Annotated in this window: 48 protein-coding genes and 2 tRNA genes (2 of these 50 cut by a window edge); 27 read left to right on the top strand and 23 right to left on the bottom strand. The window is 35.7% G+C overall.

The annotated features are described in order from the left end of the window. The 5 genes from IEV50_RS06240 to IEV50_RS06220 all read right to left on the bottom strand — a co-directional run. Positions 1-638 carry the beginning of a TonB-dependent receptor gene (locus IEV50_RS06240; RefSeq protein WP_229746645.1) on the bottom strand. It extends 1,378 nt beyond the left edge of the window, so the window shows 638 of its 2,016 coding nt (coding positions 1-638); the start codon lies at positions 636-638; the stop codon falls past the left edge of the window. Positions 639-758: 120 nt separating this feature from the next. Continuing rightward, positions 759-2,090 (bottom strand): PQQ-dependent sugar dehydrogenase, encoded by a 1,332-nt coding sequence (locus tag IEV50_RS06235; protein ID WP_188412359.1) that lies wholly within the window; start codon positions 2,088-2,090, stop codon positions 759-761. 82 nt (positions 2,091-2,172) lie between these two features. Next, positions 2,173-3,519 carry an ankyrin repeat domain-containing protein gene (locus IEV50_RS06230; RefSeq protein WP_229746644.1) on the bottom strand — a complete coding sequence of 449 codons (1,347 nt, stop codon included), beginning with the start codon at positions 3,517-3,519 and terminating at the stop codon, positions 2,173-2,175. Positions 3,520-3,542: 23 nt separating this feature from the next. Further along, positions 3,543-4,028 carry an ankyrin repeat domain-containing protein gene (locus IEV50_RS06225; protein ID WP_188412357.1) on the bottom strand — a complete coding sequence of 162 codons (486 nt, stop codon included), beginning with the start codon at positions 4,026-4,028 and terminating at the stop codon, positions 3,543-3,545. Positions 4,029-4,048: 20 nt separating this feature from the next. Next, on the bottom strand, positions 4,049-4,720 hold the full coding sequence (locus IEV50_RS06220) for an ankyrin repeat domain-containing protein (RefSeq protein WP_188412356.1): 672 nt from the start codon (positions 4,718-4,720) through the stop codon (positions 4,049-4,051). 244 nt (positions 4,721-4,964) lie between these two features. Here IEV50_RS06220 and IEV50_RS06215 point away from each other — a divergent pair, with 244 nt between their 5' ends. Next, the gene (locus IEV50_RS06215) at positions 4,965-7,184 is read left to right on the top strand and encodes an NADP-dependent isocitrate dehydrogenase (RefSeq protein ID WP_188412355.1); all 2,220 of its coding nucleotides are present in this window, start codon (positions 4,965-4,967) and stop codon (positions 7,182-7,184) included. Positions 7,185-8,192: 1,008 nt separating this feature from the next. Further along, positions 8,193-8,603, top strand: coding sequence for a hypothetical protein (locus IEV50_RS06210; protein WP_188412354.1), 411 nt, complete (start codon positions 8,193-8,195; stop codon positions 8,601-8,603). A 67-nt stretch (positions 8,604-8,670) separates the two neighbouring features. Here the strand turns inward: IEV50_RS06210 and IEV50_RS06205 are convergent, their stop codons facing one another. Then, positions 8,671-10,521 (bottom strand): DNA polymerase III subunit gamma/tau, encoded by a 1,851-nt coding sequence (locus IEV50_RS06205; protein WP_188412353.1) that lies wholly within the window; start codon positions 10,519-10,521, stop codon positions 8,671-8,673. Positions 10,522-10,688: 167 nt separating this feature from the next. Between IEV50_RS06205 and IEV50_RS06200 the strand changes: the two genes are divergently transcribed. Beyond that, positions 10,689-11,435 (top strand): DUF3108 domain-containing protein, encoded by a 747-nt coding sequence (locus IEV50_RS06200; protein WP_188412352.1) that lies wholly within the window; start codon positions 10,689-10,691, stop codon positions 11,433-11,435. Positions 11,436-11,595: 160 nt separating this feature from the next. Here IEV50_RS06200 and IEV50_RS06195 read toward each other — a convergent pair whose 3' ends face one another. Next, on the bottom strand, positions 11,596-12,468 hold the full coding sequence (locus IEV50_RS06195; RefSeq protein WP_188412351.1) for an AraC family transcriptional regulator: 873 nt from the start codon (positions 12,466-12,468) through the stop codon (positions 11,596-11,598). A 174-nt stretch (positions 12,469-12,642) separates the two neighbouring features. Between IEV50_RS06195 and IEV50_RS06190 the strand changes: the two genes are divergently transcribed. After that, on the top strand, positions 12,643-13,236 hold the full coding sequence (locus IEV50_RS06190; protein WP_188412350.1) for a T9SS type A sorting domain-containing protein: 594 nt from the start codon (positions 12,643-12,645) through the stop codon (positions 13,234-13,236). A 74-nt stretch (positions 13,237-13,310) separates the two neighbouring features. On the opposite strand, the gene IEV50_RS06185 is transcribed toward IEV50_RS06190, so the two are convergent. Continuing rightward, positions 13,311-13,922 carry an RNA polymerase sigma-70 factor gene (locus IEV50_RS06185; protein ID WP_188412349.1) on the bottom strand — a complete coding sequence of 204 codons (612 nt, stop codon included), beginning with the start codon at positions 13,920-13,922 and terminating at the stop codon, positions 13,311-13,313. Positions 13,923-14,092: 170 nt separating this feature from the next. On the opposite strand from IEV50_RS06185, the gene IEV50_RS06180 reads away from it, so the two are divergent. The 6 genes from IEV50_RS06180 to rplI all read left to right on the top strand — a co-directional run bounded on the left by IEV50_RS06180 (position 14,093) and on the right by rplI (position 21,720). Next, a complete protein-coding gene (locus IEV50_RS06180; protein WP_188412348.1) occupies positions 14,093-15,250 on the top strand; it encodes a FecR family protein in 1,158 nt (385 codons plus the stop codon). Between the two features lie 116 nt (positions 15,251-15,366). Next, positions 15,367-18,897, top strand: coding sequence for a SusC/RagA family TonB-linked outer membrane protein (locus tag IEV50_RS06175; RefSeq protein WP_371870264.1), 3,531 nt, complete (start codon positions 15,367-15,369; stop codon positions 18,895-18,897). Positions 18,898-18,915: 18 nt separating this feature from the next. Further along, a complete protein-coding gene (locus IEV50_RS06170) occupies positions 18,916-20,349 on the top strand; it encodes a RagB/SusD family nutrient uptake outer membrane protein (protein WP_188412346.1) in 1,434 nt (477 codons plus the stop codon). Positions 20,350-20,645: 296 nt separating this feature from the next. Further along, positions 20,646-21,002, top strand: a complete 357-nt coding sequence (gene rpsF, locus IEV50_RS06165) for a 30S ribosomal protein S6 (protein WP_188412345.1) — start codon at positions 20,646-20,648, stop codon at positions 21,000-21,002. Beyond that, positions 21,002-21,265 (top strand): 30S ribosomal protein S18, encoded by a 264-nt coding sequence (gene rpsR / locus IEV50_RS06160; RefSeq protein WP_056093004.1) that lies wholly within the window; start codon positions 21,002-21,004, stop codon positions 21,263-21,265. Before rpsF ends, rpsR begins: the two co-directional genes overlap by 1 nt. 11 nt (positions 21,266-21,276) lie before the next feature. Further along, the gene (gene rplI, locus IEV50_RS06155; protein WP_188412344.1) at positions 21,277-21,720 is read left to right on the top strand and encodes a 50S ribosomal protein L9; all 444 of its coding nucleotides are present in this window, start codon (positions 21,277-21,279) and stop codon (positions 21,718-21,720) included. Between the two features lie 147 nt (positions 21,721-21,867). Here the strand turns inward: rplI and IEV50_RS06150 are convergent, their stop codons facing one another. Then, on the bottom strand, positions 21,868-22,572 hold the full coding sequence (locus IEV50_RS06150) for an SDR family oxidoreductase (RefSeq protein ID WP_188412343.1): 705 nt from the start codon (positions 22,570-22,572) through the stop codon (positions 21,868-21,870). Between the two features lie 127 nt (positions 22,573-22,699). Between IEV50_RS06150 and mtgA the strand changes: the two genes are divergently transcribed. Next, positions 22,700-23,428, top strand: coding sequence for a monofunctional biosynthetic peptidoglycan transglycosylase (gene mtgA / locus IEV50_RS06145; RefSeq protein ID WP_188412342.1), 729 nt, complete (start codon positions 22,700-22,702; stop codon positions 23,426-23,428). 108 nt (positions 23,429-23,536) lie between these two features. Here the strand turns inward: mtgA and IEV50_RS06140 are convergent, their stop codons facing one another. Further along, entirely contained in the window at positions 23,537-25,957 is a 2,421-nt protein-coding gene (locus IEV50_RS06140; protein WP_188412341.1) for an AsmA family protein, read from the bottom strand. A gap of 254 nt (positions 25,958-26,211) precedes the next feature. Next, entirely contained in the window at positions 26,212-26,691 is a 480-nt protein-coding gene (locus IEV50_RS06135; protein ID WP_188412340.1) for an ABC transporter ATPase, read from the bottom strand. 50 nt (positions 26,692-26,741) lie between these two features. On the opposite strand from IEV50_RS06135, the gene IEV50_RS06130 reads away from it, so the two are divergent. Beyond that, entirely contained in the window at positions 26,742-27,206 is a 465-nt protein-coding gene (locus IEV50_RS06130) for a hypothetical protein (protein ID WP_188412339.1), read from the top strand. 9 nt (positions 27,207-27,215) lie between these two features. Here IEV50_RS06130 and IEV50_RS06125 read toward each other — a convergent pair whose 3' ends face one another. Both IEV50_RS06125 and IEV50_RS06120 read right to left on the bottom strand, forming a co-directional pair. Next, complete coding sequence (locus tag IEV50_RS06125; RefSeq protein WP_188412338.1) at positions 27,216-28,004, bottom strand: (Fe-S)-binding protein; 789 nt, start codon at positions 28,002-28,004, stop codon at positions 27,216-27,218. A 162-nt stretch (positions 28,005-28,166) separates the two neighbouring features. Further along, positions 28,167-29,462: a 4Fe-4S dicluster domain-containing protein gene (locus tag IEV50_RS06120; RefSeq protein ID WP_188412337.1), complete on the bottom strand. Its 1,296-nt coding sequence runs from the start codon at positions 29,460-29,462 to the stop codon at positions 28,167-28,169. Between the two features lie 230 nt (positions 29,463-29,692). Here IEV50_RS06120 and IEV50_RS06115 point away from each other — a divergent pair. Both IEV50_RS06115 and IEV50_RS20000 read left to right on the top strand, forming a co-directional pair. Then, positions 29,693-29,765 (top strand) — tRNA-Phe (locus IEV50_RS06115). A 374-nt stretch (positions 29,766-30,139) separates the two neighbouring features. Further along, positions 30,140-30,400, top strand: coding sequence for a CBU_0592 family membrane protein (locus IEV50_RS20000; RefSeq protein WP_443094341.1), 261 nt, complete (start codon positions 30,140-30,142; stop codon positions 30,398-30,400). Here the strand turns inward: IEV50_RS20000 and IEV50_RS06110 are convergent. After that, on the bottom strand, positions 30,371-30,994 hold the full coding sequence (locus tag IEV50_RS06110) for a TetR family transcriptional regulator (protein WP_188412336.1): 624 nt from the start codon (positions 30,992-30,994) through the stop codon (positions 30,371-30,373). The two genes, IEV50_RS20000 and IEV50_RS06110, sit on opposite strands and share 30 nt — an antisense overlap. Positions 30,995-31,182: 188 nt before the next feature. Between IEV50_RS06110 and IEV50_RS06105 the strand changes: the two genes are divergently transcribed. The 6 genes from IEV50_RS06105 (at position 31,183) to IEV50_RS06080 (ending at position 41,307) form a co-directional block, all read left to right on the top strand. Next, entirely contained in the window at positions 31,183-34,392 is a 3,210-nt protein-coding gene (locus tag IEV50_RS06105; protein ID WP_188412335.1) for a SusC/RagA family TonB-linked outer membrane protein, read from the top strand. A gap of 29 nt (positions 34,393-34,421) precedes the next feature. Next, the gene (locus tag IEV50_RS06100) at positions 34,422-36,212 is read left to right on the top strand and encodes a RagB/SusD family nutrient uptake outer membrane protein (RefSeq protein WP_188412334.1); all 1,791 of its coding nucleotides are present in this window, start codon (positions 34,422-34,424) and stop codon (positions 36,210-36,212) included. 4 nt (positions 36,213-36,216) lie between these two features. Then, a complete protein-coding gene (locus tag IEV50_RS06095) occupies positions 36,217-37,119 on the top strand; it encodes a metallophosphoesterase family protein (protein WP_188412333.1) in 903 nt (300 codons plus the stop codon). Positions 37,120-37,138: 19 nt separating this feature from the next. Then, positions 37,139-38,383, top strand: a complete 1,245-nt coding sequence (locus tag IEV50_RS06090) for an alkaline phosphatase family protein (RefSeq protein ID WP_188412332.1) — start codon at positions 37,139-37,141, stop codon at positions 38,381-38,383. 311 nt (positions 38,384-38,694) lie between these two features. Further along, positions 38,695-38,767 (top strand) — tRNA-Phe (locus IEV50_RS06085). A gap of 953 nt (positions 38,768-39,720) precedes the next feature. Continuing rightward, the gene (locus tag IEV50_RS06080; RefSeq protein ID WP_188412331.1) at positions 39,721-41,307 is read left to right on the top strand and encodes a S41 family peptidase; all 1,587 of its coding nucleotides are present in this window, start codon (positions 39,721-39,723) and stop codon (positions 41,305-41,307) included. A gap of 106 nt (positions 41,308-41,413) precedes the next feature. On the opposite strand, the gene IEV50_RS06075 is transcribed toward IEV50_RS06080, so the two are convergent. From IEV50_RS06075 to IEV50_RS06065, 3 genes are all read right to left on the bottom strand, one after another. After that, a complete protein-coding gene (locus IEV50_RS06075) occupies positions 41,414-42,022 on the bottom strand; it encodes an LEA/WHy family protein (RefSeq protein WP_229746643.1) in 609 nt (202 codons plus the stop codon). Positions 42,023-42,071: 49 nt separating this feature from the next. Then, the gene (locus IEV50_RS06070) at positions 42,072-42,332 is read right to left on the bottom strand and encodes a hypothetical protein (RefSeq protein ID WP_188412330.1); all 261 of its coding nucleotides are present in this window, start codon (positions 42,330-42,332) and stop codon (positions 42,072-42,074) included. A gap of 80 nt (positions 42,333-42,412) precedes the next feature. Beyond that, positions 42,413-43,054 (bottom strand): DUF47 domain-containing protein, encoded by a 642-nt coding sequence (locus IEV50_RS06065; RefSeq protein WP_188412329.1) that lies wholly within the window; start codon positions 43,052-43,054, stop codon positions 42,413-42,415. Between the two features lie 93 nt (positions 43,055-43,147). On the opposite strand from IEV50_RS06065, the gene IEV50_RS06060 reads away from it, so the two are divergent. From IEV50_RS06060 to IEV50_RS06035, 6 genes are all read left to right on the top strand, one after another. Then, positions 43,148-43,630 carry a GNAT family N-acetyltransferase gene (locus tag IEV50_RS06060; protein ID WP_188412328.1) on the top strand — a complete coding sequence of 161 codons (483 nt, stop codon included), beginning with the start codon at positions 43,148-43,150 and terminating at the stop codon, positions 43,628-43,630. A 93-nt stretch (positions 43,631-43,723) separates the two neighbouring features. Continuing rightward, positions 43,724-44,731, top strand: a complete 1,008-nt coding sequence (locus IEV50_RS06055; protein WP_188412327.1) for a sensor histidine kinase — start codon at positions 43,724-43,726, stop codon at positions 44,729-44,731. Further along, entirely contained in the window at positions 44,728-45,441 is a 714-nt protein-coding gene (locus IEV50_RS06050) for a LytR/AlgR family response regulator transcription factor (protein ID WP_188412326.1), read from the top strand. The genes IEV50_RS06055 and IEV50_RS06050 overlap by 4 nt, the downstream gene beginning before the upstream one ends. Positions 45,442-45,512: 71 nt before the next feature. Next, entirely contained in the window at positions 45,513-45,980 is a 468-nt protein-coding gene (locus tag IEV50_RS06045) for a pyrophosphohydrolase domain-containing protein (protein WP_188412325.1), read from the top strand. 15 nt (positions 45,981-45,995) lie between these two features. After that, positions 45,996-46,856 (top strand): alpha/beta fold hydrolase, encoded by an 861-nt coding sequence (locus IEV50_RS06040; protein ID WP_188412324.1) that lies wholly within the window; start codon positions 45,996-45,998, stop codon positions 46,854-46,856. 34 nt (positions 46,857-46,890) lie between these two features. Next, the gene (locus IEV50_RS06035) at positions 46,891-50,274 is read left to right on the top strand and encodes a DEAD/DEAH box helicase (RefSeq protein ID WP_188412323.1); all 3,384 of its coding nucleotides are present in this window, start codon (positions 46,891-46,893) and stop codon (positions 50,272-50,274) included. Between the two features lie 87 nt (positions 50,275-50,361). On the opposite strand, the gene IEV50_RS06030 is transcribed toward IEV50_RS06035, so the two are convergent. Together IEV50_RS06030 and IEV50_RS06025 are read right to left on the bottom strand one after the other, a co-directional pair. Next, a complete protein-coding gene (locus IEV50_RS06030; protein WP_188412322.1) occupies positions 50,362-51,171 on the bottom strand; it encodes an NAD(P)-binding domain-containing protein in 810 nt (269 codons plus the stop codon). A gap of 51 nt (positions 51,172-51,222) precedes the next feature. Beyond that, positions 51,223-51,804 carry a thymidine kinase gene (locus IEV50_RS06025; protein ID WP_188412321.1) on the bottom strand — a complete coding sequence of 194 codons (582 nt, stop codon included), beginning with the start codon at positions 51,802-51,804 and terminating at the stop codon, positions 51,223-51,225. A 121-nt stretch (positions 51,805-51,925) separates the two neighbouring features. Here IEV50_RS06025 and IEV50_RS06020 point away from each other — a divergent pair, with 121 nt between their 5' ends. After that, a complete protein-coding gene (locus tag IEV50_RS06020) occupies positions 51,926-53,080 on the top strand; it encodes a DUF8457 domain-containing protein (protein WP_188412320.1) in 1,155 nt (384 codons plus the stop codon). 129 nt (positions 53,081-53,209) lie between these two features. Here IEV50_RS06020 and rodA read toward each other — a convergent pair whose 3' ends face one another. The 4 genes in view from rodA to mreC are tightly spaced (each overlapping or abutting the next) and all read right to left on the bottom strand, a layout consistent with a single transcriptional unit that may run on beyond the window. After that, on the bottom strand, positions 53,210-54,475 hold the full coding sequence (gene rodA, locus IEV50_RS06015; RefSeq protein WP_188412319.1) for a rod shape-determining protein RodA: 1,266 nt from the start codon (positions 54,473-54,475) through the stop codon (positions 53,210-53,212). Beyond that, positions 54,472-56,478, bottom strand: a complete 2,007-nt coding sequence (gene mrdA, locus IEV50_RS06010) for a penicillin-binding protein 2 (protein WP_188412318.1) — start codon at positions 56,476-56,478, stop codon at positions 54,472-54,474. Before mrdA ends, rodA begins: the two co-directional genes overlap by 4 nt. Next, on the bottom strand, positions 56,478-56,993 hold the full coding sequence (locus IEV50_RS06005) for a rod shape-determining protein MreD (RefSeq protein ID WP_188412317.1): 516 nt from the start codon (positions 56,991-56,993) through the stop codon (positions 56,478-56,480). Before IEV50_RS06005 ends, mrdA begins: the two co-directional genes overlap by 1 nt. Then, positions 56,990-57,671, bottom strand: partial view of a rod shape-determining protein MreC gene (gene mreC, locus IEV50_RS06000; protein ID WP_188412316.1) — the 3' portion only. Its footprint extends 155 nt past the window's final position; only the last 682 of its 837 coding nucleotides appear in the window; its start codon lies off the right edge, out of view; its stop codon occupies positions 56,990-56,992. The genes IEV50_RS06005 and mreC overlap by 4 nt, the downstream gene beginning before the upstream one ends.

Below are 57,671 nucleotides of genomic sequence, written 5' to 3'. Positions count from 1 at the left end.
GAGGGATTATAATTCCATTGTTGTGTGGTTTGGAAATATTTCCGATCCGTAGCACTGTTTTGCCTGTAACCATCACTTTTCTGATAACCTTGTGTAACACTGAAGCTATAATTTTTAAAGCTTCGCTGAATATTTGCAGTTTGATGGAACAAACCATAAGAACCGCCACTTATTGAAGCTTCGATTTTATTTTGGTTATCAGGTGAATTTATTAGAATTGCACCTCCGGTATTTGCACCAAAAATACTTGCTTCAGGTCCTTTGTAAATTTCAATCGAACCTAAAGAGGCAACATCTAAAAGATTCAAATACGTGTTTCCACCTGCATCAGTTAATGGGAAATCATCAATATAAATTTTTATGTTTCTAATACCAAAAGGCGATCTTAATAAGCTGCCACGTAATGATAACCGGTAACTGCCAGGAGAACGTTCTTCCATTCTTACACCAGGAACGGTGTTGAAAATGCTTACAGGAGAATTGTTTTGCTGGTTGCGGATTAAATTACTATCGACCAGGCTAACCGCAGATACCGAACGTAAAAGTGGTACGGCGTTATAATAACCTTTTATTACAACCTCGTTAAGGTTTTTTGTAGAATCTGTTTGAGAAATTTGTGCAGCGACAGTTAAGACCAAGCACGTAAAAATTAGAGTAAACGTTGATTTCAATAGAGATTTATTAAACGTATTTAAAACAAATTCGCAGGTTAAGGGATAAAATTACAAATAACCTGCGAATCTGTGGCAAGCTAAAAACTATTTAGCTGAAACTTTCCAGATGATACCGCTAACATCATCGGCAACTAATAATGCACCATCAGGCGTTAAGGTTACACCAACAGGGCGACCATAAACATCACCTTTATCGGCATCGGCAATAAATCCGGTTAAAAAATCTTCGGGCTTGCCTGTTGGTTTACCATTTTTAAATGGCACAAATGCAACTTTATATCCTGCCAATGCAGAACGGTTCCACGAACCATGTTGACCAATAAAAGCTCCTCCATGGTATTTTGTAGGGAATTTTGTTGCTTTATAAAATGCTAAACCTAATGATGCAGTATGCGAACCAACAGGTACATCGGGTACAATTGCTTTTTTTACGAGTTCAGGATTTTTACCTTTCATACGAGGGTCTTCATTTTGTCCGTAATAAGAGAATGGCCATCCGTAAAATGCACCCTGTTTAACACTAGTAATATAATCTGGTACGAGCTCATCGCCTAAACCATCACGTTCGTTTACCGCTGTCCACAACATATTTGTTCCAGGTGCCCAATCTATTCCCACAGGATTACGTAAGCCGCTAGCATAAATTTTTTCTCCCGTTCCATCCGGATTAATTTCTAAGATATTTGCCCTTCGAACTTCATTTTCCATTCCGTTTTCGCCAACATTACTGCCAGAGCCAACGGTTACATAAATCTTGCTCTTGTTTGTGTTTGTAATCAGATTACGTGTCCAATGATTATTATAGCCGCCTGCTGGCAGGCTTAATATTTTTTTTCCTTGGCCGGTAATTTTGGTATCCCCTGTTTTATAAGGGTATTGAAAAAGCCCATCGGTATTGGCTACATAAAATTTATCGCCAATAATTGTCATTCCATAAGGCTGTTTTAACCCGGTTAAAAATGTTGTTACGGTTTCAGCTTTTCCATCTTTATCCGCATCGCGATAAAGTAAAATGGTATTTGCACTTTTTCCTGGCACTTCCGATTTTGATTTCCCTGTAACCGCACCCGCAACCGCTTCAGCAGCACTTCTTTCAGAATTTGTAAGTACAACTAAAATATCACCATTTGGCGTTACAAACATATTTCTCGGACTTTTTATACCAGAAGCAAATCTGGTTACTTCAAAGCCTTCGGGTGCTATTGGTGTTTTACCTTCAGGCCAGTTAATAACTTTACTGAATTTGCTTTTTGCTGCTTTTTCATCGGGGGCAGGCAGGTTTAATTCGGCTGTATAAGTTTCTATGGTAGTATCACTTGCTAAACTATCAGTATCTCTTTTCGAGTTTGAATTGGATTGGCAGCCAGCTAACAGGGCTGATGAAAATAGTACCGTGTATAAAATTTCTTTTTTCATAAGATGACAGAATTGACAATAGGTTGATTAATTAATAATTACAACACTATAAAGCAGAAATATGTTTGAACCTGTATATAATCTAACTTTTAAGGATTTTTATTTTTTCTGTATCGAATTCTTCCTGGGATAATATGCCTGCATCCATAAGTTCCTTTAAATCCAATAAGGCTTGCTTTTTTGAAGTAAAGTTTTCTATTGCAGGTTCAGGGGTTATTTCTGCACCAACCTGGCTTTGCGATGTTTGTTTAAATGAACTTGAGGGACTGGCTTTTAAAAGTAATTCTGTAATTTCATTAAAGCCTTTAATGTTGGAGTAATCAATGGCTTTCTGTTCTTTTACATTAACAATAGATGGATTTGCGGCATTTTCTAAAAGAAATTTAACGATATCTTTCTTGCCATTTGCAGCAGCGTAATGTAAAGCTGTATTACCGCTTTCATCTTGGATATTAACATTTGCACCCTTTTCTAAAAGTAATTTTAGCATGCTTAAGTGACCACTTTTAGCTGCTACATGCAACATGCTTTCACCGCCATAGTTATAAGAAATATCGAATGAGAAACCCGCAGAAACCGAAAGGTTATTTGCCGTTTCTACCCATTCCAGGTAAGAGTACATTGAATCATCATTTCCGGATAGGGGTTTGGAATAATTAACCTCAACACCATTTTCTAAAAACAATTCTACAATTTCTTTCTGGTTTTGGCTACAGGCGTACCAAACGGGCGATAATCCATTTTTCGAGGATACAAAAACATCTGCACCTTTTTCAACCAAAAGTTTGGTGAGCATTCGATTAGCATCGAAGCAGGTTATTAGTAATGCAGATTCTCCTTGGTGATTAATATGATTTATAAGTCCGCCATTATTTAGAATTAATTCAACCATCGGTGTATTTTTAGATTTTGCCGCTAACAACAAAGGCGAATCACCTTGCTTATTGGTGGTATTTACATTGGCTCCATTGTTAATTAATTTTTGAATAATTTCCTTATTTCTCCATCCCGATGCAACAAGCAGTGGGGTTTCGGCCTGGTTATTTTCAACATCAACGGCTAAGCCAGCTTCGAGCAATTTTTCCAATACTTCTGTTTGTCCGTTTTGCGCAGTTAAATGGAGCAAGCTGTTTCCCTTATTATCTTTAATATTTACGTTGGCGCCTTGTGTAATTAAATAAAGTGCGGTTTGTTTTTGTTTTTGCAAACAAGCAAAATAAATTGGTGTCTCTCCAGCATGGTCTTCATAATCTATATCGGCACCTGCATCTGCCAGCATTTTAACAAGGTCTAAATAACCCTGATGTGCCGCATAGTGCAAGGCCGTTCGTCCTTTTTCATCAGTATATTTTACATCTACCTCCTGGTTTGCCAATAAAAGTTCTGCTATTTTTCTTTTGCCGCTTTCGCAGGCAATTATAAAAGACATCGACATATTTTTTAATTTAGATGTTAAGACTGTTTCATTAATAATTCAACCGTTTTGATTTTCAGGTTATCGTCAGATGCCAACATCAGCGCCGTTTTATCCTGATCGTTTGTTATAGAAATTTCTGCACCGTTTTCTATCAGAAGCTTTACTTTTCGATAGATTTCTTTGGCTTTTTCAGCTTCATAATTTACGTTATAGGCACAAACTTTATGCAATAAGGTATTGCCATGGCTATCTTTTTGATTTACATCAACTTTTCCCGAATCAAGAACCGTTTCCAGAATATCTGCTGATTTTTCGGCAATTAAATCCAAAGGTGTACTTTCTCTACCGTAGTACATATTTGTTTGATAAATATCGGCACCATCTTCGATGAGTTTACGAAGCATTTCCAGCCCTTTTTCCGAACTGTAGAACATTCTGACATATTCAAATAATAAACTCACCTGATCTTTATTTAAAATATCAAAATCGGGACTCGCATAATTCCTTAGTTTAGTGTACATATCTAAATCCTGCTTATGGGCTACAGCATAAAAAAAGCTGAATTATCGTCTTTATCTAAATCGTTAGGGTTGGCACCATGCGCTAACAACAGGTCTAAATATTCTTTTTTGTTAAATTCAATTGCAGTAATTAAAGGTGTTTTTTGGACAACATTTGGTGCATTCACATCTAAACCTTCATTAATTAAAAGTTCGAGATAGGCTAATGAAAGGTCCGGCTTCATCAAATTGGTTTTTATCACCAGATGAATAAAATTTTCTTCTGTATTATTTTTAAAATTTACATCACAACCTGCATCTATTAAAACTTTAATTTTTTCTATGCTGGCGCCTTTCTCAAAAAAGTAGCCAAGCAGGGTTTTAGAAGCAACTTCATCATTAAGGTTGTCAAAATGGGTAATGAATTTATTTAAGAACTGAATGGCCTCTTCGTCATCACCAAGGTTTCTGATAAGGCTTTGAAAAATACTTTTATCAAAGCTGTCGAATTCGTAAATATCGGTCTCGATGGTGTTATCTTTAGCCATCAAATGGAGGATTTCGTATTGTTTTTCCTTGAACAGGTTATCGAAAATTTGGGCTTTTTGATGTTCCTGTAAGCTTTTAGATAGCTTAAAACCTTCGGTTATCAATGTTTTTGCTTCCGTATAATTTTTGCTGTATAAAGTTTGTTCTAAGTTCTGCTCGCTCATATTGTATATGCTTTATGCTTTTTATAATTAACCAGTTTGCTCGTTTTAATAACGTAAAAAGGAAAGAGATGTTTATTTAACCTCACAAAAATATATTTATTGGCACCTCAAAAACCATAAATAACATTGCGGTGTTCCTTAAGTCAATCGATTATTTTATCTTTAGACGATTTTAAAAAAAGAGGGATTTTAATCAGAAATCTTATTGTTTCATTTAAATTATTAGTAAAAAATCAAATATAATATGTCAAATACATCAAAAATCATCTACACCAAAACAGATGAAGCGCCAATGCTGGCTACCTATTCGTTGTTACCTATTGTGCAGGCTTTTACTGCATCAGCAGGTATTGATGTAGAAACCAGGGATATTTCTTTAGCGGGAAGAATTTTGGCAAACTTTCCTGAATATTTAAAAGACGAACAAAAAATCGGCGATGCTTTAGCAGAATTGGGCGGATTGGCAACAACACCAGAAGCAAACATTATAAAATTACCAAATATTTCAGCATCTATCCCACAGTTGGTTGGTGCAATTACCGAACTACAATCACAAGGGTTTGATATTCCAAACTATCCTGATAATGCACAAAGTGATGAAGAAAAAGCAATCAAAGCTAAATATGCAAAAGTTTTAGGTTCGGCTGTTAACCCAGTTTTACGTGAAGGTAATTCGGATAGAAGAGCGCCTAAAGCGGTTAAAAATTATGCTAAAACCAATCCACATTCAATGGGCAAATGGTCTGCAGATTCTAAAACAAAAGTAGCCAGCATGAGTGAAGGCGATTTTTACGGTTCTGAAAAATCAGTTACACTTTCAGAAGCAAGTCAGTTTAAAATTGAATTTGTAGCTGAAGATGGTTCAGTAAAAGAATTGAAAGGTTTAGCGCCATTAAAAGCAGGAGAGGTTATTGATAGTTCTGCGTTGAGCTTATCGGCTTTAAAAACTTTTGTAGCCAAAGAAATTGAAGAAGCAAAAGCTGAGGGTGTTTTATTATCAGCGCATTTAAAAGCAACGATGATGAAAGTATCTGACCCATTAATTTTCGGAGCGATTGTAGAGGTTTACTTTGCTGATGTTTTTACAAAATACGCTGATTTATTTGCAGCATTAAATGTTGACACCAGCAATGGTTTAGGAGATGTTTATGCTAAAATTACTGGCAACCCTAAGCAAGCTGAAGTTGAGGCTGCACTGGCCGATGCGATTGCAAACGGGCCGGCTTTAGCCATGGTAAATTCTGATAGAGGCATTACCAACTTACATGTACCTTCTGATGTAATTGTCGATGCATCGATGCCGGCAATGATTCGTACATCAGGACAAATGTGGAACAAAGAAGGTAAGCCACAAGATACCATCGCTTTAATTCCAGATCGTTGTTACGCTGGTGTTTACACGGCAACAATCGATGATTGTAAGGCACATGGTGCTTTTGATGTTACCACGATGGGTTCTGTGCCGAATGTTGGTTTAATGGCCCAGAAAGCTGAAGAATATGGTTCACACGATAAAACTTTCCAGGCTGCGGCTAACGGAATAATTCGTGTAGCAGATGCGGATGGTAAAGTTTTCTTCGATCAAAAAGTTGAAAAAGGAGATATCTTCCGTATGTGCCAAACCAAAGATGACCCAATTCAGGATTGGGTTAAGCTTGCGGTTAACAGAGCTCGTTTATCTGAAACACCAGCCATTTTCTGGTTAGATGAAAACAGGGCACACGATAGAGAAATCATTACGAAGGTGAATAAATATTTAAAAGACCATGATACTAATGGTTTAGACATCCGCATTCTTGCACCAATCGAAGCAACTAAATTTACTTTAGAGCGCATTCGTAAAGGTGAAGATACCATTTCTGTAACCGGTAATGTATTGCGTGATTACTTAACAGATTTATTTCCAATTTTAGAACTAGGAACTTCAGCGAAAATGCTTTCTATTGTTCCTTTAATGAATGGTGGCGGTTTATTCGAAACCGGTGCCGGTGGTTCTGCTCCAAAACACATTGAACAATTTATTGAAGAGGGTTATTTACGTTGGGATTCATTAGGTGAGTTTTTAGCGCTACAGGCTTCATTAGAACATTTATCGCAAACCCAAAATAATGCAAAAGCACAAACTTTGGCTGATGCGTTAGATGAAGCAAACGCTAAATTTTTGGCAACTGATAAATCTCCGGGACGTAAATTAGAAACAATTGACAACCGTGGTTCTCACTTCTATTTAGCTTTATACTGGGCAGAAGCTTTGGCTGCACAAACAAAAGATGTGGAATTGCAAGCGAGATTTGCGCCGCTGGCAAAAGTCTTAGCTGAAAATGAAACGAAGATTAATGAGGAATTAATCGGTGCTCAAGGCAAGCCTCAAAACATTGGGGGCTATTATAATCCTAACGATGAATTAACTGAAAAAGCCATGCGTCCAAGTGCAACTTTAAATAATACATTGGCTTCTTTGTAAGCGAATAATAATAAGTTAAAACCCCCAATCGAATTTGATTTCGGTTGGGGGTTTTTGATTTTTAAGAAGGTAAATCTTTTTATTACTAAAACTTTAACTTGATAAAAATTTCTATTTTAAAAAATTAACAATCCTAGCCAAATCCAAATAAAGGGAATAAAAGTTAAAATTGCCTGAAAAAAGAACTCAATGGAAGTAGCTTGTTCTGTTTCTTCATCTGCACCAAATTTTGTGTGAAAAAAAAGATGACGGTTGTAACGCCTTAAAATTATGGTGTCAAACCATTTATATAAGATAAACACAGTAATTGGACTTATAGATGCGAAGCACTGGATTTTTTCATTCTTAGATAGGTTTGCACTAAAATGTAATATTGAAAAGCAGACAATCAGCACGCAAATAATAAGTAGAATAAAATAGATTCTACTATTACGTAAAAATTTATGAGCGGGAGGATATACAAAGGTAAAGATCCAGCTAGAAAAAATAATTGCAATAATTATATGATATTTAAATCTGCTTTTAGCTGTAGACCTTTTAACCAGTCAATTTAATAAAAACTTTATTTTCTGTTGGAATAAGATTTATAACAGCCATAAAATTATTTATTTTATACAAATGCGTTTAGATAAGCAGATTCAATACTGCTTATTTTATACAAAAATGTTTGAATAAGGGATTTGTTTAAATTTTACATATTTATTTTACAGTTAGGTGAATTTAATAAATATGCCCATTTTTACAAACAGACTTAGAAGTTTACGGATTAGCGACAAGCCAGACTTTTGCCAACATGGTGCGTAGCGATGAAACTGCAATATTGCAAACGTGATATTAGCTGTTAATATATTAATTGTTAATTAAATCTCCACTTTTCCAATAATCATCAGCAATGTAGAGATTTGATAAAACGTCTTTGAAAACTTTTTATAGATCTAATAATCTTCGAATAAAAACCATCTTCCCATCCGTTTGTTATATCTTCAAATTAAAAAAGGAGATACCATTATGGATACTAACGAAAATAAAGGCTCGCAAGATAAAATACACAGCACCACAGAAAACATCGAAATCAATAAAGAAAACTTATCTTTTGATGAGCATAAACAAAGCTATGAGCTGGATGTAAAAGGAACCGATAAAGATTACGACCACCCGATGGGTTATGAAACGGTTGCTGCCGGAGCAAAAGATGATGATTCTACCTACGATGAAGCCAATCCGTATGTAGGCGACGAATACGCACGAAATGAAGAAATTGCAGATGACAATTTAGAAGAGTTAGGTATGCACGTAGATAATGGCGAAAGCGTGAAGTTAAATCCTGAAGATGAAATTTTAGCCCGCACACCTGAAGATAATCGAGATGATTTAGATGAAGAAGGTTATCCAATTAATGATGAACCTAATGCAGTTTAGCAATTTTCAGTTTTCAGTTGGCATTAAGGTGTTAACTGAAAACTGGCAACTGAGAACTTTCAACTGACTAAGGATTAATATCTAAATTAAAGCGTTTGCGCAATTCGTCTAATTTTGGATTTTTATTAACCAGATAGTCGTATTTTTCTCTATTCCCGTACAATCTGTTTTCAATCTTTCGTTCCATCAATTTATAAGTAACTTCGAGGCCAAAATTCCTCAACTCATTTCTTAAATAATTAAGCAGTTCTACTGATTCCTTCTGCACAAATTTTTCCTGTGTCTTACTTTCAACAGAAATTTCAATTACTTCAGGATTAAGGAGAGTAGGTGCAAAATTATTTAAAATAGTAAAAAGATTAATTTTATCGGCTGCTTTAAGCATTTGAATATAATTGTTCCAAACTTCTAATAGCCTTTCATAATTAAAAGGTTCTCTTGCTTCGCCGGTAACTTTTTTCAGACCGGAATCTTCTTCCACATTCGCCACACGCTCCAAATCGTTAAGAGAAGGAATAAGTGTACTCGCTGCATTGGCTTTTGGAATGTTAATGCTTATAGAAGTTGCAGAAGAAAGCGGATTAACTCTTGGTATTTCTTTTGAATGGTTTTCGCTTTCGGTTTTAGTCTTTAGTCTTTCTGCTTCTGAATTGTATTCGCCTTCAGCTTTATTCTTTAGGTTTTCTGTTTGTGGAGTAGCTTCGCTTTTGGCTTTATTCTTTATGCTTTCCACTTTTTCAGCTACGACATTAGTTTTTTTTTTATCCTGATCTTCGTCAGTTGCTGTATTACTAAGGCTTAAAGGCTGTTGGGCTAAATGGACGACCGACCTGATGTGGCACATTTTAATCAATGCCAGCTCAACCTGTAATCGTTGGTTTTTAGAGTTTTTATAATTTAAATCGCAGCTATTGGCAAGGTTTAATGCTGTTAACAAGAATGATAATTCTGTTTGGCGGCACTGTTCCAGGTATTTTTGCTTAATATTTTCGCTAACTTCTAATAATTTAATTGTTGCAGCATCTTTGCCAACCAATAAATTACGGAAATGTGAAGCTAAGCCATTAATAAAGTTGTTTCCATCAAAACCATTATTCAAAATCTCATCAAATAAAAGCAAAGTGTTACTAACTTCTGCGGCGATTAAATGGGAGGTAAGTTTGAAAAAGTAATCGTAATCTAAAATATTCAGGTTATCAATTACGGCTTTATACGTAATGTTCTTATTGGCGTAACTTGCAATCTGATCGAACATGGAAAGCGCATCACGCAAACCGCCATCTGCTTTCTGGGCGATAATGTGTAAACCGTCTGCTTCAAAAGCGATGTTTTCTCTTTGAGCGATTGCTGCTAAATGGCTCGAAATGTCCTCAACCTGTATGCGGTTGAAATCAAAAATTTGGCAGCGAGATAAAATCGTTGGCAAAATTTTATGCTTCTCCGTCGTAGCAAGAATAAAAATCGCATAAGATGGGGGTTCTTCTAAGGTTTTCAGAAAAGCATTAAATGCATTTGCTGAAAGCATGTGCACCTCATCAATAATATAGATTTTATATTTTCCGGCTTGTGGCGGTATTCTAACCTGCTCAATTAAACTACGGATATCATCAACAGAGTTGTTAGATGCTGCATCTAATTCGTGAATGTTAAAAGAGTGACCTGTTTGGAAAGATACACAGTTTTCGCACTGCCCGCAAGCTTCCATTTCTGTTGTAGGATTGGTACAGTTAATGGTTTTTGCCAGGATACGGGCACAAGTTGTTTTACCAACGCCACGCGGACCGCAGAATAAAAATGCCTGCGCTAACTGGTTGTTTTTTATGGCGTTTTTTAAAGTGCCTGTAATATGCTGCTGACCAACTACGGTTTCGAACGTTGCCGGGCGATATTTACGGGCAGAAACAATAAAATTTTCCATCGGCACGAAAATAGGAAAAATTTATGGAGTTGGAATGCCATAAATTTGGAATGTTGAAAAGTTGAATACGCTAACCTTTTCATGCTAATTTGTAACATTTTTTAATTGAATTGGTCTGATATTAAATACTGAAAGTTAGCTACAGCAATTTATTTCATCCTTTTCAAATGAGAAAGTTATTTTTAATCACTGCCCTTTTATTTTCCTTAAATACCTTAACAATGGCTCAGGTAGACACCATAAATGCCGAAAATCATAAGTTAATCCTGAATAATTTAAAAGAGGGAAAAAGCAGTTATCTGGTTTACATGACTGATTCTCTTGAATCAAAACGGACAGTTGGCGACATCTGGGAGAGGACAATTTCTTTTGGTGAAAAAAATAAAAATGATGTGGTAGAATTCGGCTGGAAATGGATCCATAACGATTCATTATTTGCCTCAATAATTAATATTTGCGATAGAAAAACACTGGCTCCCATTTACCATTATGCCAGCTATAAACGCCGGGGTATTTTTGCTTATGATTATAAAAATGGTTTTATGCAGCCGGCCGACACCGTAAAAAATAATGAGGCAATAAAAAAGGCTCCGGTTAAATTAGATATCCCAATTATTTCATGGGAGCAAGATTTAGAAACATATCCTTTACTGCCAATTAAAAGAGTTGGTCAACAGTTCGACATTTCTTTTTTTGATCCTAATGAGAAATCGGCAACCTACCATCGTTACGAAGTAACCGGCAAAGAAGATTTAAAATTGAATAAAGACATATCTGTAAAGTGCTGGTTACTTAAAATTAATTATAGTAAAGATAGTTATGCTATCTTCTGGCTAACAGAAAAATCGAAAGATGTCATTAAAATGAAGGAATATTATAAAGGTAACTATAGGATAAAAGTTAAACAGTATTAAGTAGATTCAGTTATAAATCAAAGCTTCTTGCATTAGCATTCACACCTGCATGAGCATTACGACTTTACTAATTTGCGCTTGTGCTCGTTTGTAGCGGGCATATTATTTAGTAAGGCTGGCAATTTAAAAGCAGTAAATAGAAGCATTTATATCTCAATATCTATTTAATAACAGCTTTCAGTTCTTGCCGATATTGCGAGGCACTTTTTCCGGTAAATTCTTTAAATAATTTGTTGAAATGACTGAAGTTGTTAAAGCCGCTTTCAAAACAAATATTGGAAATACTCATTGGTTTCTCGGCTAAGAGTTTTGATGCATGCACAATACGATATTCGTTTACAAATTTGGTAAAAGTTTTCTTGGTTATCTTTTTAAAATAACGACAAAATGAAGGAACAGTCATACTTGCCATTTCAGCAACTTTTTCCAAACTAATTTCTTCCAAGAAATGATCTTTAACATAATTAAACACCATGTTAATACGATCGTTATCCTGAATTTGCATTTCCATCGAAAAACCCGAAGCGTTTAAAATTTTATAATCTACAGATTTTTCGAGCTCTTTTAAAACACCTAGTAAACTCACTAATCTTTCAAATGGCTGTTGATTTTCCATTTTTTCGATTTTACTGCCAACTGCTTTTATGGTTTCAGCACCAAAAGCGATTCCGCCTTTTGCCTTATCAAACAGATCGAATATAGGTTTTATTTCTTTAAGAAGTAAAAAATCGCCGCCTAAAAAGTCGGGTTTCATTTGAATTACAGTCTCGTTTTTATTACCTGTATTGGTATCGGTAAAACCGCAATGTGGTAAATTACTGCCAATTAAAATTAAGTCGCCTTCTGTATAATAAGAAACATGACTGCCGATTTGTCTTTTCCCCGATCCACCATTCACAAAAACCATTTCAATTTCTGGATGATAGTGCCAGAGATGGGCTTTGTTGTTTGCATTTTCATCATATTTCGAATAGTAAAAAGAACTACCGAAGGAAGGTTCAACAATTTCAAAACTTGGCTTAATTTTTTTCATATTCTGAACAAAAATATTAAAAAAAAATATGCTTTATTGTTTATATAATCTATTTTTTAGTATTTAAGGGTTAATATAGCATATTTATTGGAACATATTGAATCATCTATGTGCCTGAAACAGTGGTAATTTAGCATTATCAAATAATTACTAACCCCCTTAAAATTATTGATTATGAAAAATTTACTAAAAATCAGCCTGATTGCAGCAACAATGTTCACTGCTTCTGCAACATATGCAAACGACGATGTTTACACACTTAAAGTAAAAAGTGAGGATAACAAAACTATTCGATTTACAATTGATGAAGCTTCTGATATTAGCTTATCTATAACAGAATTAAATAATCAGGTTTTGTTTGAAGAAAATATTCACGCTACGGGTGCTTCATCTAAAAGTTACGATTTAAATGCGCTTCCAGATGGTGAATATATGCTTAATGTAGAATCTGATTCTAAGCTTGCCGCATATAAAATAGTAATTGCTAATAATAAAGCTGTTGTTTCAGCTCCAAAAATTACGGAACTTTTAAAGCCGGTTTTCAATCAAGATAAATCCATGTTGACCCTTTCGTTAGATAATGCTGATAAAGGCCCAATCGAGGTTCAAATTTTAAATGAATACAATGATGAAGTTTATAATGAAACCTTCACCGATAAATCTAAATTGGTTAAAAAGTTTAACATTGCTAAAACTTTTGGTAAAGAATTAACTTTTATAGTTAAAGGTAAAAATCAGGAAGTTTTCAAAACCATCGCCATTCGTTAATTTAATTAAATATTAAAATTTAAGGCTGTCTGAAAAGATGGCCTTTTTTATGCCGTTAAATTTGCGGTTAGGTATTAAAGTGAGCGATAACTATCGAACAAAATAAGCAGTAAGCTATAATATTTCAGTGCTGCTCTAAGGTGTTTAAGCGCTATGGTTAGCTGGTTTTCGACTGTTCTTTTTGAAATGTTTAATAAAGTTGCTATTTCTTTAATACTTAGGTTATCTTTTCTGCTCATGATGTATATTTCCCGGCAGCGGTTTGGAAGCGATTCGAGCAGTGCTGAAATGTTTGTATTAAACTCCTCTTCTCGAATTTTCTGCTCGCCCAGATTAGCGTTTTGAAAATTCAAGGCTGCAGGTAACATTTTTTCGTTTTCAAAGTAATTCGCTACGTAGCTAATCGGAATAGCTTTTAAAACACGGCTCTTTCTTATTCCGTGATAACTTGCAGCAGTTACTACATAATTTTGAAAGCTATCGATGTTTAGTTGCTTTCTTTTCGTCCAGATGTTTACAAAAATATCGTGTGAAATTTCTAGCGCCAACTCACGATCCTTAACATACCTGAAGGCAACTGCATAAACTTTTGCCCAATGCCGTTCAAATAGCTCATTAAAAGCATTCACGTCATCGAGCAAAATTTTATGAAATAATTCTAAGTCTGTAAGTTTGGTTATTGTCATAGAATGGTTACAATAAATCTAGGATTTAAAAATCAGAATAAAAAATCTCTTTGCTGTGTATTAAGCGGTATTTATGATTTTATTTTTCAATTTATTTATATTGTATGTGTGTGCCTTGCAATTATGGTATCTATGTAATTAAGAGCCAGATTAAACTTAATGCAGCCAACATGAAAGAAGAACAATATCTTTTACTTTGCGAGAAATACTTCAATGGAGAATGTAGCCCTGGCGAGTTGTCGCTGATAGCTTTATATCAAAAAAAACATGGCCTAAACAATATCATCTTTGAAAAGCAAAATCAGGCAGAGGTGCGTGAGGAATTGTTTAATCGTATACAAGATAGCATCGTGCAAAATGTGCCTAAGCGTATTTGGTTTCATTCGTCGGCATTTAAGTTAGCTGCTTCTTTAGCTGCGGCATTAATTGTTTTTTTCTATTTAACGAACGGACCCTTAAAGCATGAAGTTAAAGTTAAATTAGCTGTAGCCAAAGTGATTAAAAATAAAATTGATGATGTTCCTCCAGGTTCGGCTAATGCCATCTTAACGCTAGCCGATGGAAAAAATATCAAGCTTGATGATCAGCAAAATGGGTTATTAAGCCAACAGAAGCATGTTGCAATCTCTAAATCGGGAATGGGAATTATACTTACTGCTAAGAATATTGGTGCTAATGAAAATGATTTAACACTTAATAAAATTACAATTCCTAGAGCAGGGAAATATAATATTACACTGTCTGACGGAACAAAAATCTGGCTGAACTCCAGTTCGTCACTTAGTTTTCCAACAGTGTTTTCTGGTAAAGAACGTAAAGTAAGGCTAACAGGTGAAGCTTACTTTGAAGTAGCAAAAAATAAAAAAATGCCCTTTATTATTGATGTAAATGGAAAACAAGAGGTTGAAGTACTTGGAACACATTTTAACATCACAGCTTTCGAGGATGATAAGGATATTACAACGGCACTTATTGAAGGATCGGTGAGGGTAAATGCTAAAACGAAACAGGTACTTATTAAACCTGGAGAAATGGTTGTTAATAATCTTCAGAATAATTTGAGTATTCGGAAGGCAGACCTGGATGAAATTATGGCATGGAAGAACGATATGTTTATTTTCAGTAATGAAAATATTGCCTCGGTAATGAAAAAAATATCCAGATGGTACGATGTTGAAGTTTCTTATAAAGGAGATATGACCAATATAAATATCGATGGAAATTATTCGCGTTCTAAAGGGCTTAAAAGTTTACTTAAAAATATTAAATTACTAGATAAAGTTGATTTTCAAATCAAGGAAAGGAGGATTACCGTTATCGCAAAATAAATGCTAAAAAATGCCAAAAACCGGAAGTGTTGAGACCACCTCCGGAATTGATAGTCGTATAGACTATGTGGATTAAAACAATCATTTCCAAACAATAACTATTAAATCCTAACCAAATGTATAAAAATTTTACTGCACTTAAGAGTGAGGGCATCCCATGCTGTAGGCGAAAAATCCATTTAATTATGAAGCTCACGACCATCCTGATTTTATCACTGTTTTTCCAGGTGCGTGCATCAACTTTCGCTCAAAAAGTAACTATTGATGTAAAGAATGCACCCGTAAGAGAAGTGCTGAATCAGCTAACAAAACAAACAGGTTATAATTTTATTTGCGATGCTACAGTAATGAGTAGTGCTGCTCCTGTTACAATAAAGTTAAGGGATGCAGCTTTAAATAAAGTACTCGATGCTTGTTTTAAAGAGCAACCGGTTGAACTGATATATGGAGATGACGCTACAATTGTAATTAAGAAAAAAATAAGAACTGAAATAATCATTCCGCAACAGGTTAGTATAAGCGGTGTTGTTAGTGACACAAAGGGTTCAACAATGCCCGGTGTTAGTATTCTTGTTAAGGGTACTAAAACAGGAACAACAACTGATGCTAATGGAGCGTATGCAATTAAAGCGCCTGCAAATAATAATATTCTTGTTTTTTCTTCCGTAGGTTACGTAAGCCAGGAAGTTTCTATTGCCGGAAGAACTGTTATCAACGTTATGCTCGCTGAAGTACAACAATCATTAGGCGATGTAGTGGTAGTTGGTTATGGATCGCAATCTCGCAGCACTGTTACGGCTTCAATTACCAAAGTTGAAGGCAAAAATATCGGTAATCAGCCTGTTGGCACACCAGGCGAAGCATTAGCCGGATTGGCAGCCGGCGTACAGGTGCAATCTGATCAGGGTGGGAAACCTGGGGCTGCACCAACCATCAGGATTCGTGGAGTAAGTTCTTTGAGTTCTTCTAATGAGCCTTTGTATGTAGTTGATGGTTATCCACTTGAAACCGGAGCAAATTTTAATTTGATTAATCCAAGTGATATTGAATCGATTGAGGTTCTTAAAGATGCGGCTTCTGCTGCGATTTATGGCTCAAGAGCAGCTAATGGAGTCGTTTTAGTAACCACTAAAAGAGGTAAAGCCGGAAAAACTGTATTTTCAGTTTCGGCCTACACTGGTGTACAGGAAGTAGATAGATACATTGATGTGTTGTCAAAAGATCAATATGTGCAACAGGTAAAAGCACTGAGTCGTATTAAAAATTTACAATACCCGGCTATTTTAGATGGTGATATTTCTAATTTGCCTGATGTAGATTGGCAAAAGGAAATTTTTAGAACAGCACCCATCAGAAGTTTTGAGTTTAATGCGGCTGGAGGTAGTGAAAAAGTTCGTTTTAGTGCTTCTGCCGGTATTTTTAAGCAAAAAGGAGTATTAATCGGAACAGAATACACGCGTTACAACACCCGTTTAAATCTTGATGCAGACATCGTTAAAAACGTAAAGTTTGGATTCTCAATTTCCCCATCCTATTCAGAAACCTACAGGCAGCCATCTTCTGGTCAGGCAAGTGGTGCAGGGGCAAATCCAAACGATTATATTATCGGAGTGCCCGGACTAGTTGCTGATTTGAATTTGCCAAGTCCATTAAATCAGGCCTTAACTTTTCAGCCTATTGTACCCGTATATCGTGCAAATGGAGATTTTGCACAGCCTTATGATCGTGAACTGAACTACAACCTTTCGCCAACTGCAGTATTTTCGGCATCTAATTTTTATAATCCGGTAGGCATTTTGAGTTCATCAATTAATCGTTCAAGAGCTTTTAGAACCTTAAGTAATGCATTTTTAGAATATGCACCAATAGATGGCTTAAAACTAAAAACATACATTGGGGCAACTTTAGAAAATGAGCAGGTACATGGGTATATCCCAGGTTCAATGGCCTATAGTTCTGCACCAACAGCATCTAATTCCAGTCCGCTGTTAGCGGGTGTTTTCGCTTCTGATAACGTGAGGAATAGTTTTGACTGGGTTTGGGAAAATACGGCAACTTATGATAAACAAATTGGAAAACATCATTTTAATTTGTTAGGCTTGTTTTCTGCACAGAAATATGAATCGCAAATTAATTATACGGCAGGCTTACCCGGAACATTTATCACCACTTCGGTTCAAAGTCCTTTAGCCTCTCCAAATACAGTTGGTACCGAACTTTTTGATGCCAATACGTTTGTTTCTTATGCGGGTAGATTTACTTATGATTATAATAAGAAATACTTGTTTACTGCTGCTGTACGTCAGGATGGTTCTTCCCGTTTCGGATTAAACAATAAGTTTGCGGTTTTTCCATCATTCTCATTAGGATGGCGTTTAACCGAAGAGCCATTTATAAAAGAAACATTATCAAAAATTGGTATAAATGAATTTAAACTAAGAGGAGGTTACGGCCGTACCGGAAATGCAAATATCGGAAGTTTTACTTATGTAAATTCAATTGCATTAAACCGGAATTATGCGTTTGGTAATACCAGAATTTTTGGTACACAACAAATTGGGTTTGCTAATCCTGATTTAACCTGGGAAAAAAATGACCAAACCAGTATCGGTACGGATATCGGACTATTGCAAAATAAAATCGTGCTAACTTTCGATTACTTTGTAAGAAACTCAAATGGGATGTTGCTAAATAAAGCATTGCCATTGGCTATTGGTTATACTTCATCGTTGCAATCGAGTGTTTATAACTCATCCTATCAGGCTAACTTAGGTAAGTTACAAAATAAAGGCTTTGAATTTACAGCAAACACTAATTTTAAGCTTGGCAAAGTAATCTGGAATACGAATGCCAACTTCTCTACCTACAAAACTAAAGTGCTGGATTTAGGTGGACCTAGTGCTTTGCCTGCCGTGCAAGCCATTAATGGCTGGAACAATGTTTATCAGGTTAAGGTGGGCGATCCGCTGGGTATTATGTATGGTTATGAAATTGCAGGTGTATTCAGGAATGTAAATGATTTGGCTAATAATCCTAAAGTTACTTCTGGTAATAATATTGGCGATTATATGATTAAAGATCAAAACGGCGATGGTAAAATTGATGTAAATGACGTTACAGCATTAGGGCACGGTTTGCCTGATTTTACTTACGGCCTGACAAATACCTTTCAATATGAAAATTTTGATTTGAGCATATTGCTTCAGGGTGTTCAAGGTGTAAACATCATAAATGGAAATAACAGGCAAACAATAACAGGTAACAATAACCAAAACTCATTAAGTAAATATTTTAATAACTATTTTGATCCCGCAAATCCAACACGAGATGTTTTGTATGCCAGTCCAATTGCTACAGGTGCGCTTCCGGGTCCTGCACTTTCTAGTTTAAGTGTAGAAAATGGTTCCTATCTGCGTGTTAGAAATATTACTTTAGGTTATCGTTTAAGCGAAAATGTATTGCATAAAGTTTCATTAAAATCGGCCAGACTTTATGTAACTGCTCAGAACCCATTCTTGATTACCAAATATTCAGGTTACAACCCCGAAGCAAATATTATGGGAGGTTCTGCTATCACGCCAGGTGTAGATCAAGGAACTTACCCTACAGCCCGCACTATTATCGTAGGTATCAATTTTGGATTTTAATAGCCCTAAATAAAGATTATGAAAACTAAAAAAATAATTATATGCAGTATATCCATGCTAATGTTAAGTTTGGCTATTACTTCTTGTAAAAAATCCTTTGTCGAAATCACGCCAAAGGGTATTATACCGGTTAACACTTTTTACAATACCGAGATAGATATCAAATCAGCCTTAACTGGCGCGTACAGTAGTCTTCGGCCAATTTATAATGAGCAGTATGGCTTCGGAGAACTTCCTTCGGATAATGCCCAGACTTATGGGGAAAGCGAGGTGTTGTATGGCGAACAGGATAAACTAACATGGACAGCTGTATCTACCAATTTGCAGAATGCCTGGGCAAGGTTCTATGCTACTATCGCTTATTCAAATATAGTACTCGATCATGTAAATACACCGGTAATGACTGCCGCTAACCGTAACGGTTATATTGGCCAGGCGAAATTTATTAGGGCTCTAATGTATTTTAATTTGGTAAGAATGTATGGAGGTGTACCGCTGGTGCTTAATGAAATTACCTCTGAAACACAGGCTTATACATATAACCGAACATCGGATCAGGAAGTGTATGCGCAGATTGAAAAAGATTTAACTGAAGCTGCTGCGGTATTGCCAGCCAGCTACAGCGGAGCAGATATTGGTCGTGCAACCAGTATTGCGGCTAATGCACTTTTGGGGAAAGTGCTGATGTTTCAGAAAAAGTTTACGCAAGCAGAGCCAGTTTTGGCTGGTGTGGCTGCAACAGTTGGTACTTTGCTCCCTTATGATCAGGTTTTTGGCTTTGGAAAGGATAATAACAAGGATATTATTTTCGCAGTGCAATACCTGGGAGGTGGTTTTGGTGAGGGTAATACTTTTGCCAGAAGCTTTGTTCCACAACCTTCGGGTACAACAATTACTGCTGTAACAGGTAACAGTAATAATAGCGGTACAAAGGATTTATATGATACTTTTGAACCAGGAGACAATCGTTTAAATACCGCAATTGGAGTTTACAGCGCCGGTACTTTGGTTTACTACTATGCAAAAAAGTTTGTTTATCAGAGCGTTGGTGCCAATAGTGAAGGAGATAATGATTGGCCTATTCTTCGTTATGCTGATGTTGTTTTACTGTATGCAGAGGCACTAAACGAGAATGGAAAAACACCAGAGGCACTAACACAGCTTAATCTTGTACGTACCAGATCTAATCTTGCTCCAAAACTTGGCTTGTCACAGACTGATACACGGACAACGATTTATCACGAGAGAAGGGTAGAGCTTTGTTTTGAAGGCGAGCGCTGGTTTGATTTGAACAGGTGGGGAATTATGGTTACTACAATGCAGGCACATAAAACCAATTATCCCTCGGTTAATGGACAAATTGGAAATATTGTGAGTACTTTGGCATTATACCCAATCCCAAATCGCGAAAGGCAGTTAAACCCTAAATTGACTCAAAATCCGGGTTACTAAAATATAATATTGCAGTTGTTAAACCACCTAAGACATCTTACAAAATTTAAGGCCTGAAAAAATACCTGTAGATTATTTATTACTGGTATAGCTAAGGTGGCTTAGGTGGTTTTTAATATAATGACTTATTAATGTAATTAATGTTGCGCAGCTAATCTGGCTTTGTGTTTTAGTATTTTAGCTGAATTTAATTACATGCCTTTTTTCTAATTAAAGGTTTGATTTTAAGAAATATATTATTACTTTTGCATCCCCGTAATATACCTCGGGACTAAAATAAATAAATTTATATAACAATGAATCAGTACGAAACTGTTATCGTTCTAACCCCGTTGTTATCAGAAGAAGTTGCGAAAGAGGCATTAGCTAAATTCAAAGCTATTCTTACTGATGGCGGTGCCGAAATTGTCCATGAAGACAATTGGGGTTTGAGAAAATTAGCGTATCCGATCGCTAAAAAATCTAACGGATTTTTCAACTTAACCGAGTATAGTGCTCCGGGTGACTTGATTGCTAAATTAGAATTACAATTAAAACGTGATGAGCGTGTGCTTCGTTTTTTAACCATCAGGTTAGATAAACATGCAGTTGCTTACAACGCTAAAAAACGCAGCGGTGCGTTTAACAAAAAAACTAAGGAGGTTGCAGCGTAATGGCAAGAGAACAAATACAATACGTAACTGCCCCTAAAGTAGAGGATAACCGTAAAAAATATTGCCGTTTCAGAAAAAACGGGATTAAATACATTGATTACAAAGACGCAAACTTTTTGTTAAAATTTATTAACGATCAAGGTAAATTATTACCACGCCGTTTAACTGGTACTTCGTTAAAATTTCAACGTAAAGTGGCTCAGGCTGTTAAACGTGCTCGTCACATCGGTTTGTTACCATTCGTTGCTGACCAATTAAAATAGGAGGATTTGATATGGAAATTATTTTAAAACAAGATATTAAATCATTAGGCGAGAAAGACGATATCGTTACGGTAAAACCAGGTTATGGTCGTAACTATTTAATTCCGCAAGGATTTGCATCTTTAGCTACAGCTTCTGCGAAGAAAGTTTTAGCTGAGAACTTAAAGCAAGCTGCTTTTAAACAAGATAAAATTAAGAAGGATGCTGAAGGTATTGCTGAGCGTTTAACTGATGTTAAACTTTCTATCGGTGCTAAAGCGGGCGAAAGTGGAAAAATATTTGGTGCTGTTAACACTATCCAAATTGCTGAAGCATTAAAAGCGCAAGGCTTTGATGTTGACCGTCGCCGTATTACTTTCGAAACTGAACCGAAATTTGTTGGTGAATATATTGCTAACTTAAACTTACACAAAGAAGTGAAAGTTCAGGTTCCTTTCGAAGTAGTTGCTGAATAAGCAATTCTTTAATCATAAAAAAAGTCCTTTCAGAAACTGAAAGGACTTTTTTTGTGATGTAAAATGTAAGGATGGGAGATGGACGAGTTTCAAGGGAAGTTAATTCAATCCATCTTCCATTTTCCATCCCACCATCTTCCATCTTTTTTATCCCTTCGGTGTGGTAGGTCTGATTTCTATTTTACTTGGTAATGTTCTGGCTGGCATAGCAAGTAAATCAACTATTAATTTACCCATATCTTCAGGTTGTATTTTCCAGGCATCATCTTCTGTATTTGGGCTATGATCGTTAAAATGGCTAGCAACTGAACCTGGCATTATGGTGCTAACTTTTACACCATATTTTCTTAAATCGAGCATTACAGATTGAGTGAATCCGGTTAAACCAAATTTACTTGCGTTATATGCAGAACCACCTGCAAAAAAGTTTGTGCCTGCCAAACTTGATATCGTAAAAATAGTTCCTTTGGTTTTTTTAATTTCCTCAACTGATGCCTTAATGCTGTAAAATACACCCGTTAAGTTCGTGTCAATTATTTCATTCCAAGATTCTACATCCAATTCATCAACCGGGGCAAAATGACCAACTCCTGCGTTTGCAATTAAAACATCTAACCGTCCCCATTTTTCTATTATCAGATTTATTGCATCCTGTTGTGATTTATAATCTTTAACATCCGCTTCAATGGCTAATACATCGCCATGTGCCACCAAAACTGATGCGGCTAAATTTGCTGCGTTTATTGTTCTACTTGTAATCGCAACTTGATATCCGTTTTTTAACAATGCTTCGGCAATACCGAAACCAATACCTTTGCTTCCGCCTGTAATTAGGGCTACTTTTGTGCTCATAATAATTCTTTTTTTATTTAACATTCAAAAGGCAAATATGTTTAATATTCGTTTGAATAGGATTTATCAATTGTAATTAACTCCATTTGAAATTACCGGAAGATTAACATTTTATTACCTTTACGGGATGGCTAAAACCCGAACTTCGAAAGTTAAAACTAAAGCAAAACACCCATTAATAAAAAAGATAACGAACATTGCTACAAAAGTATTTATTTACTTTTTGCTGGTTTCAGTGTTTTGGGTTATTGCACTTCGGTTTATAAATCCGCCGATTACGCTGCTTATGGTTTTGCGAAATATAGAACGTAAGGCTGATGGAAAAGCATTTAAAACGGAAAAAAAATGGGTTAAGTTTGAAGACATGTCTGATAACATGAAACGAGCTGCTGTTTCTGCAGAAGATCAATTATTTTTAAAACATATCGGGTTTGATTTTAAATCTATTGAGAAAGCTTTTTCAAATAATGCGAATGGAAAAAAGATAAAAGGTGGGAGTACAATCTCTCAGCAAACAGCCAAAAATGTTTTCCTTTGGCCAGGACGTTCATGGATAAGAAAAGGATTTGAAGCTTATTTTACTTTGCTTATAGAGATGTTGTGGAGTAAAGAACGCATTCTAGAAGTTTATCTTAATGTAATAGAAATGGGTGATGGAATTTACGGGGCTGAAGCAGCCGCCCATGAATATTATGGAAAATCATGTGTTAAATTAACCCGAAATCAGGCTGCATTAATTGCTGCATGTTTTCCAAATCCAAGAAGATGGTCGCCAAAAAATGCAACACCATACATCAGACATCGCCAATACCTTATTTTAAGAAATATGAGAAGGTTAGGGCCGTTAGATTTTTAAAAGGATGGAAGATGTAAAACGGGACATGGGTGATGGCAATGTAAGACGGTAAGCTGTAATTGTAAAAATTGAATGCACAGGTCATTTTACCTCATCCATATTACATCACTAGTCATGATCTCTATTCCATTTAACTTTTAATTCACCCTTTTCTTCAAAAGCTTTTAAGTGTAAAACGATACCTCGCATTCTAGCGTCGCGTTTTTGTTTTCTGTCTAGGTTTTCATCCCCTTTTGGGTTTCTTAAAGGAATATCCATTTCGATATTGGTTCCAGCTGTTAAACCATAAATTCCTTTAACATTTAGGTTTAAAACACTTGAATTAATTTGCATCGGACTGATTTCTATCTTATCTCCTCTAACGGTTAATGTGCCATCTAGATTCGGGATTTCAATATTTGATAAATTACGATTTGCAAAAGCAAGTTTACCTACTTTTTCCAATGGTTCGAAATTAACTAAAGCAGCGTTTTTAAGGTTAAAAATAACCTTCCCATTTATCGATCTTGGAAGGATTTTTCCTGCTTGCGATATTCTGCCTGATATATTTACCGTTGATGATAAATAACCTTTCAGGTTTTTATTGGTAATGCTGTTTTGTCCAAAATTATCAAAAGAGTAAAAGAAATCTTTAACACTTACATGGCTAATCTTTGAGCTTAGTTTGAAATTGTTAGAGTTTGGTTCTTGAATAATCGTGCCATTTAGATTGAGTAAGCCACCTGCATGAGCTACACTTATCTTATTGAAATAAATGCCTTCTCCCCGAAGTGCAATATCTGCATCTAAATTTTTCGCGGTAAACTTATCATAAATAGCTTTATCAACAACCAAACGAATATTCATTTTCGATACTTCTAAAACATTGCTTAACTGTTTTGAAGCCGTTTTCGTTGGGCCAGTTGATGTAGCTTTTTTCTGTGCAGCTCTTGGACCTAAGAATGGTAAAAACTCATTAAGGTAAAGCTGTGGGCTATACATTTTAAGGTTTACAACTATTTTATCCGGATCAGTATAATATAAATTAGCAAAATTAGCAATATCACAATCTACATTTAATTCACTTTTGCCTAACTGAAAATGACCATTTTTTATAGATAAATTATTCTGATCGAAATTGATGTTCAAAGCACTTTTAACCAAATGTAATTTGCGTGGGATGTATAAAATATCTGCATCGGCTATTTGAATTTTACCAGAAAAAACTGGTTTAGTGAAACGGAAATTATCAATATCAGCTTTGCAATATAAACTTAAATTGGCCGTGCCATTTTTAAATTCGAAATCGTTTGTACCAATAGAGTTGTTAAGATTGGATAATGGGAATTGCGACGTAACCAATCCTGAAGCAATAGGACGAGCCAGGTTATTTACTGTAAATAAATCAATTTTTAAAGGCGCATTAAAATAATTAGCTGTTAATTTTACAAATTTTATAGATGAGTTTTCATCGCCGATCATCCCTCCAACAGTATCTTGATTGGTAAAAGAGCCATCAAAATTGCAAGCAGTTAGCGTTCCGGCTGGTATGGTTACAACGTTATCTCTTACTTTTATTCCTACTTTTATTAAAGGGTCTTTGTGAATCGGGTTTCCATCATCAATAATGTTACCGCGGATTGATACTGGTTTTTCAATTCCGAATTTTAGTAATTTACTAGAAATATTTGGTGCCAGTAGTAAAGCCACATCTTTGTATAAAATATCATCAACAGCAATGCTAATCGCAAAACCTCCCGACTTTTCTTTCAAATTAATTTTGGCTCCGATGGTAAAAGGATATTTGCCGATATCAAGTCTTTTAGGCTCGATTGTAACTTCTTCGGTTTCATTGCTGTAATGAAATGATAAAGTTCCTTTTAAGATTTTATCCTTTAAAAAACTTCCTCTTTTGGTGTTAAATGAAAAGCTTTTAACCAATGTGTTTAACTTCATCGTTCCAACCCAACCAGAATCAGGATAATTAATTTTTCCGTTCACTTCGTTAATTGCGAAATCGAAAAGTTTGTTTTTCTGCTGATTATCTACAACAAAATTTACATTATTAAAATCTATCTTCTTAACTTCTAATGCCGCGGAGTTACCTTTTTCAGGTTCAACATTTTTACTCTTTTTCCTAAATAAATTGGTGTTACTATAACCATTACTATCGGTAAAAAGATAAACAGAAGCGTTATTAATTGTAATTTTGTTAATTTTTGTATTGCCAGCAATTAATGAAAAAACGTTTAATGAAATATCAATATCCTCTGCTTTTAGTAGTTCGTGTTTATGAATATTGACTAAGCTATCTTTAAGCGAAACATTTTTTAACGATACAGAAATTCCGGGAAAACCTCTTAACAAGGTTGGTTCCATATCAGACGCAGTTACCTGACCGTTCAGATTTTTATTCGCCTGCTCTAATATCGATGCAAGAATTTCTTTCTTATTTCTATTGATATAAAATGCACCAGCAAGCCAGGTTAGAATAATAAGAATAACAAGTACTGATAAGACTTTTAGGGAGATTTTGAGCCAGCGCTTCATACACTTTGTTTGATTTAAACAATATAATGTTTTTTGTTAGCTAATTGTTTGATTGATAGCGAAAAATTAGCTCTATTAGCGCTAAAAGTTTTAGGAAAGGCTTCAAGGTGGCCTATCGTTAATGCTTTTTTTTGGTTAACAATTCTTTATTTATTTGATTTTAAAAACTTATCGTTTAGCTTGCTAAAGCTGATAAAAAATCAGTTTCGCAAAGACTAACCCGCGAAACGTAATTGCGAACCGAAGCGTTTGGCTTATAATAAATGTGCAAAAACCGTAGAGTGCCAACTGTTTTTAAAAGGTACTTCCCATTTGGTTTCGAATTCTTGCAGGTTTTGAACCATATTATTAAAAACAATAGTATCAGGGGTTACATTTTTTATATTTACAAGTGTTTCAAAGTCTTCCTTACTCTGTACATGAACTTCTTCATCAATTTTATAGGCAATGTTAAAGCGGTCAAATAAGTCAACATTATGAGTTTGCTCAATATCCTTAATTATTCGTACCGAACTGTCAATTGAGCAACCAGTAACATTTGCCTGACTTTCATCAACAGTAAGAATAATAAAATATCCATACCTGATTTCGGCTTTTGCCATTAGTTCGTTACCATGTGCCTTCCATTGGCTGGTAAATGCCTCAAGTTTTTTTAAAATTACATCTTCTTCAGCAGAAGTGAATTTTCTATTGCTTTGGTATATCCAAACTCTGGATTGTGGAGAAAAAATCATAAACAAATTTATCAATTTAATTAACTTGTTATCATCAAACTGCTTTCCCTATGAAAAAGTTTACATTCTGCTTGAAATTACTTTTAATTCCTGCCTTTTGTTTGTTTTTGACAGCTTTTTCCCTCAATGATACGTTGGAAGATTATACTTCATTTTTACAAAAAAGCTTTAGCGACCACTATGATTTTAGTCAGGAAAATACTGTAGTGAAGAAGTATGAACTGAATGTTACCAACAACGGTTTTTGCAGATATAAACGGTATTTTAATAATGGTAAAATAGAATATTTTGCTTTTAAACTAGCTAAGTTTAAGGATTTGGATTATTACGGAACAACCACATCAGGTCAGTTATATTTAAGAACAAAAAATGATGATGTTATTGTTCAAACGTACAATGATAAAAAAGGTGATGTAGATTCGATGGGAACTTGTGTAGTTATTCCATTAAAAAATATTGAGGCTGAAGATTTAAATCTTATTCGGGATAACCTAACAAAAATTACGAAACCATAAAATTGTATTCTACAATCCATTAGCTCTAGCGGTAATTTCCGCTATGTCCATTACCTTAACTTCTTGCTCTTTATCTTTTAACTTAATGCCATCGCTTAGCATGGTCATACAGAATGGACAACCTGCCGCAATTACCTGTGGGTTAGTTTGTAAGGCTTCATCAATGCGTTCTACATTAATGTCTTTATTTCCTTTTTCGGGTTCTTTAAACATTTGTGCACCACCTGCACCACAACATAAGCCATTACTTTTGCAACGTTTCATTTCAACAAGCTGTGCATCAAGCACTTCAAGCGCTTTTCTAGGTGCTTCGTAAATGCCGTTTGCTCTCCCGAGATAACACGGATCGTGATATGTTATTTTGCGGCCTTTAAAACTTTCTCCGCCTTCAGCTTTGAGTTTTCCTTCGTTAATTAAATCCTGAATTAATTGTGTATGATGAATAACCTCGTAAGTTCCACCTAAACCAGGGTATTCATTTTTAATGGTATTAAAGCAGTGTGGGCAGCCAGTTACAATTTTCTTGATGTTGTAAGCATTTAGAACCTCAATGTTTGTCATTGCCTGCATCTGGAAAAGAAACTCATTACCAGCTCTTTTTGCCGGATCGCCTGTACAACTTTCTTCTGTACCCAATACGGCATATTTCATGCTTACATGATGTAAGATTTTACAAATGTCGCGGGTTATTTTTTGTGCCCGTTCATCGTAACTTCCTGCACAACCTACCCAAAATAAGATTTCTGGTTCTTCACCTGCAGCCATTAATTCGGCCATCGTTGGCACTTTAAATTCCATATTGTAGTATCAAGTATTTAGTATCAAGTATCGGGTATTTAGTATCGGGTACCAAGATGCGTGTTCGATTGTTTAAATTATATTTTTTTGTTTGAAAAGGTGTAAATGTATAAATTGGCTAACTGTTTAATTAGCTACCTGTTAGCAATAAATTATAAACTGTCAATTTCCCTCTGCCCAATTGAATCTATCGGCAGGGGAGTATTTCCAAGGTGCCTGGTTATTTTCAATATTTCCCATCATGGCATTAACGCTTGCCGGTGCCTGCGATTCTTCCATCACTGCATAACGTCGTAATTCCATAATAATTTGTAACGGATCGATGTTCACAGGACAGGCCTCTACACAGGCATTGCAACTGGTACAAGCCCAAATTTCCTCTCTTGTAATGTAATCGTCTAAGAGAGATTTTCCGTCCTGATGTTCTGCGCCATGTTTATCTATGTTTTTACCAACTTCAGTGATGCGGTCGCGGGTATCCATCATTATTTTTCTGGGCGACAATAATTTTCCAGTAATATTTGCCGGGCAAACCGAAGTGCAACGTCCGCATTCTGTACAGGTGTAGGCATTCATAAGGTTAACCCACGATAAATCCTTAACATCCTTGGCACCGAATTTTCCAGGTTCGGTTTCGGCCGGAATAAAAGAAGGATCAAGCATGGCTTTAACCTCATTGGTTACAGAGGCCATATTTGTAAACTCTCCTATAGGCTCCAGGTTGGAAAAATATGTGTTGGGAAAGGCAAATAAAATATGAAAATGTTTGGAGTGGGGCAGGTAGTTTAAAAATGCCAGAATACCTGCAATGTGAAACCACCAACAACTCCGTTCCAGTATAATTAAGGCGCTTTCATGGTTTGGTAACAAGTCCATTAAATATTGACTTACAGGAAATGAACCTGCGCTGATGTAGTGCGTTGCTCCTAAAGTCTGAAGTTTTGCGTCTGCAGCATTCATTAATAAAAAAGCAGTCATCAACAAAATTTCCGTTACCAGAATATAATTTGCATCCGATTTTGGCCATGCTGTCATTTCAATACCGCTAAAACGCTTTAATTTCATAACGTTTCTTCTAACCATAAAAGCTACGCAAGCCAACCAAACTGTTAAAGCCAGAATTTCGAATGACCCGATTAAAAAGTCATACAATCCTCCTAAACCATGAAAAATACGATGTGTGCCGAAAAGGCCATCAATCATAATTTCCAAAACCTCAATATTAATAATTACAAAACCCACATAAACAAAGAAGTGAAGAAAAGCAGGGATTGGGCGAACTACCATTTTAGATTGGCCAAATGCAACTCGCATCATGGTCATAAACCTTTTTTGAGGTTGATCACTGCGATCTACATCCTTTCCCAAACGTATGTTGCGTGTAATTTTCCGAAAATTAACGGTGAACAGCGCAACGGCTGCGAGCGTTAGTATAAGAAATAAGATTTGGCTTACCATATATTATAGCTTTGTACCGCTAAATTAGGATATTTATTTTGAATAAATTACTATGCATGCATAAAAAAAAATATAAAATTGATTGTTTGTATTCATTCTAAATTTTATAGTAGATTATTGTCCGAAATGATTGTAAAATTAATTAATTGATTATCAGCCTTACAGATGCTATTTTGAAAAAAAATTTTAGTTTTAAAAAAAGAACGCTACATTTGCAATCCCAAATAGGGGGTGCCATAGCTCAGTCGGTAGAGCAAAGGACTGAAAATCCTTGTGTCCCTGGTTCGAATCCAGGTGGCACCACTTTAGTGGACAAGTTAGATAATTCTAAACTTGTCCATTTTTTTTGCTCTAACGCTTAGTTCATTACAGAATAAATTTGGAATACAAAAACGCCTCAACAGGAAAAGTTAGGTGAAAAAATAATTTCTTTCTATTATATTTTTTAATAATACAGATTTACATACCAATCCAAGTAAATTAATGTTCATTATTATTTCCAATAAATCAAGAACATTAAATATACAGATAGGAAAAAAGGGCATAATTTCTCCATAACTTCGGAATTTATAATTGTAATCCTTATCCGGAACAAATCTGTTCATTACCTAATACTTTGCAGACTTAACAATAGCTTAACCTGGATTATATAATTTAGTATTTTAAAAAATACTGATATGCCAAAAGTTTTATTGTTAATTATCGGCTGGATAGGGGTAGTTTTATGCACTCTGGGCTATTTTTTATTAAGTATGAAGGTGATTCGCGCAGAGTCCTGGATTTTTCAGCTACTTAATATTATGGGTGGCTTGTGTCTTACGGTTACAGCCCTGGATACGAGCGATTTGCCCAATGCAGCGGCTAATCTTCTATGGATGTTTATTGGTGTTTTTGCACTCGGTAAGCATCTACGGAGTAGCAGAACTAACAAGAGCTAGTTGCGGAATTCCTAAAGTTTCATAAGCCTTTTTTTTGTAGTAGTCCAGCCGCTCGGCATAAGCCTTGTCATCGTTTTCTAACGAGAGGTAAAAATAAGCACCATCTACCAAGACGAAAATGAAATCTGCCATGGTCTGAGGATCTGGAATTGCTGTTAATGCTCTGGCATTACACTGTTCAATCATCTTAGCTAGTCCGAAACGTAAGGAGTCAAGAATCACCTTGTACTTGGTCTTGATTTTTTTCTCACGGAAGGCCAGAGCATAAAACGTATAAAATAAACCATCGTCAAATAGCAGGTTCCACTTCTTTGAAAATAACATTTCTACCGTGTTCTGCAAGTCTTCCAATGTAGCTTGATCCTTATGCTTAATCGTGTAAATCAGTAAATATCTGTCTAAAATGTGGTCGATCAATGCGTATGTTAAATCTTCTTTAGTTTGGAAATAATGTATAATTAAGCTCGGGTTAATATCCATTACTTTTGCAATCTTCGCAATTGAGGTATTCTCATAACCTTCTTTTTTTGCAACCTTATAGAATATCTTAATTATTTCTTGTTGTCTTGTTTCCTTAAGACTTTTTCTGCCCATGTGTTCGCGTTTGTTGTATTGATTTCAACAAACTACTTAAAAGAAATTCACATCTGCAAATTTATTATAGATTGACTGTACGTTCAATTAATTTTTTAATTTCCTGTTAACTTCGTCTTAATATGATATTATCAATTTAGCCCCCGTCAAAACAGGACCAATCTAATCCAATTACTAATATCAAAGAAATGAAAAAAAAGCTACTCTGGACGTTTTTCATGATGCTAACTTCGGCAAGTATCTTTGCTCAAGGGATCACCGTTAAAGGCGTAATCACTGATGAGAAGAGTGGGGAAACGATTCCCGCCGTAAACATTAATGTGAAGGGAACAAACTTACGTCTCGCTACAAATAGCAACGGAGCCTACACTATTAATGATCTCAAATCTACCGCAGTTCTGGTCTTCTCTTACATAGGGTACAAACAACAGGAAATTAGCGTAGGCGGGCGTACAAAAATTGATGTGTCTATGGCAGCGGACTATGCCAACCTCGACGAGATTGTTGTGGTAGGATTCGGTACAAAGAAAAAAATTAACATCGCAGGCGCGATAGACCAAATCTCTGGTAAGGAACTCGAATCACGTCCGGTAACTAATGCGCTTGCCGGTTTACAGGGCTTGAGTCCGGGTCTTAACATTACCTATGCTGGGGGAACGCCTGGCGCATTGCCAAACATCAACATAAGGGGATATACTTCAATTAATGGAGGCTCTCCACTAATTGTTATAGATGGGATCCCTGCAACAAGTGCCGACGATATGATGCGTTTAACGCCATCTGACATCACTTCTTTTACGATTTTACGTGATGCCGCCTCTGCCGCGATTTATGGTGCAAGAGCTTCTTTTGGCGTTATTCTGATTACGACCAGGCAAGGTACGGCAGGCCATAACGTGATAAGTTATAATTCTTTTACTGCCTGGGGTAAGCCGACTTTATTGCCTGAACCGGTAACAGATCCTTATATTTTCTCTAGAGTGCTGGAAACATCTACTGACAATACCCCATGGGACTATGTTAACTATTCTGATGAATACTACAGGTGGGCAAGGGAGCGATCTGATAACCCAGCTATCGCTGACACTCGTTTAAATCCTACTGACCCAACAAAATGGCAATATATGGGTAACAACGACTGGTACGGTTATTTCTTTAATAATGCCAGTGTCTCAAAGAGTCATACACTCACCTTATCAGGGGGTGCAACAGTAAACGAAAAGCCGCTGACTTATTACTTATCAACAGACTACACTAAAGATAATGGTTTGAATAAGCTTACTCCTGATTATTGGGATCGTTACGGATTGAGGTCCAGAGTAGGTTTCTCACCAGTATCTTGGTTAAAAGTGGATAATAACACGAACATCTACGAGACCAAGCGTGCTCTACCAAATTCGAATATTACCGACCTTTATTATTTAATGCCTACTGATGTAGCCGTAAATCCTGATGGTACCTGGGCCAATTCGGCTGCTGGAAAACTTGCAGCCAGACTTGTAGACGGCGGTAACCGTACACAAACCATGTTCGGTTTCCAGAATATCACGAGTGCTACAGCTTTATTTTTAAATGGAGATCTGCAGGTGAATGGCGATGCCTCTTTCAAACGTGAGTTATGGAAAACACATAGCGATACCAAAAAATACAAGATCGGATATGGACCAAATGACATCCGTGAAGAAGGCGGACTAGGATCTGTTGCGGAAAGTAATGGGTATTTGTATAACAACGCATTTAACTTATATACTACCTATCGAAAAACCATCGGCGACCATGCTATTAGTGCGATGATAGGTTTCAATAGCGAGAATTATAACTACTCGACCGTTAATGCTGGTAGAGATGTCCTGATTTCCTCTTCCCTGCCATACTTATCACTAACCAGTGGTGCGGCAACGGCTAGTGCAGGTTATTCTGCTTATGCAACTAACTCTGCTTTCTTCAGACTAAATTATACCTATAAAAGCAGGTATATTCTGGAAGCTACAGGAAGATATGATGGGTCATCCCGTTTCCCGGTTCAAAAACGATGGGGATTCTTTCCTTCGGGTTCTGTAGCCTGGATTGCTAGTCAGGAAGAATTCTTCAAACCGCTTGCACCTGTATTGTCAACTTTTAAATTAAGAGCTTCTTATGGCGAACTGGGTAACCAGAACGTTGGTGATTTCGCCTATATTCAATCCCTGGCAACAGGTGGCTCGGGTTACCTGATTGGAGGTGCCGGACAAAATCAGGTCATTACCGGAGCGCCAGGTTTAAATGTTGATCCACAGACTTATTCATGGGAGCGTGTATCAACCCTAAACATGGGTACTGATATTGGTTTACTAAATGATAAGCTGTCTTTTACTTTTGACTATTATATCCGTGATACCAAAGGCATGCTTACTGCTGGTCAGGAGTTGCCGGGGGTATTGGGTACGGCTGTGCCTCGCCAGAATGCTGCCGACCTACGTACAAAAGGCTGGGAACTGTCTGTTAACTATAAAGATAATTTTAATTTGGGTTCTTCTCCATTTAACTTCAGCACAAAAATATTTCTGGCTGATTCTAAGTCTAAAATCACCAGATTCAAAAATGACCAGGGTTTGTTCTCTAGCTTCCGCGAAGGACAAGCGATCGGAGAGATCTGGGGACTGGAAAATGACGGTGTATTTCGTAGTGCAGCGGAGATCGCTGCACTGGATGAATCTGCTATTATTCCATGGGGTGCGCTTTCTATTGTTGAAGGCTGGCCGAAGTACAAGGATCTCGATGGCAATAAGAAAATTGAGCGTGGCCTGAGTATTAAGGATCCTAAAGATTTGAAAGTGATTGGAAACACAACTGATCGCTATACGGTTGGTGCCAATCTGAATATGGATTGGAATGGGTTCGATCTGAGTATTTTTCTTCAGGGGGTATTGAAAAGAGATTTCTACCCGCACAATTACTTGTTCTGGGGGCCTTTTCAGCAGCCTTATGCCAATGTATACCCATGGAATCTAGACTACTATCGCGGCGCAGCAGACTCGCCTGAGCGCCGTGCCCAGCATTCTGCTTCATACATCGCAGCAGGGCTTGCTGATGCGAATCCAAACGCTCAGTACCCGGTGCTGCAATCATGGCTTGCTGATGCTAATTATGGTTCAGGTTTAGATATTCCTCAGACAAAATATCTTTTAAATGGTGCCTACCTTAGGATTAAAAATGTTTCAATCGGTTACACTTTCCCCGTAAAATGGACTAAAAAGTTTAGTGTAACTCGCCTACGAATCTTCGCTACCGGAGATAATTTATATGAGTTCTCAACAATTAAGAAATTCATCGATCCGGAAGCAGTCAATGCAGGCGCGAGCGCTATGGCCTACCCATACCAGCGCCGCTATGCGTTTGGCGTAAATCTGGATTTTTAACAACAGTTACCTCACAAAAAAAAAATCATATGAAAAAGTATCTATATATCTTAAGTATTTTAGTAGGTAGTGTACTTGCTGCTTGTAAAAAAGGTGAATTGGATCGGTTTCCTCAAACATCCATTTCTCCAAACCTTTTCTTTAACACTGAAGAGGATCTCACCCTGTATGTAAACGGACTACTTTCGCAACCAAGCCGTAGCACTTATTTGAATGATCAAAGTACAGATAATGTATCAACTACAGCCGCAGTAGAAGTTAAAAACATTATGCTAGGTAGCGCTAATGCACAGAACATAGTCGCGGGATGGGATTGGAGCAGGTTGCGGAACATCAACTATTTCCTGTTAAACTACCAGAAAGCTGGCGTTACCACGGCAGTTAAAAATCATTATGCAGGACTGGCTCGTTATTACCGTGCAGATTTTTATCTGGATAAAATGAAACGCTTTTCTGATATACCATGGTATTCTGGTACCCTGGATCCAAATGATGAGGCCTTATTCAAAGGTTGTGATCCCCGTGCACTAATAGCTGATAGCATCATGGCAGATCTTGATTTTGCTTATAAAAATGTTCGCGAAACGGTACCAATTGGAACACCTGGGAAATGGGCTGTGGCTACACTTTATGCACGCGCAGCTTTATATGAAGGAACTTACCGCAAATACCATGATGAGCTTAACTTGGCAGCCACGGCAAATGCCTTTTTACAAACTGCTGCAAGGGTATCTGGTGAGATTATTGCTTCAAAAAAATATACGATATACAATACCGGTAAGCCTGATCAGGACTATGGAACGTTATTTTCCAGTCAGGATTTGACCGCTAACCCAGAAGTAATTCTTACAAATATCTTCGATTTGTCAAAGGGTAAGGGGCAAAATGTCAATTCAACTGTTTTTGGAGATTACGAGCAGGCACCCGCGAAGGATTTGATGCAGGCATATCTGATGAAAGATGGCACGCGTTTTAACAGTATTGCCAATTATGCACAAATGGGCTATGTGGATGAGTTTAAAAACCGCGATGCGAGGATGTCGCAAACTATAGTTTACCCTGGATGGATAAGGGTACCTGATCTAACGCCTTATATCCAGCGGTTAAACAAAAACTTTACCGGCTATCATCAACTTAAAGGCTACGTGAACAGCACCGATAACAATACCATTAATGGTGTAGATTTTCCGGTGTACCGCTATGCAGAAGTTCTATTGATCTATGCAGAAGCACTAGCAGAATTGGGTACCTTAACCCAGATGCAGCTTGATCAATCGATAAACTTATTGAGAAGAAGGGCGGGTCTTCCTGATTTGAACATTGGAATAGCTAATGGTAATCCTGATATTTTGTTACAACAACAATTTCCTAATGTAATATCGAATGCGGGGGTTACACTAGAGATAAGACGTGAGCGTAGGGTTGAATTTGCATTTGAAAATACTAGGTTTGATGACCTGATGCGTTGGAAAGCAGGGAAATTATTGACGAGAAGTCCTGAAGGTATGTATTTCAAAGGACTTGGTAAATATGATATGACAGGCGACGGTATTGAAGATATTATTCTGATTGATCGTACTGCAACTATTCCTGCTGAAGCATCCAAAGAGAAAAACTCCATAGGCGTAGTATTAATCTATTACCGCGCAGGAGCCATCGGCACTGATGCAACAGTTTACTTAAAGAATGGAAATAACGGTGGAAATATCGTAACAGAAAGTGTCGTGCGTATATTTGAGGAACCAAAGTTTTACTATCGCCCAATTCCGCAACAACAGATTGCTTTGAATCCGAACTTGAAACAAATTTTTGGCTGGTAGTAAGATGGAATTACACAGAAGAGTTTTACTGAAGTCGGCCGGACTCGTAGCAACACTTGTTGCCACAAGCGGCCTCTCTGCTTTGGCTGCAGATCCTAAAAAGAAGGTAGCATTAAGCGTGGCACACATTACCGATGTACACATCCGTGCAGGTGATAAGGCTCCTGAACGCTTTAAAAGATGCCTGAAGCAGATCATTAGCAAACATAAGCCTGATTTCTTTTTAAATGGTGGCGACTCGATTAATGATGCTTCATATGATAATGTATTGCGTGAACAGGTTATTGAGCAATGGGCTATCTGGGACGATTGTATTAAAGAGTTGAATGAGTATGAAATGCACAGCTGCATTGGTAACCATGATAGTTGGTGGAAAGCACCTTCAAATGCCGATAAAATGTATGGTAAGGATTACGTTGTTAAACGCCTGAAAATCCCGTATCGCTATTATACTTTTTCAAAAAAGAATTGGCATTTCATTATACTGGATGGTAATAATAGTAAGATTTCACTTGATGAGGGACAATATTACTGGTTAGAACAAGAACTGGAAAATCTGCCTAAAAATACACCGACTGTTATAATGTCTCACTACCCAATTCTTGGCACTACCCAAGTGCTTGTTGGCGGCGGTCATTCAGATTTTAAAAAGCTGAAGGACCTTTTTTACAAACACAGGGATAAGGTGAAAGTGTGCTTAAGCGGACACAATCATTTATCGGACCACACAACCTATAATGATGTTTTGTATTGCTGCAATGGTGCTATGAGTGGCTTCTGGTGGGGTAAAGGCGATGCGGAGTCTGCTGGTCTAGGCTATTACCTGGAAACGCCACCCGGATATGCGATGCTAAAACTGTATGAGGATGGAACGGTGGAGAACACATATTACCCGCATTCCTTTTAAATTTAAATGAAGAAAAACGATGATCTTAAATAGAATTATTTTTACTGCTTGCGTCGCTTTATCAATAAGCACATCGGCGCAACAAAAGACACAGCGAGTTAAAAAAGTAGTTTATGTCATTGCTGACGGTATTTCTGCTGATGCCCTGGAGCGGGAGAATCTTCCTAATTTTAAAAAGATCATTACGGCGGGGTCGTACTCGCGTATGCATGTTGGCGGAGATAAAGGAACTTATAACGAAACGCCAACTATATCGGCCGTAGGCTACAATAGCTTGCTTACAGGCACTTGGGTAAATAAGCATAATGTTCCTGATAATGCGATCAAGGATCCTAACTATAATTACCCAACAATCTTCAGGTTGTTTAAGGAGCAGTATCCTGCAAAGAAAACAGCTATCTTTTCGAGCTGGACTGACAACCGCACCAAGCTTCTGGGTGATGGTCTGGAAGCAACGGGTAAATTTAAGCCAGATTATGTTTTCGATGGTTATGAGCTAGATACAGTGCATTTTAAACACGACAAGCTTTCTGCCTATATGCATCAGATTGATGAAGAAGTTGTAAAAAACGCAGCCAATACCATTAAAACTAATGCGCCTGATCTTTCTTGGGTGTATCTGGAGTATACTGATGATATGGGACACCGTTATGGAGACAGCCCGGAATACAGTAAAGCGATAGCGATGCTGGATGTACAGATAGGCAAGATCTGGGACGAGATCAGCTATAGAGAGCAGAAATTTAAAGAAGACTGGTTAATTGTAATCACCACCGATCACGGCCGGGACGAAAAAACCGGTCGAGGGCATGGAGGTCAGTCAGATAGGCAGCGTTCTACCTGGATGGTATGTAATTACAAGAATTTAAATACCTACGGACAGTTTTTCGACCTTGGCATTGTAGATATTATGCCCTCCATAGCGTACTACCTTGAGGTGAGATTACCTGAAAGCCTGGCGAGAGAAGTTGATGGCACCACTTTCATCGGCTCCGTGTCTGTAACAGGTTTAAAGGTTAATTATACGCAGGGTAAACTTGACATCAGCTGGAAAGCGCTGGAGAAAAAAGGGAAGGCGAAAATATGGGTAGCGACAACCAACGATTTCAAAAACGGGGGAAAAGACAAATACAAATTGCTAGCCAAAATTGATCTGGCTCAACAACACTACCTTGCAGATGTGAAAAGCTACCCTTCAACATTTTATAAAGTTGTTGTTGAGACAGCAGAAAACAGTATCAACAAATGGATTAGCGTTAAATAAAAGAATTTTCTTAATTGTATTCCATGATTTGACTGATTAAAGCATTTTTCTTTTCAAGGCAAGAATAGTGCGCACAACATTTGTTTTATAATAGCTGCCGAACTCAATCCCTGATTTCATCTATTGTATATATCAATACAATGAATTTGAACGGGTAAACTGTAGGTAGTTGGGAAAATTTGGGAAACTTTCAAAAGCCTTTCAGCAATGAGAGGCTTTTTAGTTTTAAAAGCTTTTAAAGCATGAAAAAATTTTAAAAAGTGTTATTGTATTTGACAAAAAGAATATTACATTTGCAATCCCAAACGGGAGGTGCCATAGCTCAGTCGGTAGAGCAAAGGACTGAAAATCCTTGTGTCCCTGGTTCGAATCCAGGTGGCACCACTTCAAAAAGCCTTTCAGAAATGAGAGGCTTTTTTCATTTCTGTATTTCGTTTATTTAAATCCGATAGGTTTATTTTCTAATAAATTTTTGTTAAGCAACTATTTTTCAGCAAGTTATTTTTGCCTTCTGGAAAAACTTTGGCTAGATTTGATCCATAATCTATTCATTATTCAGTTCTGCTTGCCATCTCATGGCTTTTTCTATCAACAAATAATGCTTCGCTTGCATTTTGCAAGTCTGTTCCTAAATAGATCCTTTAACGAAAACTGATGTTTAATTGAGTATGTTTCTTTCCCGAAAGTAACAGACCATATTTTTTCTGGTGAAGCGTTAATTTCTTTTTTAAGTTCCATTTTGTTCATGGCAACTAGGTTTTAAGTTTTCTTTACCAAATCATATTAATGACAATTAGGTTGTAACGAAAAATTAGAGGTACTCGTAGGTTTTTTTAAAATGAAATAATTCAAAATAAACGTTTGATTAGCACTTTTTATAAAGTTTCATTTTTTTTGGTAAACAGCATTTAGTTATAATCTTTAGCATTAGTTGTTATTTCGACTAAATGTTACATTTCATCTACTTTATTGATTTGAAGTTAATTTATTATCTATTTTTATTTGAATAAAGAATAAACGAATAACAAATGTTAATGTAGATTAATAATGAATCTATTTTATACAACTATAACTCTATTTAAAACATTTCTGTTGGTAGAAGGACTGAAATATCTGTGACGATATCAACCCTTGATGTTACAGCAAAAGCCTTTCAGCGATGAAAGGTTTTTTTGTTTTTAAATGTTAAATATTTCCCATTTATCGATACATTTCAAATAAATATGAAAATATAAACCTATTTTAGTTTATCTATTTTTTGTAAATATTTTTTTGAGTAAACTTTTACAATTAAATAAGCGTATATACTATTATACAAATTTGATTATCACCCTATTATGGTAAAAACATATATTAAATTCTTATCAATTGTTTTGGTTTCTTCTGTTTCTGTAATTTCAGGATGCAAAAAATCGGAAACAGCTCCCGAGGTGGTTCCTGGTACACCAGTTACTATAAGTACACGAGATGAACTTACTAAAGATTCTATATTTTTATATGCTAAAGAATTGTATTATTGGAATACCTCATTACCAACTTACGAAGTCTTTAAGCCACGAAGTTTTAGTTCTAATGAAACAGAATTATATGCACTTACGCAGTATTCTTTAAACCCGGCAAACGGCCAGCCTTATGAATTTGTAAACAATAGTACAACACCTAAGTATTCATTTTTTGATTATGGTACCACCGGCAAAACGGCATCCTTAAGGGCTGATGTAAACGGTACGGAAACAGATTATGGATTTTCTATTTTATATAACACCACTACCGATTTACGTGTGAAATATGTTTATCCAAACTCTCCGGCAAGTCAACAAGGTTTAACCAGAGGCTGTAAACTTACCTCTATAAATGGAAGAACTGGTTTATCTTATTCATCGGCTAACGTTACTTTTTTAAACGATGCACTATTTGGTACTAATGCTTCAGTGAGTTTAACCTTTACTGATTTAACTGGAGCCAGCAAAACGGTAACGGTTACTAGGACAACTTATACCGTTAATCCAATTTTATTTACAAATATCTATACTGCCGGAACTAAAAAGGTTGGTTACATTGTGTTTAATAGCTTTACCAATAATGCTTCAGCTGCAATAAATACAGCATTTGCAAACTTTGCAAGTCAGGGTGTTACAGAGTTGATTGTAGATTTAAGGTATAATGGTGGTGGTTATGTAAGTACCGCAACGCAAATGATTAACATCTTAAGTCCTGCCGCACAAACGGGGAATGTTATGTATACCACATACTATAATTCATTTTTACAAAATTTAACTAATACACAACGAAAAGCTTCTATTTTAGCGCATCAACCCTTAACTGATGATCAGGGCAAGCTTCAAACTTTTACAACAGGTGTTAATGGTAAATATGCAACCTATGCAGATTTGAATTATGCTTCTTCATCCACAGATAACATAGAAAAATTTGCCAAATCAGGTACATTAAATCTAAATCGTGTATATTTTATAGTAACAGGCTCAACGGCATCAGCAAGCGAATTAACTGTAAATAGTTTAAAGCCAGTTATGGACGTTAAATTAATCGGCACTACTACCTATGGTAAACCTGTTGGGTTTTTCCCGATAAGAATTGATAAAGTTGATATGTACATTCCTGAATTTGAAACAAAAAATCAATCTGGAACAGGTGGTTATTATTCAGGTTTAACGGTAGATAAAGAAGCCTTTGAAGATTTAACCAAAGCTTGGGGCGATGAGAGTGAAACTTTATTGGCGTATGCTTTATTATATGCAAAAACAGGAAGTTTTGTAACTACACCAGCTAAAACCGGAAGTTTAAGTGCGCAAAGTACAACAATGTCTGCCAGATTATCCGTCTCGGAGATTAAACTTGTTTCCGATCGGTTAGATGAAAATAGTTTTAAAGGAATGGTTAAAGAATCCCATAAAAAGTTTTAAATATAAAAGGGTGACAAAAGGTATATTTGATACAAGTTTTTAAAAAAAGGGGTATTAACAAATACATTAAGAATTTTAATGCATTAATAGCCCTTTTTTTAAATATCTATAACAAAATCTTACTGCTAATATCTTTATTTATGGTAATGTAACCTGGATATTTAATCGGTGTGTTACCAATCATAATTGTGGGTTTAATTTTGATCGTTAACAAACCTAACTTTTCATCACTTTTAGAACCTTTTTGAGCTGCCTTTATAATATCATTTAAAACATTTCCATTTGATATTAAACCATAAATGTTACTGCCAATTTGTACAGGAACCATAACGGTTTGTCCTTGTGGAATGCTAACAGCCTGATTTACGATGCCTTCGGCTAAATCGGTATTGTTAACAAGTATTTTATATTCAAACTGATTAATTGCTGCCAGATTTGATGATGGATTTGTAATCTCTAAATTAAGATTTGCCCTCAAAGGAATATCTTTTCTGAGTAAACCCAATGCAACGCCCGGTAAACTGGCCAGATTAAAATCCTGCTGATCGATTAATCTTTTTAAATCAGTTCCTGCCAGCGTAATTTGGTTAACATTTTTAATTTTATAAGTGCAGGCTTCTAGCGCCTTAATTTGTTGAGCTTGCTTATTAATGCCACATCCAAACATTGAGATGGTTAAAAGGCAAAGCAATAGTTTCTTTTTCATGTTAGTCATAACGCCAAATTAGTAAAACTATTTTAGTTCGAAAATAATTAACCAATCCTTAAGGACTAACCGTTTCGATTTCATCTCCTTTATCATTTTCACTTTTTGGCTGAGGTTTTTCTTTAGTCTCTTCTTTTTCTACTTTATCAGCAGGTTCCTGTTCAGGTTCAGTGTTTTTAACTTCCTGGTTTTCTACTTTAGTTGTTGTACTTTCTTCTGATTCAGTTGAAGGGATTATCGTTTCAATTTGAGATTGCGCATCATCTGATGGTTTTGGATGTGGCTTTTGTTTTTCTGTATTGTTCTCTTGATTTTCCATAAAGTTCTTTTGTACTATAAAGGCTTTTGAAATGCCTTTTGTTTTGCATTAAATCAAAACTTTAAGGAAATGGTGTTTAATCAGGCATTTTTTAAAAAGATGGTTTCAATTACATTGGCCAGGTCATCACATTTATCGGTCGTTTTTTCCAGCCTGCTTAAAATTTCCGATTCCCTGATTAAAGAAATAGCATCCAGTTCATTATCAAACAACAAAGAAATAGCCTGCTCGTAAAGTCGGTCTGCTTTGCTTTCCAGCTGACCAACATTATGGCAGATATCTACAATAAGCTGTTTGTTTTTAAAATGTTTTATTTCTTTTATAGCTTTCGCTAGTTCACCGCACATTTTTGCGATAATTTCTGCCAGCTTTAACATAGCTTCATTTGAAGTATCAAGTTGATAAAGCTCCATATTAAGTACTGTGGCCAGAATATCATCTGCAATATCATCAATTTTAGTTGCCAACGCATGTACATCTTGTTTATCAAAAGGTACAATGAAACTTTTATTTAATTCTTCATAAATTTTATCAGTTGCTTTATCACCAACAAGTTCTAAAGCCTTTATCTCTTTTGCAAGTTTTAATTTACCATCTTTATCTTTAGAGCGAATAAAAAGGACCAGAGCTTCAGAAATATTGAACAGGTTTACGGCACCTTCTTCAAAAAGGGGTTGAAATGTTTTATCCTTTGGTATAAATAAGCTAAATATTTGATTCATGTCTTCAATTAAAATATTAGTAAATGTACCTTTGGTGTATTAAGCTAACATCAAATATGTATTATATTGTTTGCTTTCAATATTTTTATCAGCATGAGCATTCAAATCAGAAAAATAGAAGAAAAAGATAATCAGGAGTTAGCAGATTTAATCCGCGTAATTTTCAGGGAATTTAAAATTGATAAACCAGGCACAGTTTATACCGATCCGACGACGGATTATTTATCTGAAGTTTTTAAGAAGGAAGGTTCTGTTTATTGGCTAGCCGAAGAAGATGGCGTGCTGCTTGGCGGTTGCGGCATTTACCCAACAGATGGTTTACCAGAAAGCTGTGTAGAATTGGTTAAGTTTTACCTGTCTGCAGCTTCACGAGGAAAAGGAATTGGTAAAATGCTGATGCAAAAAAGTATTGAGTCTGCCCAGCATTTCGGTTACAACAAAGTTTACCTAGAATCTTTTCCTGAACTTTCTACAGCAATTGGCATGTATGAAAACGCAGGGTTTAAAAAACTCGAATCGCCACTAGGAAATTCGGGCCATTTTGCCTGCAATGTGTGGATGTTGCTTATACTATAATTTTAATATCGAAAAATGAACCGTTGGGATAATTTAACTGCAGTTTGGAATAACAAAATATGCAAACAGAAATGCTTTATATAGTTTTATCACATGAAGAAAACTAAAATTGTGTTCATACATTTAATTTGCTGGCTAGTTGTGCTAGCTTACTTTTATGGAGAAGTTTTAATTAAAGGCATAACTTTAAGACATGTAGCGTTTGATATATCAATGAATTTTATACAAATAGTGGAGTTTTATATATGCTATTTATGGGTTTATCCTTCATTCTTAAAACGCGGAAAGATTATACAACTTATCTGCGCCATCCTGCTAACAATTGCCTTATTTATCGGAATGAGATATGCTATAGAACAAGTATTATATTTAAAATGGTTTGGGATGATGAATTATTCGGGTGATACGCCTATTTCCAAATATATTTCTGAAAATATTTACTATAGTCTAGCTTTTCTCGTTATTCCAGCAGCAGTATACAGTATTCAGCAGAACTATAAAAACGAAATTGCCACTCGTAAGCTGAAGGATGAAGTGGTAAAGTCGGAGCTTGCATTTTTAAAATCGCAGATAAACCCACACTTTTTGTATAATACCTTAAACTATGTTTATTCGTTGGCTATTCCGGTTTCTGATAAATTGGCAAATGCAGTTTTAAGATTGTCAGATTTAATGCGTTATACTTTAAACGAAAGTTCTGATGGGATGGTTAGTTTAGCAAAGGAAATTAATTACCTTGAAAGTTATATAGAACTTTTTAAAATGCGCTTTGAGCCAAAATTTTATGTCGATTTTACTACTGAAGGCATTCTGTATCAAAAGATTGCTGCCCTGGTTTTAATTCCTTTTGTAGAAAATGCCTTTAAACATGGTGTTGTAAATGATAAAAACCAACCTGTTCGAATTAGGTTAAAAGTTTTAAATAAACGATTGAGTTTTGAAGTTAGTAATAAAATTAGCCATGCACAGAAAGACCATTCGAGTGGTGTTGGTCTAATAAATATTCACCGAAGATTAGATTTAATTTATCCTGAAAAGCATGAGTTACTAATTTCAAATAACGGAAATACTTATAAAACAACATTAATATTAAATTTATGATTCGCTGCCTTGCTGTTGATGATGAGGCTTATGCTTCTGATATTATTGCCACATTTATTAACAAAACACCTTTTTTAGAATTGGTTGGTACAACAACTAATGCTTTCGAGGCATTGAGTATGGTACAAGAAGGAAAGGTTGATTTGGTTTTTCTAGATATTCAGATGCCTGAATTAACAGGCATTCAGTTTTTAAAAATTTGTGGCGATAAGTGTAAAGTAATTTTAACAACGGCCTACCCGGAATATGCTTTAGATGGTTTTGATTTAGATGTTGTAGATTATCTTTTAAAACCAATTTCGTACGAAAGGTTTTATAAGGCAGCACAAAAAGCACAACAAACTATATCGCCAACACAGCAAGAAGTTGCTCAACAAACCAATCAAACCAGCGATTTTATTTTCATAAAAGGCGATACCAAGAATAAATTTATCAAGGTAAATTACAATGAGATTTTATATATAGAGGGTTTAAAAAACTATGTTTCAGTTTACACTGCCAATCAACGAATTGTAACTTATCAGGCCTTGCGAGAGCTGGAAACGCAGTTGCCACACCCGCCGTTTTATAGGGTTCATAAATCTTATATTATTTCACTCGAAAAAATTAAAATGATTGATGGAAATATACTTTACATTGGTGAACAATCAATCCCGATAGGTGATACATACCGTGAAGAATTTTTCAAAATTGTTCGGGAGAAGAAGTGATCAGCTGACAGTTTTCAGTTGACAATCAAACAATATTTTTAACTTTGTCGCTTTATAAACCAGACATTATTATGCAAGAAACTAATTCACTAAATCAAGTTGCCGAATTTCACACAACATTTAAACATCCAATATTAGAATCCCCTGTTATACCTTCAAAACAACGTGCAAACCTTCGCATTTCGCTTTTGGCAGAAGAATTAAAGGAATTACAGGAGGCAGTTGAAAACGATGATTTAGTTGAAGTTGCCGATGCGCTTTGCGATTTGCAATACGTTTTAGCGGGTGCAATTCACGAATTTGGATTGGGCAAAAAATTTAAAACTTTGTTTGATGAAGTTCACCGTTCGAACATGAGTAAGGCTTGTAAAACTGTAGAAGAAGCCGAACAAACCATTCAATTTTATTTGGATAAAGACAAAACTGAATCTTACTATAAAGAAGTTGATGGGTTGTTTTTGGTTTTCAGAAAGTCTGATGATAAAACTTTGAAATCGGTGAACTATTCTCCTGCAGATTTAAAAAGCTTATTAGTTTAATTTAAAATTAAGAGATTGAAAAGGCTTAAGAAAATTATTAATGAGCTTAAAATCTCTACCGATATTAAGCATGAGGATGCTCCAAATCTAATTCGTGAGTTTATTTTTTATTCTCCGAAAATACCTTTGAGGTTGCATCAGGAACAACTTTTAACATCATCTAAGCAGTTTAAGCTAAACGTAACAGACACTTATTTTACAGGTGGCGAACTTATAATTAATTGTTTTAGTTGGGGAAATGGGAAAATCAAAATTTTGCTCACACATGGTTGGGCATCAAAAGCGGCAGATTTTTTTGAGCTGATTATTGAACTGCAAAAAATTGAAGATGTAGAAATTATCGCCTTCGATGCACCTGGAAATGGAAGTTCCGAATCTGACTTCTCCAATCTGATGCTATATGCAGAATCAGTAAAATCGATAACAGCAAATCATGCAGTTCCCGATTTTATCATCGGCCACTCTTTAGGTGGTATGGCCAATGTAATTGCCATTCAGGAGGCAGAAATAAACCCCAAATTATTAATTAGCATTGCACCTTTAATCAGGTTAAAAGAAAACTTTGAGCAAAGCATGGATTTAGTTAATATCAGTGTATCGGCTAAGGAAAATTTCTTTAAAAATTTTAATGCCGAATTTCCTGTTAATGTAGATTATTTCAATCTAACTGAACTCTATAAATTAAATGGTAAAATTAATCATTTTTTGGCCTATGATAAAGAAGACCACATTTCACCTTATGTCTATTTAACAGAATTTCTTGATAAACACCGTTCGGTTATCTCCAAAGCTTACAAAGATGCTGGGCACTATAAAATTTTGAAATCGACAGAAGTAATGGCTGATGTTATTGCAAATATTAAATTGGCCATCTAATTTGTTAATTTATAATCTTATTATATTGCTATAAATGAATGAAGAAAACTCAAGGTTAGAAGCGAATGCAATAAATCCTTACGATTATATATTAAAGGATTTTAATCTCAAGAACCTGAGTAATTTATTTATTCTTAAACATCTTAATCAACAAATTCATACCGATACAAAAGGATTTTTTAATATTTATCCCGAGCAGATTGAAATAGATTTTGGTGCTTTCAGTTATGAATCATCTGGTTTGCCTTTTCCAATTATTCAGGTTCAACAGCAGGTAAATGCCGTTAAAATTTCCTGTCGTTGCGATGCACCTAAAAACAAACTTTGCGAACATCAGGCACAGGTTTTATATAATATTTTACAACGTGAGGATTTATTGATTTTCTTTGATGAAAACCTTCGCAAACAGAAACTTACAAAAGTTGCTGTTGACTATGGACTGGAAAATGAAAAAAATCTTGATGCGCTTTTTAGTCTTAAAATAGAGCAAAACTCTTTAACAATAAAACCAAAAATTGCTGCTTTACAGGCTTTTAATACCGAAGCCAGGCAAAATCTTGAGGCCGCTTTACTGCCTGAGCAGAATAGAATAACCTCATCATTAAAGCAAGATAATCATAGTTTGATTTTAGTTTTAGGTCAGCATCGATATTACAATAATTTAAATATTGAGCTGTTTGAGGCTAAAACAACCAAAAGTGGTAAAGCGAAAAATCCTTTTAAAACGATTAACCCTGCAGATTTAATTTTTAAAACAGAAGATACCTCAGAGCTTAAATATTATAGTGGAATAGCGAAATTTCAAAATAATTTTGCCACCGAACAAATGGATTTGGAATTGGCTGCTTTAAAAGCAATTGCTAAAAATCCCTTAAATATTCCGGTCTACCTGCACGATAGTAAGGTTTCTGCAACCATTCAGGCATCCTCCATAATTCCTGTTCAGCTTTATATTCTTGATGTTGATTTACGTCTTAATGTAAATCAGAAAGATGATTTTTTTGAGATTAGTGGCAGGTTAATTATAAATGGAAATTCATATTCCCTTGATAATCTTTTTATCAGGTACAATTATTTTGTTCAACTTAAAGATCAGCTTTATTTACTAGCAAGAGCAGATGTGGTTAAAGCAATTGGTTTTTTTATCAAACAAAGTAATCGTTTGGTTATCCACAAAAGTAAATATCCCGAATTTCAGAAAAATATACTCATCCAGCTTGAAGGTAATATTCATGTAGATTATTCTTACCTGAAACCCGCAACGCCTAAACAAATCGAAGAAAAGGGCTTCGATTTGGAAAATGAAAAGCTGGTTTACCTTTCCGAATCTGAAGATTTTATTTTGATTACTCCAGTGATGCGCTACGGTAATTTGGAAATCCCGGTCTTATCAAAAAAGAAAATTCAGGCACAAGATAAATTAGGAAATCTGTTTACACTACATCGTGATGAGGAAGCAGAATTACAATTTATAGGAGAAATTATAAAGCAGCATCCCTTTTTTTACGAGCAGGAAACCAACGATTCTTTTTATTTGCACCGAAAACGATTTTTGGAGGAATTATGGTTTCTTGATGCTTTTGAATCCTGGAGGAGCAAGGATATTCATATTTTAGGTTTCAATCAGCTAAAGAATAATAAGTTAAATCAGAATAAAGCTGAAATTAATATTGAAGTTTTAAGCGGAACAGATTGGTTCGAAACCAAAGTTGAGGTAAAGTTTGGTAAACAAAAAGTTGCACTGAAACACCTCCATAAATCCATCAGAAACAAAAGTAAGTTTGTTACGCTTGATGACGGTACACAAGGTATTTTGCCTGAAGAATGGATTAACAGATTTACAGATTATTTTAGCGCAGGTGAAATTGTTGATGATAATTTACTAACTCACAAAATAAAATATGCTTCGATAAACGATTTATACGAAGATGCCTTGCTCAATGGTGAGGTGCAGAATGAACTTAAAAACTTTAAGCAGAAATTTGAAGGAATTGATGCTGTACAGAAGGTCGAAATTCCAAAAACGTTAAAAGCAACACTCCGCCATTACCAAAAAGATGGTTTAAACAGATTGAATTTTCTGGATGATTTTAACTTCGGTTCGATACTGGCTGATGATATGGGGCTTGGGAAAACCATCCAGATTCTGGCATTTATTTTGACCCAGCGAGAAAAAGTTAAGCACAATGTCAATCTGGTTGTTGTTCCAGCTTCTTTAATTTTTAACTGGAAAGCAGAAGTAGAAAAGTTTGCGCCATCTATAAAAGTAAAGACAATTTATGGTGCCGAAAGGGTTAAAAATATTGATGATTTCAATCAATTTGAAATCATTTTAACTTCCTACGGAACATTGCTTTCTGACGTTCGTTTCTTAAAAGACTATCGTTTCAATTATATTTTCTTAGATGAATCGCAAAATATTAAAAACCCTGAATCGCAGCGTTACAAAACCGTTAGAATGTTACAATCCAGGAATAAGGTTGCACTTACAGGAACGCCTGTAGAAAATAATACTTTCGATTTATACGGACAATTATCCTTTGCCTGTCCGGGTTTATTTGGGAGTAAGCAACAATTTGCCGATTTATATTCTACCCCGATTGATCAATTTAAGGATAGTAGGCGAGCAACAGAATTACAGAAAAAGATTCGTCCGTTTGTTTTAAGAAGAACAAAAGAGCAGGTTGCAAAAGAATTGCCAGATAAAACTGAAATTATTTTGTACTGCGAAATGGGAGAGGAGCAGCGCGAGGTTTACGAGGCAAATAAAAAAGAAATTCAGGATTATATTTTAGGTAAAACTGAAAATGAATTGCCTAAAAGTTCAATGCACGTTTTAAAAAGTATTACCAGGTTAAGACAAATTTGTAATTCTGCAGCTTTGTTGGCTGATGGAAAATCTTATTTGCAGGCTTCATCAAAAATTGATGTTTTAATGGAACAAATTGAATCCAAAGCTGGTAATCATAAAATATTAGTGTTTTCACAGTTTGTAACTATGCTAGATTTAATTAAGAAACAACTGGAAAGAAAAGGTTTAAAATATGAGTATTTAACCGGACAAACTAAAAAAAGACAGGAAGTAGTGCAATCATTTCAAAACAATGATGATATTCCTGTTTTCTTAATCAGTTTAAAAGCAGGTGGAATTGGCTTAAACCTAACTGCAGCAGATTATGTTTTTTTAGTCGATCCATGGTGGAATCCAGCAGTAGAAAATCAGGCGATAGATAGAGTTTATCGCATTGGTCAGCATAAAAACGTAATGGCTGTTCGGTTAATTTGCCCGGATACAATCGAAGAAAAAATTATGAGACTGCAGGCTGTTAAAAAGGATTTGGTAAAAGATTTGATTCAGAGTGAAGGCGGTATATTTAAGAATTTAACAAAGAAGGAGTTGCTGGGCTTATTGAGTTAGAAATCATTTTTTCATCGTGGGAAGACTTTTTCAGCCGATGAAGTAATCTTCACGATATAGATTTTTCCAGCAGATTGAAATGTTTAATTAAATCATCATTTCAAATTCATATTCCAAAAACTCAGAAACATTTAAACTCTCTACAATTTTCCAACTTGTTTTTTCATTAAGAAATTCTGGTTCTATTAACCCTGATTCTCTAGCAGCTTTGGTATAAAAATCTTTTTTCGATGGATGAGCTGTTGAGCAAGCATTGTAAATTCTCCCAAAAGCTTGATGCTCTAAAATGGATACTGCAATACCTACAGCATCGCTTTGATGTATTAAATTAACAGGAGCTAAACCATTTGGAATATTACGCTTTCCAGCAAAAAATCTTCCAGGATTTCTTCCAGGACCAATTAATCCCGCGAAGCGTATAACGGTATAATTATTTGGCAGAAAATCTGTTAAAATTTGCTCTGATGCTAAAACAACTTTTCCAGAATCAGTATCGGGTTTTGTTTCGCTATTTTCATTAACGATTTTGTTGTCTTCACCATAAACGCTGGTCGAACTAATTAAAATAACCTGTTTAGCTTTTCCTTTCGAAGCTTCTAAAATCAATTTAATCTTATTTGGGAAGTTTTGCAGCTCAGTCGAGTTCCTTTTTGGCGGGATGCAGATAAACAATGCATCTGCTTCAAAAAAAGTTTTATCTGCAGAAACGGTTTCCGAAGTAAAATTGATTAAGTAAGGATTGATGTTATTTTCACTTAGCGATTGAAGCTTTTCAGTTGTGGTGGTTGAGCCATTAACCGAATAGCCTGTTGCAAAAAGCTGTTTAGCTAAAGCCAAGCCAAACCAGCCACAACCTAAAATAGAAATAGTTTTCTCTTTGCAGTTTTTAATTTTCAATTTTCAGTTCTCAATTCGCAAATAACAATTAAACAATTCGGCAATTAACAATTATCCCTTTTCTAAATTATAGCATGCCCTGCAACGTGGTTCGTAGCTTTCTTTTTCACCAAGTAAAACAGTAGATTCATCGGCAACGGTTCTATAACTGTATAATGCTGGGTTTCCGCAACAAACACAAACTGCATTCACTTTGGTAACGTGTTCGGCAATAGCCATAAGGGCGGGCATTGGTCCAAAAGGTTTGCCGGCGAAATCCATATCTAAGCCAGCAACTATAACTCTAATGCCTTTCATGGCCAGTTTATTGCAAACATCAGGCAATTCATTATCAAAAAACTGGGCTTCATCAATACCTACAACCTGTGTATTTGTACCCAATAATAAAATTGCCGAAGCATTATCAACAGGTGTAGAATTTATTGAATTTAAATCGTGAGATACCACTGCACTTTCATGGTAACGTGTATCAGTACGTGGTTTAAAAATCTCGACATTTAGTTTAGCAATCTGTGCTCTCTTCAATCTGCGAATCAATTCTTCCGTTTTTCCTGAAAACATAGAGCCACATACAACTTCTATACTTCCTGAAAATTCGCCTCTTCTTCTAAAATTTTGTTCGCTAAATAACATGCTCAACTTTTAATTTTCCGTGTCGTTCTATAATTTTAAACCGAACAAATATCATAATTATGTGTTATTTTTGAATACTTAGTTACCAACATAAATCACCAAAAAAATCGTTTAATTATTTATGATGAACCAGCAAGATATTTTCAGAAAGATAGGTAGTATTTTAAACGAACTTAATGAGCAGTACCAATTTCTGGCTCAAAATCCTGAAAAGTTAAATGAATTAGAATTGGAACTTTTTCTGGCTAATGCGGATTTTCTTTCAGACCATGTAAAAATTGTAAAAAAGCTAAATATACTCATCACTGAAGAACACCCTGTTGAAACTAATGCTGGTTTACTTTTAGAGGAGCAGAATACGATTGTTTTGCCAGAAATAACACAAAGTTATAAGCAGGAAGAAGAAACTCACGAATCGATAGAACTGGAAGAAATTGCTACTGCTGAAGAGGAGGAAGAGAGAATCGATATGAAGCCTGAAGAGGAAATAAACGAAGAAGAGGTGATTCATGAAGAAGCGGCTGAAAAGATTTTAGAACATAACTTTTTTAAGCCTGACCAAGATTCTAATAGCTTTGAATTTGTTTTGGGTAATCATGGTGGTGATGATAGATTTGATTACGAAGAAAAATCTGCTAATGAAATTTTTGACAGGCCACTGAGCAGAGAAGAAGAGGAAATAATAGCGCAGAAAAAAAGAATTCACGAAAAGGAACAAGAACCTGAAAAAGCAGAACCAGTTGCAGCCGATGAAGATGAAATCGGGCCTGAACCTTTTTTAATTTCGCATGAAGAAGATGCCGTTAATCATCATGAATTGGAAACCCTTTTTTCACAAACAGAATCAAAACCTGTTGAAAGTATACAGCCTGATTTCGATGAAGATATAATTTCTCCACCGGTTGAAGAGCGCCCTGCTTTTATTCCAGAAGCTGTTCCTGTTAAACCTATATTGGAGCCAATTTCAGATAAACCTGCACCATCTCTGAATGATTTGCTTGCGAAAACAAATAGTTCACAAAATGAACCAATTAAGGCACCAATTTCTGATTTAAAGCAATCCATCAATCTAAATGAAAAGTTACTTTTTATAAAGGATTTATTCAGCGGTTATAATATGGCATATTCTGAAGCACTTGATATAGTAAACAAAATGCCAAACTTTGAATCTGCAGATAGTTTTCTGCAAAATAATTATGCAGTTAAAAATAACTGGGCTACAAAGCAAACTACTGTAGATCAGTTTTACGAATTGTTGAACAGAAGGTTTAGTTAGTATTCGGTTGCCGGTTTTCAGTTTCCTGTTGTTAGTTGACTGTTTGCAAACTTAAATTCATGATGGGAGCTATAAACAATAATTATTTTGATTTAGACAGGCAACCCGCAACAGAAAAGGCAACAGAACTTAAATAAAGCCCATTCTATTCGAATCGAGTTTCAGAAAGATAAATAGTAATATCGTAAAACTCCACAAAGATGAGCCTCCATAACTTATAAAAGGAAGCGGAATACCAATAACCGGGATAATTCCAATCGTCATGCCAATATTAATAAATATGTGAAAGAATAGTATGCAGGCAACACTGTAACCATACACCCGTGAGAAAGTAGATCTTTGCCTTTCTGCAAGATTAATAAGTCTTAGCAAGAGGAAAATATATAAGCCAATTACAACAGAACAACCTAAAAAACCCCATTCTTCGCCAATGGTAGAAAAAATAAAGTCTGTGCTTTGGGCAGGAACATAACCATATTTGGTTTGCGTGCCTTGTAAAAACCCTCTACCTGTGGCCTGACCAGAACCAATTGCTATTTGTGATTGGATTACATTGTATCCAGCGCCTTTGTTATCTGTTTTAAGACCTAACATCAGCTCGATGCGATTACGCTGATGCTGCTGAAGTACTTTTTCGTAAGCTATTTTAACTACAAAAAGATAACCAATAGCAATTAATGTAACAAAAACTGTTGTGATGATTAACTTCTGCTTGCGCTTGTTGGCATAAATGAAAAGTCCGCTAATGGTTAATATAATTGCAATCAGGATGGAAACAGGTACCAGAAAATCAGCAACAAAGAGTACAATCATTCCGAGAAAAATTAGCAGGAAGTAACCTGATAAACCTTCCCGATATAATGGGAACATGAAAGCCAGGAAAACTAAAGCAGATCCCGTATCGGGTTGCATCATAATTAATACTAAAGGAGCGGCTACTATGATACCGACAATAAAAATTGATTTAAAATCTCTGAATTTTGGACTGAAAGTACTTACATATCTTGCAATTAATAATGCCGTACCGAATTTAGCAAATTCTGATGGTTGAAGTCTGAACGATCCAATTGGAATCCAGGCTTGATTACCACCAACATTCCTTCCGATGAATAGTACTGCTATCAATAAAATTAATGTTATTCCATAAATAAAAGGTGCAAAAACATTAAAAAGTCTTCCATCAAATAATAATAAGGATAAGCCTAAAACCAAGCCAGATATTACATAAATAAATTGCTTGCCATAGCTGCTAGAAAAATCGAAAGCTGCAGAATTGTCAGGATGAGGAATAGAAGCGTAAATATTAGCAAAGCCAATTATACAAAGTAGGATATAAATTAAAACCGTAATCCAATCTACATTAAAGAAAAATCTGTTGCCTTGTTGTTGAATCATTTTTTATTAGGGTCGGATTTTATCGTAATTGTTGGTTTTTTTACTAATTGGGCAGAAATGGGTCTTTTTGCTGTTGCCGCTTTTAATCTCAAACTATCATTAATACGTTTGAGGGAATCTGTTTTCCTGATAATTAAGCTGTCTGCTTTAGTGAGTTTGAGTTTCTTACTTTTATCAATAAGCAGCGGCAAAAGATTTTGATTTTTCATCCATTCTACTTGCGCTACTCGGTTACCACTTACTGCACCATTTAAATATTTTTCTACCATATAACTGGCAATAGGTGCGGCATAAGTACTTCCGAAACCTGCATTTTCTACAATTACAGCAATTGCTATTTTTGGGTTATCTCTTGGTGCAAAACCAATAAAAACAGAGTGATTTTTACCTCTGCTATTCTGAACTGTTCCTGTTTTTCCGCACATTATAATATCTGGAATACGGGATAAGACAGCCGTTCCCCAAGCGCTGTTTACTGCTTCTTGCATACCATCAATTACTGGCTCAAAATATTTTTCATCAACGCCAACGTAATTTTTGGTTACATACTCTTTTTTTACCAATAGCTTATCGCCCATGGCTTTAATTAGATGTGGCCTTATATAGTAGCCTCTGTTTGCAATAATTGCCATTGCATTGGCAATTTGCAAAGGTGTTGCTGTTATCTCTCCCTGCCCAATAGCCTGAGAAATTACGGTTGTGTAACCCCATCTTTTGCCATAAATTTTATCGTAATGATCGGCATTATAAAAATATCCCTTCTTTTCAAATGGTAAATCGATATCTAACTTACTTCCAAAACCAAACTTTGCAACTTTATCACGCCAATCCTGATAAGTTTGGCGCTGGTTTTTCATTCCGTTTTTAGTTATCAGTTTTTGAAAAACATGGCAGAAATAAGTGTTACAACTTCTGGCAATACCTCTGCGCATGCTAATATTTCCATCAACGTGCTCACATTTTACCTTATGATTCCCAGCCATGTAATAGCCAGGACAATTAAAAGTCATGTTTGGATCAATTACGCCTTCCTGTAAACCGATCAATGCATCAATGGGTTTAAAGGATGAACCGGGAGGATAATATCCCTGAATTGGTCTTACCATTGAAGGACGATAAGGATTTCCAATAAGGTCCATGTAATTATTCCCCTGGCTTTTGCCAACCAAAAGATTTGGGTCATAACCAGGGCTACTTATCATTGCAAGAATTTCTCCGGATGAGGGTTCAATTGCCACAACAGCACCAACCTTATTTGTCATTAGTTCTTCTCCAAGTTTTTGAACCTGAATGTCTATTCCAGAAATTAATCTTTCACCTGAGATCGCATTTATATCATATTTTCCATCAGCATAACTTCCCTGAGGTATGTTCTTTGCATCATAAACCGTGTTAACAACACCTTTTTCGCCTCGTAAAAATTCTTCGTAAGACCTTTCAAGGCCGCTTTTTCCAATGTAATCACCAGAACGATAATAGCCATCAGATTTATCAATATCATCCTGATTAACTTCTTTTACGTAACCAAATAATTGTCCGCCTACGCTATCCGGATAGTGGCGAATGGTTCTGTCTTGAGTTGAAAAACCTGGAAAACGATACATGATTTCCTGCAGCCTTGCATAGCTTTGAACAGAAATTTGTTTTGAAAACGGGGTAGACTGATAATTAGATTTTAGCCTGGCTTTTCGCATATTCTTGCGGATATCATCTACAGAAATATCAAGTGCATTTGCGAGGGCAAGTGTATCAAAGGATTTAACTTCATTTGGGATAACCATTAAATCGTAAACAGGTTCATTTTGAACAATAACCCTCATTTTACGGTCGAGGATGGCTCCACGGGCAGGGTATTTAAATTTTTTCTTAAGTACATTACTTTCAGCAGCAACAAAAGCTTTATCGCTAATAATCTGGATATAAAATAGTTTTGCCAGCAAAATGATGGCAATAACTATAAATAAGCCTTGAATAATATACTTGCGATTAAATAATTGCTCCATTAGCGAGATGTTCTTTTGTAGAAAATAAACTCTATCAATAAAATTAAGAGAAGCGTAAAGATACAACTTAAGCCGCATCTCATTAAGGTATAACCAATTTCTGTTAACCTGAATGTTTCTAAAAAGAACAGAACAAAATGATGGGTTATTACGCATAGAAAGGCGTATAATGCAAACCATTGAAAACCCATATAGCCTAAAGATGGTTCTGGATCATCGATGGCATCTTTATTTAAACTAATTGAAATAAAGGATATTCTTACAAAAGCCAAAACTACACAGGCCGTTGCATGAACGCCCATGGTATCATAAAATGTATCTAAAGTTAAGCCTGTTCCGAAGGCTAATAGATACAATAAAATATTTGGTATTCCGAAAGGAAGGAGAAGCAAAAACAACACGTAAATAAAAGGTGTAGACAAATCATAGAAGCCCATGTTTTTAAGCAAAAATATTTGCACAAAAAGAAGGATAAACCACCTGATTATATTTATTATTATAATTCTGCTACTCATTTTGGCTTAACTGGGTTTTCTAGAAGTTCTTGTTCTTTAGCCAATTTATCCTTTATAACATATACATATTGTAAAGTACCGAAATCATTAAATAAACTTAACTCGGCTGATAAAAAATTATCATTTGTTGCAATATTTGTCTTGGTGAGTTTACCAACTAAAATACCTGCAGGAAATTTTGCAAAACCCGATGTTACTACAGTATCTCCAATACTCATTTTAATATGGTTTGGCACTTCCTTTATAAATGCTTTTCGAATATCGAAATTATTATCGCCCCAAACCAAAGAACCCAATGCATTATCTTTTTTAATTACAACACTTATTTTTGTGTCTTTATGTAGTAATGATTGAATGGTGGCTAAATGCGTGGAAACATCACGGATAAAGCCTACAACTCCTTTTTGTGGAGATATTACAGCCATTCCGATTTCTATTCCATCAATTGTTCCTTTATTAATCGTCATTACGTTATTTCGTAATGTGATTGAATTTTTAACAACCTTCGCAGCTAAATAAGTATATTGTTGATTTGTTACCGTATCAATAAACTGAACTTCTTTTGTAGAATCTACAGTGGTAAGCGCTAATAGTTTTGTTTTCAGTTTAGCGTTTTCAGCAGCAAGACTATCATTAACTACGCCTAAATTTAAATATCTTTTAAAAACGTTTAATCTT

It is taken from the genome of Pedobacter mendelii (assembly GCF_014635725.1).
GTDB classification, from domain to species: Bacteria; Bacteroidota; Bacteroidia; order Sphingobacteriales; family Sphingobacteriaceae; genus Pedobacter; species Pedobacter mendelii.
This window is presented reverse-complemented; position numbering and strand designations above follow the sequence as displayed.

Coding starts and splice junctions, on each gene's coding strand:
- IEV50_RS06210 (WP_188412354.1), top strand. CDS start 8,193: ATGGATACTAACGAAAATAAAGGCTCGCAAGATAAAATACACAGCACC.
- IEV50_RS06190 (WP_188412350.1), top strand. CDS start 12,643: ATGAAAAATTTACTAAAAATCAGCCTGATTGCAGCAACAATGTTCACT.
- IEV50_RS06125 (WP_188412338.1), bottom strand. CDS start 28,004: ATGGAATTTAAAGTGCCAACGATGGCCGAATTAATGGCTGCAGGTGAA.
- IEV50_RS06055 (WP_188412327.1), top strand. CDS start 43,724: ATGAAGAAAACTAAAATTGTGTTCATACATTTAATTTGCTGGCTAGTT.
- mrdA (WP_188412318.1), bottom strand. CDS start 56,478: ATGGAGCAATTATTTAATCGCAAGTATATTATTCAAGGCTTATTTATA.
- IEV50_RS06220 (WP_188412356.1), bottom strand. CDS start 4,720: ATGAGCGAGCAGAACTTAGAACAAACTTTATACAGCAAAAATTATACG.
- IEV50_RS06090 (WP_188412332.1), top strand. CDS start 37,139: ATGATCTTAAATAGAATTATTTTTACTGCTTGCGTCGCTTTATCAATA.
- IEV50_RS06060 (WP_188412328.1), top strand. CDS start 43,148: ATGAGCATTCAAATCAGAAAAATAGAAGAAAAAGATAATCAGGAGTTA.
- IEV50_RS06185 (WP_188412349.1), bottom strand. CDS start 13,922: ATGACAATAACCAAACTTACAGACTTAGAATTATTTCATAAAATTTTG.
- IEV50_RS20000 (WP_443094341.1), top strand. CDS start 30,140: ATGCCAAAAGTTTTATTGTTAATTATCGGCTGGATAGGGGTAGTTTTA.
- IEV50_RS06050 (WP_188412326.1), top strand. CDS start 44,728: ATGATTCGCTGCCTTGCTGTTGATGATGAGGCTTATGCTTCTGATATT.
- IEV50_RS06200 (WP_188412352.1), top strand. CDS start 10,689: ATGAGAAAGTTATTTTTAATCACTGCCCTTTTATTTTCCTTAAATACC.
- IEV50_RS06075 (WP_229746643.1), bottom strand. CDS start 42,022: ATGACTAACATGAAAAAGAAACTATTGCTTTGCCTTTTAACCATCTCA.
- IEV50_RS06150 (WP_188412343.1), bottom strand. CDS start 22,572: ATGAGCACAAAAGTAGCCCTAATTACAGGCGGAAGCAAAGGTATTGGT.
- IEV50_RS06170 (WP_188412346.1), top strand. CDS start 18,916: ATGAAAACTAAAAAAATAATTATATGCAGTATATCCATGCTAATGTTA.
- mtgA (WP_188412342.1), top strand. CDS start 22,700: ATGGCTAAAACCCGAACTTCGAAAGTTAAAACTAAAGCAAAACACCCA.
- IEV50_RS06135 (WP_188412340.1), bottom strand. CDS start 26,691: ATGATTTTTTCTCCACAATCCAGAGTTTGGATATACCAAAGCAATAGA.
- IEV50_RS06035 (WP_188412323.1), top strand. CDS start 46,891: ATGAATGAAGAAAACTCAAGGTTAGAAGCGAATGCAATAAATCCTTAC.
- IEV50_RS06110 (WP_188412336.1), bottom strand. CDS start 30,994: ATGGGCAGAAAAAGTCTTAAGGAAACAAGACAACAAGAAATAATTAAG.
- rodA (WP_188412319.1), bottom strand. CDS start 54,475: ATGATTCAACAACAAGGCAACAGATTTTTCTTTAATGTAGATTGGATT.
- IEV50_RS06230 (WP_229746644.1), bottom strand. CDS start 3,519: ATGTCTTTTATAATTGCCTGCGAAAGCGGCAAAAGAAAAATAGCAGAA.
- IEV50_RS06105 (WP_188412335.1), top strand. CDS start 31,183: ATGAAAAAAAAGCTACTCTGGACGTTTTTCATGATGCTAACTTCGGCA.
- IEV50_RS06065 (WP_188412329.1), bottom strand. CDS start 43,054: ATGAATCAAATATTTAGCTTATTTATACCAAAGGATAAAACATTTCAA.
- IEV50_RS06005 (WP_188412317.1), bottom strand. CDS start 56,993: ATGAGTAGCAGAATTATAATAATAAATATAATCAGGTGGTTTATCCTT.
- IEV50_RS06175 (WP_371870264.1), top strand. CDS start 15,367: ATGTATAAAAATTTTACTGCACTTAAGAGTGAGGGCATCCCATGCTGT.
- IEV50_RS06130 (WP_188412339.1), top strand. CDS start 26,742: ATGAAAAAGTTTACATTCTGCTTGAAATTACTTTTAATTCCTGCCTTT.
- IEV50_RS06180 (WP_188412348.1), top strand. CDS start 14,093: ATGAAAGAAGAACAATATCTTTTACTTTGCGAGAAATACTTCAATGGA.
- IEV50_RS06215 (WP_188412355.1), top strand. CDS start 4,965: ATGTCAAATACATCAAAAATCATCTACACCAAAACAGATGAAGCGCCA.
- IEV50_RS06080 (WP_188412331.1), top strand. CDS start 39,721: ATGGTAAAAACATATATTAAATTCTTATCAATTGTTTTGGTTTCTTCT.
- IEV50_RS06045 (WP_188412325.1), top strand. CDS start 45,513: ATGCAAGAAACTAATTCACTAAATCAAGTTGCCGAATTTCACACAACA.
- rpsF (WP_188412345.1), top strand. CDS start 20,646: ATGAATCAGTACGAAACTGTTATCGTTCTAACCCCGTTGTTATCAGAA.
- IEV50_RS06235 (WP_188412359.1), bottom strand. CDS start 2,090: ATGAAAAAAGAAATTTTATACACGGTACTATTTTCATCAGCCCTGTTA.
- IEV50_RS06020 (WP_188412320.1), top strand. CDS start 51,926: ATGATGAACCAGCAAGATATTTTCAGAAAGATAGGTAGTATTTTAAAC.
- IEV50_RS06025 (WP_188412321.1), bottom strand. CDS start 51,804: ATGTTATTTAGCGAACAAAATTTTAGAAGAAGAGGCGAATTTTCAGGA.
- IEV50_RS06205 (WP_188412353.1), bottom strand. CDS start 10,521: ATGGAAAATTTTATTGTTTCTGCCCGTAAATATCGCCCGGCAACGTTC.
- rpsR (WP_056093004.1), top strand. CDS start 21,002: ATGGCAAGAGAACAAATACAATACGTAACTGCCCCTAAAGTAGAGGAT.
- IEV50_RS06225 (WP_188412357.1), bottom strand. CDS start 4,028: ATGTACACTAAACTAAGGAATTATGCGAGTCCCGATTTTGATATTTTA.
- IEV50_RS06070 (WP_188412330.1), bottom strand. CDS start 42,332: ATGGAAAATCAAGAGAACAATACAGAAAAACAAAAGCCACATCCAAAA.
- IEV50_RS06140 (WP_188412341.1), bottom strand. CDS start 25,957: ATGAAGCGCTGGCTCAAAATCTCCCTAAAAGTCTTATCAGTACTTGTT.
- rplI (WP_188412344.1), top strand. CDS start 21,277: ATGGAAATTATTTTAAAACAAGATATTAAATCATTAGGCGAGAAAGAC.
- IEV50_RS06095 (WP_188412333.1), top strand. CDS start 36,217: ATGGAATTACACAGAAGAGTTTTACTGAAGTCGGCCGGACTCGTAGCA.
- IEV50_RS06120 (WP_188412337.1), bottom strand. CDS start 29,462: ATGGTAAGCCAAATCTTATTTCTTATACTAACGCTCGCAGCCGTTGCG.
- IEV50_RS06195 (WP_188412351.1), bottom strand. CDS start 12,468: ATGAAAAAAATTAAGCCAAGTTTTGAAATTGTTGAACCTTCCTTCGGT.
- IEV50_RS06100 (WP_188412334.1), top strand. CDS start 34,422: ATGAAAAAGTATCTATATATCTTAAGTATTTTAGTAGGTAGTGTACTT.